This is a genomic window from Flavobacterium sp. CFS9, assembly GCF_041154745.1.
Taxonomy (GTDB): Bacteria; Bacteroidota; Bacteroidia; order Flavobacteriales; family Flavobacteriaceae; genus Flavobacterium.
Genome location: NZ_AP031573.1, coordinates 1,612,805 through 1,670,475, shown reverse-complemented (window position 1 = coordinate 1,670,475; position 57,671 = coordinate 1,612,805). Strand labels below are relative to the sequence as shown.

Genomic DNA, 57,671 nt, shown 5'->3' with positions numbered 1-57,671 from the left:
TTTAGCACTGCAACGATTAGCGGTAAATATAATCAAACAACAAAAGTCTGATGCAATAGGTCATAGTGCATTAACTAAAGTAAGCGAAATATATGGTTTAAAATCATTAGTTTCAGTAGGACCTGATGTTACCGGAAAAGGGATTTTTAATCCCCCCTGCTGGCGCGAGCGTCCCGCTCATGAATGCATATAAAGTTAGTTCCTGCGATGGGAAAAATAAAGATGTATAAAGGTGAGGAGTTGATGGTTAGTAAAGAGAACGGATTGATTTTCATTATGTCGACGAACGGGACGCTCGCGCCAGTGAGGGGGTATGGAAGCAAAATGTTTAAAGATTGAGACAATGAAAATTTATAAATTTATTTATTATTATTTTTATTTAAAAAGCTCAAAAAAGAATGCTGTACCCGAAATACCAGTATACACAATGTTATCTTTTACACAAACAAGTAATTTGATAACGATTACTAATGTTATAATGATAATTACCCTGCTCCGCAAAGTCTCAAGACTTTGCGGATTTTTAAAAGTTGTTGAAAGCCGTCAAATATGATGAAAGTCTCCTGACTTTTTCCATGAATGTCTTGATAATTGTATTTGTTTCAAGGGTTATCGGTGACTATGCAACTGCCAAAAAACGTTGTAACGGCGTATAGGAACGGGGACGAAGTCGGGAGACTTCGCACAGCGGGTTGCAGGTGGAGCAATTGTAGGAGGAACTAATGCTTGGCTATCTGGTGGAGATCCTGTAAAGGGCATTGTTACAGGGGCAGTTACAGGTTTGGTTGGAGGACAACTAGGGCAATGGGCAAGCGGAGCGCTTGGAGGAGTTGTTGTAAATGGAATTAAAGTAACCAGTCCTCTTTTACAAGGTACAATTATTGGTTCTCTCAGTAGTGGAGCTACGGGTGGGGTTATGAGTTTTGGCATGGCATTGATTAGTGGTGCCAATTTCAATAGTGCGCTTAATGCAGCAGGTCAAGGGCTTACTACGGGACTTGTAACAGGAGCAATAAGTGGGGCGGGAGGTGCCTATGCTAATTCTGTTAAAAATAAGGTCAATCCTTTTAATGGGAATGATTTAAGAACAATTGATTCTGAAATGGTAAAAGTCAGACACCATACTAGTGTAGAAAACATGAATAAGATCAGAAGTTCGAATCAAATGACTCCTTCTAGATATTCAGGTTTTAGCGATTATGGTGTAGATTTTGAAAATACTATTAATTTTAATGGGAATCAAAGAATTTTTGACGCTAAGAGTACGGGAGCTTTCATAGAATTAATTGTTCCTAAAAGTATTTTAACGCCAAGTCCTAACCCCCAGTCTCCGAATCATGTTAGAATTATGACTGGAAACAAGAATTTACAAATCACACCAGAGTTTAGACCAAAATATTATATCAACATTTATTTCGGTAATAAGTAATTAAAGAGATGTTAGAAGTAAATTCACCATTATTCAAGCTGATAACGATTCTATTTCGACAAATGAATCTTTCGATAGGTAGATACTCATCGGAAGAGGATTTTTATATATTTTTTATGGATAAGCACATTTACTATAAATATGCAATAATAGAGTTAGAAAAAGTGCTGTATGAATCACCGGCATATTCATCTTTTAGCGAAATGATAGAAAAGATCTTTTTTAGGAGGCACTTAGGGAATTTATATATTTTGTTAGTCTATAAAATTTTAAAAGAATTTGATGAAATGTTAGACTCTAAAAATTTTAATGATATGCTAATGAAAAAGAGGACGAATATTTCTTCTGGGGAAATTTATTGGGGACTTTTGAGAAAGAAATTTTCTAGAAAAGAAAGGAAAATTATAGATGAAACAGAGCATTTTGGGCAAAATGACATGTTTAATCATTATAAAAGTATTGAGGAAAACTTATCTAGATTAAATGTAAAAATAGATGTAGATAGTTAGTTTAAAAAGTTTGATTTTGCGTGTATTTTTGCGAAGTTATAATTGTATTGCATTAATAAAACTGCCCCTACTGGCGCAAGCGTCCCGCTCGTAAATACATATAAAGTTAGTTCCTGAGATTGAAAAAATAAATATGTATAAAGGTGAGGAGTTGATGATTCTAAAAGAGAATGGATTGATTTTGATGTTTTGTCCGCGAATGGGACACTCGCGCCAGTGAAGGAGTAGTGATCTTGTGGTGGCTAATTTAATAGTGGGTTTAACTCAGGATAATACCACGGTGTCCTATGCGAGTAATGGTTATGGACCTATGGTTAAGTCTGAACCTACCGGTTTTACAGCTGCGATTATTGGAGGTGCCATGATTATCGCTTCCATTCCTATTAAAATTGGATATCTCAAAAAAATTAAATCTGCCATTGCGAAATACAATGACGGTTTGGTAGAAAATTATAAACCAGGGACTAAAACCACTTTAGTAGCAAGTACTAACCAAATTGGGTTAAAGATTGAGTTTTAAACTAATTGATTCTAAAAGAATGAGTAACTAGTTTCTTGTTTAGTTTTCATTAGTAAAATGGTTTAACTATATAAAATGTTAAAAGCGAGATTTTATGTCTCGCTTTTTTTGAAACATTTTTTATCGCAAATTTTACAAATTAAGAATGTAATTATAAGTTTGCGCGAAATATTTTAATCATTTTTGAAGAGTATAATTGTTGTTGTTTTGCCTTTAATTTTTATGCTTTTCGATGTTTTTTAGGAAGAGAATTTTAGTGTCATAAAGAGAATTAATTAAAATAAAAAGAATTTGTATGAATAATTTATTTAAGATTGTTTGCATTTGTTTATTTGTCAGTACGAGGATAAATGCACAGGGGTCTATAAGTATCAATAGCGGTTTGTATAATGTTTTACCGAGACCTGTAATTTCGGCAGGAACTATGGAATATGGGGAAATTAGAGGTTATAGTTTACACGGTAATCTTATGGATGACGGTTTTCTAAGACTGTCTGCAGGTGCCGGAACGACTCAATGGACTAAATCATATATTGATATGTCAGGATATTCTACTGTTCCTGATATGGATCGTAATATTGTTTTTGGGACTTCTGGTACAGAACGTATGCGGATTAATCAGTATGGAAATGTGGGTATTGGAACTTTAACGCCTGGAACTAAGCTAAGTGTATTAGGGGTAATATCTAAATTGACAGAAACGGGAATTGACGGTACTTTTGATAACCTGATAAAGTATGGGCATAAATCAGATTTAGAAAGTGGTACGAGTTATGCAAATCGTTGGCATGGTATTGATGCTACAATTACTGCGGGAGCAGCAGCGCAAAATAAATTAAAGTTTAAATTGTATAAAGGAGGATTTGACAATGTAGCGCCAATTGATGTAATGACTTTGGTTGGTAATGGCAGAGTAGGTATTGGAACGACAAGCCCAGATTCAGAATTAACCGTAGCCGGAAAAGTTCATGCACAGGAAGTAAAAGTGACGGTTAATGCAGGTACAGTTCCGGATTATGTTTTTGCGAATGATTACAAATTAAAATCATTAGAAGAAGTAGAGAGGTATATCAAACAAAATAGCCATTTACCGGAAATACCATCAGCTAAGGAAATAGAGAAGAATGGTTTGATGCTGGCAGAAATGAATTTGAGTTTGTTAAAGAAGATGGAAGAAATGACGCTATACATGATAGAACAGAATAAGAAAATAGAGAAACAAAATGAAAAAATCAGGATGCTTGAGGAAAAAGTATTTGCCAAATAAGAGAGTGATATAATTGAGATTTATTAGAATTACGGTTATATTTTATCCTTTATTGATACTGATGTAGAAGAGAATGATTTAAGATTGTAAAAAAATAAAAGAATATGAGTTTGTTAAGTTTAAAAAAGATTGCGGTTTTGCTGGTATTATTACAAGTTTCGTCTTTGTATAGTCAGGGTTTGCCTATAGTGGGGTTTGGAGATCCTGCTAATTATACTATTAATACCTTTAGTGTTCCGGGATCATCTGGTTTGGATTTGCATTGGCATGGAGGAATTCGTTTTGGAGATAAAACCGGTAGTGATGTTATGAGAATTGAAAATGGAAATGTAGGTGTCGGAGTTTTAAATCCCACATCTAAATTTCAAGTTTCAAATTCTTTTAATACAAATACAAATGAGGTTATTGCATCATTTGGAAGGTTAGCTAATGCTTCAGGTGGAAGTAGTATAGTGCGTTTTGGTTATCATAACACTTGTGATTTTGAAGTTAATTCAGGTTATAGTAGTACGGGGCATCGTTTAGGGGGTTATTTTGATCTTAATATAACGAATAATCATCCGGGAGGAGATCATGGGGGGATAAATTTCGCTACAAATTCAAGTGTTAAAATGGCAATAAATGTAAATGGCGATGTTGGAATTGGTACTACGAAGCCTTCTAATGAACAAGGTTGGGGCAGAGTATTGGATGTTGCAGGAGCTCAACATTCTAAAATTCTGGCAACTTCGAGTAATGGATTGTATAAGGTGGGTGTTTTTTCTCATAATGAAAATTGGTATGGTGGTGGTGGATTTGTTGGTACAGAAAGTAATCACCCTTTACATTTAATAACAAACTACAATGTAAAAATGTCAATTCTTGCGAATGGTAATGTGGGAGTTGGAACATTAGTGCCAGATTCAAAATTAACCATTGCCGGAAATATTCATGCACAAGAAATAAAAGTAACGGTTAATGCAGGTGTAGTTCCGGATTATGTTTTTGCGAATGATTACAAATTAAAATCATTAGAAGAAGTGGAGAGGTATATCAAACAAAATAGCCATTTACCTGAGATACCATCAGCGAAAGAAATAGAGAAGAACGGTTTAATGTTGGCAGAAATGAACATGAATCTGTTGAAGAAGATGGAAGAAATGACCCTCTATATGATTGAGCAAAATAAGAGAATTAAGGATTTAGAAAATCAAATGGAAGAAATAAAAATAAAGGAGTAATAATTACAAGATTACATTACTGTTAAAAAGCGAGATTTTAAATTTCGCTTTTTTTTGGTTTATTTTTTTAACACAAAATTTGTAAGTTTAAACTGTATTTATATATTTGTAGAAAAATTTACTTTTTTTGAATTCAAATACTTTCTGTTTAGGTATTCCAAATAAGTGCACTTGTTTGGTTTGTCGAAATTTTTTGTATTTGAGAAAGAGGTCTGTTAATTAATTATTGTATTGCGGATTTTCTTTTAATTGCCATATTTTTTTTATCACCTATGTATTTTTATGATATCCTCATTTTTTTGCTTTAAAATAATATGTATGCATAGTATTTTGAGTTTTAAAAGTTTGATATTTGAGTTTAATTTAATAAAATCAATTGGCAAAAGTTAAAATTAAGGTGAATTTTATGTGAAATATTTATTTTTTTTAACAAATTTTTATACATATTGAAATTATTTGTATTTTGGTAGTATAAACGAAACAAAAACTAATCAAAAACTAACCAAATGAGAATCTATTTATTAATTATGTTGTTTTTCAGCGGAATATCTTTTGCGCAGAATTCAATTACCGGTTCTGTTACAGACGGTGCTAAACAACCTATTCCTGGAGCCAATATTGTCGTAGTAGGAAGTTCAAACGGTACTTCTACGGATTTTGATGGTACATTTAAATTAAGCACTTCGGCTAAGCTGCCTTATTCAATTAAGGTTTCAGCTGTAGGTTTCGAGTCTAAGACGATTAATGTTACCAGTGCAAGTCAAAAGATAAACGTAATTTTAAAAGATGAGGAAACCAAATTGAATGAAATTGTGGTTTCCGCTTCCAGAACACCTGAGAGAGTTCTCGAATCTCCGGTAACTATTGAAAGAATGGGAATCGTTGATATCAAGAGAACTGCTTCTCCTTCTTTTTACGATGGTCTGGAAAATTTAAAAGAGGTACAGATGAATACCAGTAGTATGTCTTTTAAATCGATCAATACAAGAGGTTTTGCAACGGTAGCCAATACTCGTTTTATGCAGTTAGTTGACGGTATGGACAACTCTTCTCCACTTTTGAACTTTGTATTGGGGAATATGATTGGTATTTCGGAAATAGATGTTCAGAGTGTAGAGCTTTTGCCGGGTGCATCTTCTGCTTTGTACGGAGCAAATGCTTTTAACGGAATTATGTTCATGAACAGTAAAAGCCCGTTTACCTATCAGGGGGCATCGGCTTACTTTAAATACGGAGTAACTTCACAAAAGGCTGCCGGTACTAATAATTACTACGATTTTGGAATGCGATTCGCGCATGCGTTTAATAAATATTTCGCAGCCAAAGCAAACTTTACTTATATGGAGGCTACCGATTGGTACGCTACAAATTATAACGACAAAACTATTCCGGGAATTGACAGAAGTAATATCAATTATGATGGAATTAACGTTTATGGTGATGAAGTTTCGACTAACTTAAAAGGTGTTGGACAGTCACTGGCTGCTTTAGGAATTATTCCTGCTTCGGCAGTAAATTTATTACCTAGTAAAAATGTCAGCAGAACAGGGTATAACGAAGTAGATCTTACTAATAATAAAGCCGGAAATACTAAAATTGACTTCTCTTTTCATGGAAGACCATTTGGTGATGAGCGTTTGGAAATTATCTGGCAAAGTAAATTTGGTTTCGGAAATGCCGTTTATCAGGGTGCAAACAGATATTATCTGAACAACTTTTTTATGCAGCAGCACAAAATTGAATTTAAAGGAAAGAATTTCTTTGCGAGAGGATATATGACAACAGAAGATGGAGGAGATTCTTATGATATGGGCTTTACCGGGATTAATATCAACAGAAAATGGAAAGATGATAAAACCTGGTTTGGTCAGTATGCCGGGGCTTATGTTCAGGCTACTTTAGGAGGGGCAACTCCTGAGCAAGCGCATGCAGCGGGACGAGCTACAGCAGATACAGGTCGTTTCTTACCAGGTACTGCAGCGTTTAAGAACGCATTCAATCAGGTAATTGCTGACGAAAGCGTACTTACAGGTTCAAAACTGGTAGACAATTCAAAGATTTACCATTCAGATGCCAACTACAACTTTAAAGATTTGATAAAATTTGCCGAAATTCAGGTGGGTGGATCGTTCCGATTGTACGAGTTGAATTCTCATGGAAGAATCTATACCGATGGAAATAGCGGTATCAATTATACAGAATATGGTGCTTATACACAATTGGTAAAGAAATTTATGGAAGACAGATTGAAATTTACAGGATCTATTCGTTATGATAAATCAAAAAATTTCGATGGTAATTTTTCACCAAGAGTATCTTTTGTGTATTCAGGAGGAGAGAAAAAGAATCATAATTTCAGAGCTTCGTTTCAAACCGGTTTCAGAAACCCGTCTACACAGGATCAATATATTGGTTTTAATATCGGGAATGCGGTACTAATCGGTTCTGCTCCGGATAACTTGTTGCGTTTTACCGAGACATTGCCGGTTTCGACAACGAAGGGTCAAGGTTTTGCAAAAGGGTCAACTGTCGTAATGACCGGTCTGAATGCGTATGGTAATTCGTATACAGCAAGCTCAGCCAGTGCTTTTGCTGCTTTGGCAGGAACTGATCCTGTAGCTGCGGCGAAACTTTTAAGAAAAACAAATGTAAACTATGTAAAGCCGGAAGAAGTTAAAGCATTTGAGTTGGGGTATCGTTCTTTTATTAATGATGTTTCAATCGATCTTAATGCTTATTATAATATTTACAATCATTTTATTGGAAATCTAAATGTTATAGCGCCTTTTTATGGTACGGCACAGGATTCTCCTGATGTTACCAAGGGAGATACAGATCCGGGTTATCAATCAGTTCATGCTCTTCAGAATGGGAATACTAGAGCGTATCAGTTGTATACCAATACAGATGTTGAAATCAAATCGTTCGGATTTGGAGTTGGTCTTTCTAAAAAAGTGATTGCTAATTTTGAATTAGGAGTAAATTATAATTATGCTCAGTTTGATTTTGATCAGGCAAAAGATCCAAGTTTTGAAGCCGGGTTCAACACACCAAAACACAGAGTTAAAGTGTCTCTTGGAAATGACAAGTTATTCGAGAACTTCGGATTCAGTGTAAGCGGAAGATGGAATAGTGAGTATAAATGGGAGTCAACTTTTGCAGATGGTATCATTAAAGAGGCTACTGTAATTGATGCGCAGATTAATTACGGACTTCCAAAATTAAAATCACTTTTCAAATTAGGAGCCTCGAATATTGGAGGAAAAGAATATGCTCAGGTACTTGGAGCAGGATATATCGGTCAGCAATATTTTGTTTCCTGGACGATCAATCCGTAATTTAGGATAATAGACGAAACAAACCTTTTATTCGCTTTTCCGGATACAGCATTTGGAAAAGGATAATCAAAAAATATAGTAGATCATGGTAAAAAATTTAAAATGGCTGTTTTTGGTTTCAGTGACCTTTATGGCTTGTAATAGTGATGATGCGGTAACGGTGTCAGATTCATCTGACGGACAGCCGTTGACTTCGGGACAGGCGAATTTTTCAAAATATGTTGCGTTGGGTGATTCGTTCGCGGCAGGTTTTTCAGACAATGCTTTGTTTAAGGCCGGTCAGACAAATGCCTACCCTAACATTTTGGCACAACAGTTTGCATTGATAGGCGGCGGTACTTTTACGACTCCTTTCATGACTGATAATATTGGAGGGTTTTCCTCCGGTGGTGTTCAGATACCTAGTTTAGGAGTTAGATTGTATTTAGATGTGGCAACAAGTACTCCTGTTCCTGTTAGTGGAGTTTCGGGCACCGATATTAGTGCGCGTTTAACAGGAGCTTTCAATAATATGGGGATTCCCGGTGCAAAAGCAACACATTTGGCATTGTCAGGATATGCCAGTGGTAATCCTTACTTTGGCAGGATTGCTTCTTCGGCTTCAGCAACAGTTTTGGGTGATGCTTTGGCGCAGAATCCTACTTTTTTCTCTTTATGGATTGGGGGTAACGATGTTTTAGGTTACGCTACATCCGGAGGAGATGGATCAAACCCAATTACAGATCCGGCTACTTTTGATGCTGCTTATAAAAACCTGACAGCAGAATTGTCTAAGAATGGAAGAAAAGGTGTTGTGGCCAATTTGCCGGACATTAGTACCTTGCCGCACTTTACAACAGTTCCTTATAATCCATTAACCGTTTCTCTTTTGGGTGCTGGGAATACAGCTGTTGGGACAGCAACGATTAATGCACTTAATACGCAATTATACGGTCCGTTGAAAGGGGCCTTAAATTATCTTGGAGTTACAGACAGAATTGATTTGCTGTCTTTAACTGCAGCAAATCCTTTGTTGATAAAAGATGAATCGCTTACTAATTTATCAGCGCAGCTTACAGCAGTGCTTACACCTTCAGTAGGGGCGCAGACAGCAGCGTTTTATGGTACTGTTTTTGGTCAGGCGCGTCAGGCTAAAGCTACTGATTTGGTACTTTTGAGTACAAGAGCAGCAATTGGTACAGCACCTACAGCAGCAAATTCAGGAATTGGAATGGCACCTCCTGCTCCATTGGATAAGTTTGGGATTACGTATCCGTTACAAGATAAGTATGTTTTAATTCCAACAGAGATAACGGAGATCAAAAATGCTACTGTGGCCTATAATGTAACCATTAAAGCGGCTCAGGAAGCAAATGGACTGGCATTAGTAGATGCTGACGGATTGATGAAACAGTTGTCTACTGCAAATGGTATTTCTGTCAATGGCTATACTTTGACAAGCGCATTTGTTTTCGGAGGAGTGTTTTCTCTGGACGGTGTTCATCCTTCAGCCAGAGGTTATGCATTTATTGCCAATAAATTTATTGAGTCTATTAATGCGAAATACGGTTCCAACCTAAAAGGAGTAGATGTGGGGAATTACCCGATCCTTTATCCTAAAGTTATAAATTAAGATTTATTTTTTTTCATAAAAACAGCCACTTGTTTTCAGAACACAGTGGCTTTTTTTTTGTACTTTAAAAATGCTATTTTCGGTATTTGAGGGCTGACTTTTAAGAATCAAACAAAATCGTAGTATTTTTTATAAAAAAAATATTGATTTTATATTTTAAAAATTTATCTTTGCGCTCTGAAAAAAGAGGTATTTTCGATAAACCTAAATAGCTATTTAATAAATACATAAGTAATGTCAAAAGTAATAGGAAAAGTTGCTCAAATCATTGGACCAGTAGTTGACGTAGTTTTCAACGGTAAGGATGTTGAACTTCCAAAAATTTATGATTCACTAGAAGTCACAAAAAAAGACGGAACATTATTGGTTCTGGAAGTACAATCTCACATTGGTGAAAATACGGTTCGTACCATTTCTATGGACTCTACAGACGGTTTGAGTAGAGGATATGAAGTAGTTGGAACTGGAAATCCAATCCAAATGCCAATCGGTCCGGATGTATACGGAAGATTATTTAATGTTGTTGGAGATGCGATTGATGGTTTAGGTGAATTGCCTAAAACAGGTGAAAATGGTTTGCCAATTCACAGACAAGCACCAAAATTTGAAGATTTGTCAACTTCATCAGAAGTTTTATTCACAGGTATCAAAGTAATCGATTTGATTGAGCCTTACGCAAAAGGAGGTAAAATTGGATTGTTCGGTGGAGCAGGTGTTGGTAAAACAGTATTGATCCAGGAGTTGATTAACAATATCGCAAAAGGTCACGGTGGACTTTCAGTATTCGCAGGAGTAGGAGAAAGAACACGTGAAGGAAATGACTTACTTCGTGAGATGTTAGAGTCAGGAATTATTAAATACGGTGATGATTTCATGCACTCTATGGAAAATGGAGGATGGGATTTATCTAAAGTAGATATGCCAGGAATGAGAGAGTCTAAAGCTACTTTCGTTTTCGGACAAATGAATGAGCCACCTGGAGCTCGTGCACGTGTAGCACTTTCAGGATTATCTATCGCTGAGTATTTCCGTGATGGAGCAGGATCTGATCAAGGTAAAGACGTATTGTTCTTCGTTGATAACATCTTCCGTTTTACACAAGCAGGTTCTGAGGTTTCAGCACTTTTAGGACGTATGCCTTCTGCAGTAGGATACCAGCCAACTTTGGCAACAGAGATGGGGGCTATGCAAGAGCGTATTACTTCTACAAACAAAGGATCTATTACATCTGTACAGGCGGTTTACGTTCCTGCGGATGACTTAACTGACCCGGCACCGGCAACAACGTTTGCTCACTTAGATGCTACAACAGTATTGTCTCGTAAAATTGCTGAGTTAGGTATTTATCCTGCGGTTGATCCGTTAGATTCTACTTCAAGAATTTTAACTCCACATATTTTAGGTGATGAGCACTATAACTGTGCACAAAGAGTAAAAGAGATTCTTCAAAAATACAAACAATTGCAAGATATTATCGCGATCTTAGGTATGGAAGAGTTATCTGAAGAAGATAAATTATCAGTATCCAGAGCACGTCGTGTTCAGCGTTTCTTATCTCAGCCATTCCACGTAGCGGAGCAATTTACAGGTATTCCTGGAGTATTGGTTGATATTAAAGATACTATCAAAGGATTCAACATGATTATCGACGGTGAGTTAGATCATCTTCCGGAAGCAGCTTTCAACTTGAAAGGTTCTATTCAGGATGCTATCGAAGCTGGAGAAAAAATGTTAGCTGAAGCATAATCTAGTTTTCAGTATTCTGTCACAGTATTCAGTACTGAGATTGTAAACTGAGACTGTAAACTAAAAAAAAATGATTTTAGATATAGTATCACCAGAAGCAAAATTATTTTCAGGAGAAGTAACATCAGTTACATTGCCTGGGGTTGACGGAAGCTTCCAAATATTGAATAATCACGCTCCTATCGTCTCTATTTTAGAAAAGGGAACAGTTAAAATTGCTTCTGCAAAGTTTAATTTTTCTAAAGATGTAGCGAGTAAATTCACGAAAGTAAACGAGCAAACTTATACATTAGAGATTGCATCAGGTACTGTTGAAATGAAAGACAATAAAGTAATTGTTTTAGTGGACTAAGACAGTTTCAGAATAAATTTAAAAAGACTTCAAGTAATTGGAGTCTTTTTTTTGTGCTTTAGTTTTTGTTTTTGGGCTGCTTAAAGGTATCGTTTTGCAGAAGTATAATTTGAATGATTAATCTCGATTGGTGTATGAAATAAATGGGATAGTTTATTTTAGAATCAATTTTATAACTTTGCTTTCATGAAATTACCGGAGAACCTGAATCAGAAATTAGAGATAAGAAAGCAAAATAATTCGCTTAGAAAATTACCGGTTTTTAGCAACCGAATAGATTTTTCGTCTAACGATTATATAGGTTTTTCAAAATCAGAATCTATTTTTAAGCTTACTCATGCTTATTTGCTGGAAAATGAAATTTTTCAAAACGGCGCAACCGGATCACGATTGATCTCAGGAAATCATTCTTTATATCAAATTACAGAAACCTTTATTGCAGAATTTCATGAGGCAGAGTCGGCATTAATTTTTAATTCGGGTTACGATGCCAATGTTGGTTTTTTTAGCGCTGTACCGCAACGAAATGATGTCATATTGTATGATGAATTGAGTCATGCTTCTATTCGTGACGGAATCACAATGTCTAATGCAAAATCATATAAATTCAATCACAATGATTTTGAAGATCTGGAGCGTCTCATTCAGAAATTCCCGGATACCACGGTTTATATTGTGACCGAAACGGTTTTTTCTATGGATGGGGATAGTCCAAATTTAGAAGAATTAGTAGTCTTGTCCGAGAAGTACAATTGTTATCTGGTGGTTGACGAAGCGCATACTTTAGGAGTGTTTGGTGAGAAAGGAGAAGGTTTGATGCAATACCTGAATTTGCACTATAGAATTTTTGCCCGAATCATGACTTTTGGAAAAGGTTTGGGATGTCATGGTGCTGTAGTTTTGGGAAGTACAGATCTTAAAGAATATCTGGTAAACTTTGCCAGAAGCTTCATTTATACTACAGGTTTGTCACCTCATTCTGTTGCAACAATTTTTATAGCGTACAAACAATTGGAAGCAGAGAAAACAACCATCGAAAAGTTACGCACGAATATTGTGTTTTTCAATCAACAAAAAAACGTATTAGGGCTCAAGCCAATGTTTGTGTGGAGCAAATCGGCCATACAATCGGCGATTGTTCCGGGTAACGAAAATGTAAAACGCCTCGCAGAACAGCTTCAGGGTAAAGGATTCGATGTAAAACCGATACTTTCTCCAACTGTTCCGGAAGGTCAGGAACGCTTGCGTTTTTGTATTCATAGCTATAATTCAGAAAAAGAGATTAACGAAGTTTTAGAATTACTGGGAAACTTCGTGTTTTAGCGTAATATGTTTCACAGAGATTCACCAATTTATCACAGAGCTTCACAAATTTATTTTGTGAAGCTTTTTTTTCTTGGTGAATCTCTGCGTGAAAAAAAAACTTCCGTCAGCCCTTTGTCTATGGGCTTCTGTAAAAAAGTTTAAAAAATCTTGTAACGTTTTGAATGTTTGATTACTTACGAGTCGTAATCAAATAAACCAAAACAATTATGAAAACAAATTCAACTTCAATTTCAGCAAAAAAAGGAATCTGTAATCTGGTGATCTTTTTGACTGCTGTTCAGATATCTTATTCTTTAGTGAGTCATTTTATTTATGGAAAACCACAATCTGATTCTATGGTGATAGTAATCTGTGTGCTCCTGGCGACTTTTGCGTCTTCAAAAAAAGAAGAGTACAGTAAACAATAATCAGGAGTTTTAAATATCAAATCTAAAAATAACATAAATCAAACTGACAAAACCAAAATAATTATGAAACCAAACTCAACATCAACTGCCGAAAAAGTATTCCATTTCGTATTTGTCTTTGCGGCTTCTGCAGGATTAGGATACGCTTTAGTAAATCAATTTTTTTTAGAAAAACCCAATATGGCATTGCTTTTAGTTATGATTTGTCTCTTTGTAGCTTCAATGGCTTCCTGGCAAAGAAAAAAATATACTAAATCATAGTGCCTGTTCAATCATCAATCAGAAAACAATCAATCAAAATAATCAAATCATCATCAATCATTAAATCAATCAGCAAAATGAAAAATTTATTTACATCAGCAATTGCAGTAATCGCATTAGTTTTTAGCGGAACGACACAGGCACAGAAAAAATTTCCAAAACTTGAAAATTCGCTTTTATGGGAAGTTACTGGAAACGGATTATCGAAACCGTCTTATTTGTACGGTACAATTCATGCGATTTGTTCAGGAGATTATTTTCTTTCTGAAAAGGCAAAAAAAGCATTTGAAGCCTCAAACGAATTAGTGTTGGAAGTTGATTTAGCAGACCCGAAAGAAATGGCGGATATGCAGCAATTGGTATTGGGGAAAGAGCCGTTAAGTAAAACGCTGAGTCCGGAACAATTGTCAAAATTGGATTTGATTCTGCAAAAAGCAACCGGAATGACTGTCAAACAGGTTGATGCTTATAGTCTGACCGCAGTAATGAGCCTGGTTTCGATTAAAAGTTTTGGCTGTAAAGACCTTAAGTTTTATGAAATGGAATTTATTGAGAAAGCAAAGAAAAGAAATATTGAAATTGGTGGTCTGGAAACTGTAAAATCTCAAGGAAAGATGTTGGAAAATGCTTATACCAATGATGAAATGTTAATGATGCTGGAGCAGCTAAATGATTTAGTAATGTCTCAATCAGTATCCTTTTATAAAAATGAAAACATAAATGGATTGTATGATGTAGTGACAGATGAAAAAATGGGGAGTGAAAAGACAAATAAAGTTATCTTAGACCAGCGAAACATGAATTGGGTAAAAACGATGCCGGAATTGATGAAAAAACAAAGTGTGTTTTTTGCTGTAGGATCGGGACATTTAGGTGGAGAGTATGGAGTGATTAGTTTATTAAAGAAAGCAGGGTACAAAGTCAAACCAGTAATGCAATAAAGTATTTTGAAAGAGAAAGAACAGGAATTTTTAAATCGGATCGAAAGTCACAAGGGAATATTGTACAAGGTTTCTAAAATGTACATGGATAACTCTGACGATCAACAGGATTTGTTTCAGGAAATCGTTTGCCAGCTTTGGAAATCATACGGTTCCTTTAGGAATGAGAGTCAGTTTTCGACCTGGATGTATCGTGTGGCCATAAATACAGCTATTGTTTTTCTTAGAAAGGAAAAACGAAAGGTGGATAAATACGAAATTGCTTCGGAGAATATTAAGGACGATGAAGGAGATTCGCGCATCAAAGAAAGTCAGATCGACCATTTTTATAAAGCTGTTCAAAAACTCGAAAAAATAGATAAAGCGATCATTTTTTATCAGCTGGAGGGTTTTTCTCATAAAGAAATTGGGGAGAACTTAGGAATTTCAGAAGGAAATGCCAGGGTGAAATTAAACAGAGCAAAAGAAAAATTGAAAGAAATAATTAAAAATCAAGGATATGGATTTTAACGATATACAAAACGCATGGAACAATGATAAATCGGATCACATTGTTCTTCCGGATAATCTGGAAAAAATACAATCAGCCAATACGCCATTGGACAGAATCAGAAAAAATTTAAAAAGTGAGCTAATTGCACAGATAGTTTCAATACTGTTGATAGGATTTACCCCGTATATTTTTCATTTTGAACAGAAGTACATTGTTCCGTTTTTCTTGCTTTTCAGTATGTTCACCGCGGTTTGTATTTATTATTTGGCAAAATTTTATTTTTTCTATAAACGATTAAATAATACCGCTCTAAAAACAAAGGATAATTTGTATGAAACTTATTTTGATATTCGTCTGAATATGGAGTTGTATAAGACTTTCGGATTTGCTTTGACACCTTTCATGATTGTGTTTTTAATGGTTTTAATCTACGATCAGAATTCTAAAGCCGCCAATTTTGTTCTGTTTGACTTTAACAGTATAGAAATAATCGGCATTTTCTCATCTATTCTTTTTTCAATTCTTTTTATGGGATTGTTTTTGGAATGGTGGGTTCAGTTTTTTTACGGAAAATATGCTAAAGAAATAAAGAAAGTAATAGACGAATTAAAAGAAGAGTAAGTTAAATAGAACCCATCATACGTGATGGGTTTATTTTTATTGGTATTTTTGCATCCAATATTAAGCAGATATTTATCAGGAAAACATTATTCGATATCAGAAAGCATAATTGTTTTTTGTGAATGTTTGCGAAACAAAAGAAGGATGAAAATATTTATAACCGGAATTTCAACAGATGTTGGTAAAACCGTTGCTTCGACAATCGTTGTTGAAGCTTTAGAGGCTGATTACTGGAAGCCAGTTCAGGCCGGAGATCTGAATTTTAGTGATACACACAAAGTACAGTCTCAAATTTCAAATTCGAAATCTCAATTTTTCCCGAATGCATACGAATTAAATACACCGGCAAGCCCTCATCTGGCAGCAGAAATTGATGGGCTTACGATCGATTTAAAAATGATTACGGAACCTCAAACCGATAATCATTTGGTAGTAGAAGGGGCAGGAGGGATTTTTGTTCCGTTGAATGAAACCGATTCTATTATTGATCTAATTCAAGCCGATTATAAAGTAATTGTGGTTTCAAGACATTATTTGGGAAGTATCAATCATACACTGTTAACGATTGAAGCGATTCAAAATCGTGGATTTAAAGTTGCAGGAATCATTTTCAGCGGAAGTGAAAACAAATCGACTGAAAGTTTAATTCTGAATAAAACCGGAATAAAATGTATCGGAAGAATTGATGAAGAACCCTATTTTGATCAGAATGTAATCCGGGAATACGCCGATTTGTTTAGAGAGAATTTATTACAATTGTAAGAGGTGAAATGTGAAATGTAAGATGTGATTTGTGAAAAGTCAAATGCTTTCATCTAACAAAAAACATTTCACATCTCACATTTTACAAAAAACATTTCACAAGATATGACATTAACAGAAAAAGACAGCCAATATCTTTGGCATCCGTATACACAGCATAAAACAGCACAGGCTCCAATTGCAATTTCCAAAGGTGAAGGTGCGCTGCTTTGGGATGAGAACGGCAAGGAATATATTGACGCTATTGCCTCGTGGTGGGTGAATCCATTTGGACATAGTAACCGATTTATAGCCGATGCGATTTACAAACAATTAACTACTTTAGAGCATGTATTGTTTGGGGGGTTTACACACGAACCGGCGGTTAAAGTAGCGGAGAAACTAATTGAGATCCTGCCTAAAAATCAGCAGAAGATCTTCTTTTCTGATAATGGTTCAACAGCAGTTGAAGTAGCTATAAAAGTGGCTTTGCAGTTCTTTTTCAATAAGGGGGAAAAACGTACCACAATCATCGCTTTTGAAAATGCTTTTCACGGAGATACTTTTGCGGCGATGGCAGCGAGTGGTATCTCTTTTTATACACAGGCGTTTCAGGGAATGTTTATTGATGTAGTGAGAATTCCGGTTCCGGTAAAAGGGCAGGAGCAGGAAAGCTTTGATGCTTTGAAAAATGTTATTCAGAATCATAGTTGTGCCGGTTTTATTTTTGAACCTTTGGTACAGGGTGCTGCCGGAATGGTGATGTACGAACCGGAGGCCTTGGTCAAACTGATTCAAATTTGCAAAGAGAATAATGTTCTTACCATTGCCGATGAAGTAATGACGGGTTTTGGTAAGACAGGAAAAACCTTTGCAATGGATTATGTGACCGAACTTCCGGATATGATGTGTTTGTCTAAAGCATTAACGGGAGGCACAATCCCGATGGCAATTACCACTTTTACACAAGAGGTTTTTGATGCTTTTTATGATGACGATATCAATAAGGCTTTGTTTCACGGACATACTTTTACTGCAAATCCTACTGGTTGTGCTGCAGCTTTGGCGAGCATTGATTTGTTGCATACGGACGAAATGCAGGCTAACATTGAAAGAATTCATAAGAGTCATTTGGATTTTCAGAAGAAAATCGAGAAGCATTCAAAAGTAACTACTGCCAGAACATTGGGGGTTATTTTTGCAGTTGAAATCAAATCAGATTCAGAAGAGAGTTATTACGGTTCAATGCGAACTAAGCTTTATAATTTCTTTATTGACAAAGGTGTGGTTTTACGCCCTGTCGGAAATATCGTCTACATTTTACCTCCGTATATCATGAGTGATGAGCAGCTTCAAAAAGTATATAAAACCATAGAAGAAGCCATTGAAATGGTTTAATTTTGCGATTAAATAAAATATTTTGAATACACAAAAAATCTCTATAACAGCTTTTTCGTCTATTTCACCTTTGGGAAATAATGCGAAATCAGTGTGGGAAAAGTACCTTGATCGTCAACATTGTTTTTCGAAGCAGTTTTTAGACCAACAGGAAACTTCTGTCGCTGCTCTGGATGCTGAGTCCAAACAAATTGTTTCGGAAATACGAGAGTCTGATCCTAAGTATAAATTTCTGGACGATTCGGTTTTGTTTGCTTTGGCGGCTTCAAGACAAGCGGTTAAGCAGGCAGGGTGGAGTTCAGATGCTATTTTCGGAATTAATATTGGTTCGTCTCGAGGGGCAACAGATTTATTCGAAAAACATTATAAAGAATACATCGATACAGGAAAAGCTCAAACTTTAGCTTCTCCAACAACAACCTTAGGAAATATATCTTCTTGGATTGCTCACGATCTGCAGAGTGTTGGCCCGGAAATATCACATTCTATAACCTGTTCAACTGCACTTCATGCTTTGCTGAATGGTGTGGCGTGGTTGAAATCAGATATGGCCGATAAATTTTTGGTAGGAGGAAGCGAAGCGCCATTGACTGATTTTACGATTGCTCAGATGAGAGCGCTTAAAATATATTCGAGAATCGATCAGGAAACGGAATTGTGGCCTAATTTGGCTTTCGATTTTGAGAAAACTCAGAATACTATGATTCTGGGGGAAGGTGCAGCAGTTTGCTGTCTGGAAACCGGTGAGAAAGAAAATGCAGTTGCATATATAACAGGAGTTGGTTATGCAACCGAAATTTTAGAACACAATATCTCGATTTCTGCGGAAGCTACCTGTTTTCAGAAATCAATGAAAATGGCTTTAAAAGATGTGGCTCCTGAATCGGTCGATGCAATTGTGATGCATGCTCCCGGAACGATTAAAGGAGACTTAACAGAAGTGAGAGCTATTGAAAAGGTCTTTGGGACTCAGCTGCCTTTGCTAACTACCAATAAATGGAAAATCGGGCATACTTTTGGAGCATCTGGTATATTGAGTTTAGAGTTGGCACTTTTGATGTTTCAGCACGATACTTTTATTGGAGTGCCTTTCGGAGAAGAACAAAAACAAACAAAACCGATTAAAAGAATATTGATTAATGCAGTCGGTTTTGGAGGGAATGCAGTTAGCGTTTTGATCGAAAAACCATAATTAGGCCTTTTGAAACCTCATAATAAAAAAATCCATTCGCCACAGCAAATGGATTTTTTTTATAGAACGAATCAACGATTACTGAAACAGCACTTTTCGTGTAATGGTAAAATCATTGGTCAAAGTGACCTTCACCAATAAAACCTGATTGGCAGCCGGTAAATTTTGAATTTGAAGTTCTGTACTGTTTATTTTGTTTTTACTGTATAACTGTTTGCCTGTAATGTCAAAAATAACCACTTGTTTAATGGTTTCTTTTGATGAAGATATTTGAATGGTTTTATTTCCAGTCGAAATAAGAATACCATTTTCGATGTTTTCAAAATCTCCTGTACCTAAAGTTTTGCCTGATTTGTAACGCAGTGTCAAACGTTCGGTAAAGGTACCGGCTTCGGTTTTAAAAGTATAATTGCTTTGTGTTAAATCATGTACTGTTCCGGTAGCTTTGTCTTCAATGTAAATGGCCTGATTGCTCATGTTTCCGTCTACTTCATCAATTGCAACAGTAAAATCACCTGCAACTGTTGTGCGGTATCCTAGCGAAACAAGGTCTGTATCTGTAAATGGCAGAGCACGTCCCTGAATTACATATTTGTTTTTTTGATCTGTAGTGTAAAAATCCAAATACTGGTTACCGTCAAAAGTTAATCCATCGTAATTGGTTTCAAAGTCATTGGTTGCTCCTTCAATGTAACTTACCAGCAATTGTTTAAAAGCTCCCGTTGCATTAGTCATGTTTAGCCAAACGCGATGTTTTTCTATAGCCGCCTCTTTTGAGGTGTTTCCTGGTCTGAAAAACTGACCGTTATTCGATCCGCCCAATCGCATGGCATTGTTAAACTTGACTTTTCCTGCAGCATTTGTCGTTACAAAAAAGGCTTGCCCGGCTGCTATGTTGCCCGTTGGTTTAGTGCCTTTGTCTTTTGCAGGATCATTATTGTGCTGTTTATCTGATTTTGCCGAAACTCCTCCACTAAGGTTGTATGAAGCATAATCATCAGCACTGTACTGATTACTTGCTACAGGTTTTGCCGGAGTGTTGTGCGTCCAGAAATAAAGCGTTCCGTTTAACATTGGATTCTCTTTTAAAAGTAGATCGGCACTTAAAGCAGACGGATAAGGATTTCCGATCAGGTGAGCTTGCGTAGCAGTTAGCAATTCTCCTTCCAGATCTCCATTGTTTGGAATTCCTTTAAAAGTTGCAGTAAACTCTTGTTTGTTGGTATTGGTGTAATTCGATGGCCCTCTAATAATGTAGCCTTTTCCAACAATCATATTGCTTTCTCTATTGGTTCGTACCCATTGTGTACCATCATTGCCATAGTAAAAATTGGCAGGCGTAGAAGGAGAAACGTCTACTAATTTTTGTGGAGTTACCGGGGTAGACCAATACAAATAATCTTTTTGAAATATAGGCGGACTTGTACGGATGTATGAAATACTTCCTGTATTCTTAGCGCTGCTTTTTTGTATCAAACTGGAATTGTTTTCAAAAACTAAAGATCCGGAGTTAACGTCTATACTATTGGCAATAGTTAAGGTTATTCCTGATTTTATAGTTACCGTTGCTCCATTGTCAATTTTACAGGAACACCCGTTAAGATCTGTTTCTGCCGTATAATTTCCTGTGAACTGAATTGGATCGTTTACGGTTGGTGTTCCATTAGACCATTGATTTCCATTCCAGGTATTTGCTGTCTGAATAACAATATCTGAAGAATATAATTTTCCACAATTGTCATCGATGGCAAATCTATAGGTTCCCGGAGCTAATCCTGTAATTTCGTATGTCGTTCCGGAGGTTGTATAATTGTAGACAGTTCCACGTGACTCCACCAGTTTTCCTGATGAAGGTATATTTTGCAGAACAACACTTCCGCTTGGTATAGTACAGGTAGGCTGCTTAATGGTTCCTACTGTTGGTGCAGGTGTTGTTTTTGTGATGATAGCTTCTGATATAGCACTTGTTGCTGTTCCACAGTTCGATGATACGATAGCATAGTAATACAATGTTCCCACTGTTGTTGTTTGCGGAGTGTAACTATTGGTTCTGGCTCCATTTGAGGTTCCTAATGATGTTCCGTTTGTTGTGTTTGCAGTAGTATTACTAAACCATTGATAGGTTAAGGCCCCGGATGCTGTAGTTGTGACAGTCATAGGTGTAAAGGTATCATTGATGCATTTGGTCTGAGTAGCAGTTGACTGTGAGGTGATTTTTAATGATGGGTTAACCCTTAGTTTAGCAGTATTTGAGTTTGTGTTAGTATTGGCAGGACAAGTGGTTGAGCTTCTTGCGACACAACGTACATAGTAGTCACTATAGGACAAAGGAAGGTTGGCCAAATTTAAGGTTGCCGTATTATGACCTGATACACCCTGAACCCCATTGGTATTAGTCCAGTTCGTTGAGCCATTGGCAGAATATTGCCATTGGTAGGTTGCATTCGAGGCTGATGCGGTTACGCTAAAGGTTCCGGACTGACCTTCACAAGCAATTAAGTCCTGCGGTTGATTGGTGAATGTTAATCCTGCTTGTACATTGACAGCTATACTGTTTGAGGCATTGCTTGGGCATACATAATCATTTTTTTTTGTAATTACCGAGTAGGTTCCAGGTGCTGTAACCGTTATGCTTCTGGTAGTTTCTCCGTTTGACCAAAGGTAATTGTCTTCAATGCTTGAAGTCAATACCACACTGCCTCCCTGGCAAAAAGTCGTTGGTCCGCTTGCAGTAATAGTAGGTTTTGCTGTTTTTCCGTTGGTGATATTAACATATAGGTATTTGGCTTCATTTGTTCTGCAATCATTAGATACTTCGACTTTAAGATTTCCTGCAGTTGAGCTGGTGGTTACTGTAATGGAGTTGGTATTAGCTCCCGCGGTAATAACCCAACCAGATGGTAGTTTCCAGTCGTATTTGGTTGCATTTGCTACAGGAGGTATGGAATAAACTTGTCCTGTGTTTCCAGGGCACTGTGGTGTAAATCCTGTAATTTCTCCAGTAGTTCCTAAAGCTTCATAAACAGTGATTTGCTTTTGGGAAGTTTTAACGGTAGAGCAATTTGGTTGCGTTAAGGTGTAGATTACATTTGCAACTCCAGGTGCTAACGCTTTGATAGTAGCGTTTCCTTTGCTTGAGCTTATAACTTCTAAAACTGAAGGGTTTGATGAAGACCAGGTGCCAGAGTCCCATCCTCCAGCCGACCAGAACCCTTCTGTAACTCCTACACATAATTTGTTGTTATTACTGCTTACTGTGCCTGCTGTTGCACCAGAGTTGCATTGCGCATTCGAATTACTGGCATTGATAAATAGAACAAGAGTAACGAGTAATTTAAAGTGATTTTTTGTGGCTTCGAGGGGGGGGTTTATAGCTGAAAAAAAGTTAATTTTTCTATCGGAACTAAAATTTTTTGACGAAAGATTAAAGGGAAAAGAAGGTGTTTTAAAAAGTAAAGTTTTCTTCATAGTAGGTGTATTCTATACAATTTGTTATGCCGGAACAGGATAATTTTTTTGCCCGGGCAAAGATAGATACACATACGTGATTGGGAATATGAAGGTTTTCGTAACGATCATTTAATCGACAAAATGTCAAAATAGTCGACAAAATGCATGGTGAAAAACGGTAATTAGGGTTATTTCTTATAAAGTATCATCTTGAAATATAAGAAAAGTCGTAAAATAGTAATCAAAACGGCACTGTTTTTAAGGTAATAATTATAGAAAACGTCTTTTGGTTAAAGAATTCACAAGAAAACAAGAAGCTGGTATGGGGTGATTTTTAAAAGAAAAAGGTGAAACAATCAATTTAAGTCGGAGTCTTTTATCGGCTATGATTCTTTTTCGAGTAGAGTGACTTTATCGTAAACGAGAAAACTTTCGTAGCCGCGACGAAGCATATAATCGCAGAATTTTTTTCGCTTTTTTAGGGTGTTTTTTTCATATATGCTGTTCCAGCATCGTTCAGAAAGCTGGTCAAAAGTGGTTTCGTATTCCTCGATCGTAATTTCCTTTAAAGCCAGCGTAATATTGGCTGAGGAAATTTGTTTTGCCTTCAGTTCATTGGTAATTCGAATTCTGCCCCAGTGTTTCATACGATGTTTTCCTCTGGCGAAGCTGCAGGCAAATCGGGTTTCGTTTAAGAAATTGGTTTCAATCAGTTGAACCACAATACTATCGATTTCATCGGCAGTCATTTTTAAGCTGTACAGTTTGGATACCACTTCGGCATGACAACGTTCCTGATAAGCACAGTAGTGTTCTAACTTAAGTAAAGCCTCTTTTGGAGTGCAGATTGAATTCATGGCTTTTTTCTTTCTTTTTAACGATTACGGCTAAAAATAGTCATTTAAATGTTAAAAACACAACTATTTTTTTTGTTTTTCTCAGAAAAGTCTTTTGTTAAAATGTTGTATATGTGGGGAATTATAATATTTTTGTACACAAAATTAACAGTTTATTATAGTTCTGTCAAACAGGATTTTAACTTTAGCTTTTAATTTTATTGCCCAAAACAAATTTAAATAAATACCACATAGCCCCATGAATAGAAAACTACTCTTAAGTTTTGTATTGTTTTTTACGTATCTTATAAATTATGGACAGTGTAACTTTGGAGGGACACAATTCGGAAGTACAACATCTATTTGCTACAACAGGGAAGTTTCCGGAACTAATGTTGGAGGAGTTACATTCTCAAATGTTCCTTTAGCGAGATATGTTGCTGTAAATGTTATCCAAGGGTTGACGTATACAATCTCTGCCACTTCAACTAGCACAGGTTTTAGAAAAAGAATTACACTGTTTAACAGTAGCAGTACGGGGACAGATGTGGGAACAGCGAGAGCATCGGCAGACGATACTGCTGCAACAATAACCAACTGGACTGCAACATTTACCGGAGTATTATATGTTCAATATAACAATAGTGGGAATTGTAATAGTGCTTCTACAGGATCAAATACGCAAGCTAATATTTCTGTGGTTTTCACAGGTGGAAGTAATAGTGTAGATTCTCAAAGCGCAAAAGGGACAAACTCATGGATAGGTCATGTTTATGATTTTTCTGACGGATCTGAGGTGCCTGTGCCTCCTTCTAATGCTGATGCTTTTGCTAATTATTTGGGTTATTTTACTCAGGCAAATACTGTTACAAGTGGTACAACTGCTTTTTCTCAAGGTTTTGGAGGAAATGACACATGCTTTGCTTTTATTGCAGCAGGGACTTCACAGAGTGTAAGAACTGATACATTTGCGGTACGTTACAGAATGCTTTCGACATTAGCTGCAGGTTGTTATTTTGTTAGCATTACCGGTGATGATGGGGTACGACTTTATGTCGATGGGGTGCTGGTTTTAAACGAATGGAATCAACAGAGTTCAGCGGCTTTCCAAAATGTATTGGTGCGTTTGACCGGAAACAGTGATTTAGTATTAGAGTATTATGAAAAAAATGGTGGTAACGTATCTAATTTTACTATTACTCCTGCTGATGGTAGTGCAAATACAATAACTCCTGCCACTTCAGCAGTTTGTGGAGGATCGACTACAACTCTTGATGGTTCGAATTATGCATATAATGGAGGAACAACCAATCCGTCTATTAGATTTCAATGGCAATTTTCATCATCTGCTTCAGGACCATGGACAGATGCAACTACAGGAACTGGTTTTAATGCAGAAGATTATACTCCAGTTGCCTTTACACCTTCCGTAGCAACAACGGTATACTATAGACGTAAAGTATCCGCAGCTTCAAATGCAGCGTGTAGTTACGACAGTGGTCCCGTTTCTATTACGACAAATCCTAGAGCAGCCATTACAAATATGTCAGCTAATGCTTGTTCAGGATCCCCTTTTAGTGTTATTCCGGTTGATGGAACAAACGGGCTTGTACCAGCAGGAACTACATACACGTGGTCAGCCCCAACTGGACCAGCTACTGTAAGTGGTCGTGCAGCCAGTTCAGGTAACCCGACAAGTATAACCGGTACATTGACTACTACAGCAGCAACAACACAAAATGTGATCTACAATATTACGGCAACAACAGGAAGCTGTACAAGCACATTCCAATTAACAGTGGCGGTATATCCTACTATAGGGGGTACAGTTACAGGTGATAATACCGTGTGTGCAGGAACTAACAGTACAATCTTTAACTTAACCGGAAATACTGGAAGCGTTGTAAGATGGGAGTCATCAACGGATAATTTTACTTCTGTTATTACCCCAATAGCAAATACAACAACAAGTTTAACGGCAACAAATGTTAATGTTACAACATCTTATAGAGCTGTATTACAAAATATGAGCTGTCCGGTGGTAGCTTCTTCAGCAGGAACGGTGACAATTAAAAATCCTGTAGCGACCGGAGTTACCATTTGTCAGGGAGGCACTGGCTCTCTAACGTCTTCAGCGACTTGTGCAGCTGTTGCCCAAACACCTATTAGCGCAAGTGGCTCTGGAGGTACATCCAGGACTGTAAATTATGGAGATGCTGGAAATGCTAATATTACTATTAATTTTCCTTCATTACCTGTTGGTGCTGTAGTCACCGGTACTAATGCCATAATAACGTTTAATACTAATGGAAACTCGTACCGAAGTGAATTACGTGTAAGAATTGAACCTCCGACAGCTATGGGGGCAGCAATAAATGATATAAGTCCTTCTTCAGGGAATGGTGGTACCGCTACAAATGTTCCTTTAGCAAGTTGGGGAAGTACAAACCCAACAGGAAACTGGATATTTAGATTTAGAGAAACTTATGCAGATAATGCCAATCCTGATGCAAATATTACAAATATTACTATTACGGTTAATTATACCTTACCGGCAACAATAGATTGGTATACAGTTGCTTCCGGTGGTACAAAAATTGGCTCTGGAGCTTCGTTCAATCCGGTTGGTATCGATTCTCGTCTCATGAACACCAATACAGTAGGTACAACCCCTTATTATGTGGCTTGTTCAGGTGATCCCGCTTGTAGAACGATGGTTAATTTTGTTATAAATGAGATTCCGGCAGCACCGGTAACAGGTACCGTTACACAGCCAACCTGTACTGTTCCTTCTGGTAGTATTGCTTTAAGTGGATTACCTTCAGGTGGAACTTTAACAAGATCACCAGGAGCGGTCGTAGTTCCGTATTCCGGTACTACCGCAACAGATACTAATCTTGCAGGAGGAAATTATACTTATACAGTAGCAAATGCGACCTGTACATCAACGGCAACGACGGGTATTACAATTAATATGCCTCCTGTAGTAGCTACCTACAGCTCAGGAGCTTGGAGCAGCCCGCCGGCCATAGATAAAATACTTGTTTTTGCAAGTGACTATACTTCGGGAGGTGACATAAATGGATGTTCCTGTACAGTAAATTCAGGTGTTAATGTGGTGATATCATCTGGTAATACTTTAAAGGTTACCAATTCTGTAACAACTAATGGTCAGTTGACTTTCAAGAATACAGCGGCTTTAGTACAAACCAATAATGTAACCAATACTGGTGATATCACTTACGAGCGTACCACTCCTCCTATATTGCTAAAAGATTATGTATATTGGTCAACTCCGGTAAGTCCACAAACCTTAATTAATCTTTCGCCTTCAACGCCTAGTACTATGTATTATGGTTTCGATGGTACACAGTGGGTACGAACGAACAGGAATGACAATATGGTGGTAGGTAAAGGGTACATTATTCGTGCCCCGTCAGGTTATTCGAATAGTTCTAAGACAGCCTATCCGGCAAGTTTTAAAGGAGTTCCGAACAATGGAAATATAGAAACAGAAATGCTGGCTTCAGGCAAAAATTATTTGATAGGGAATCCTTACCCGTCGGCTTTAAGCGCAGAGAGGTTTGTTTCAGAGGGCATAGAAGGGTTTATAAAAACAAATGAAAATGTAATAAATGGTACCCTTTATTTCTGGACGCACAACACACCGGCAAAACCTGTTGCAAGTAATCAGTATACTTCGGATGATTATGCTTCATTCAATCTAACTGGAGCGACAGCAGCGGAATCGGGTGGTGATAAGCCAACGGGAGAAATTGCGGCCGGGCAGTCCTTTTTTCTAACGACTAAGGCTGCAGGAAAAATATTGTTTACCAATGCCATGCGATTAGGGGCAACAGATAACGGTCAGTTTTTCAGACCTGGAAATGCTTCAAGAAAGGCTACTATAGAAAAGAATCGTATCTGGTTAAACATGACCAGTACAACCGGGGCATTTAAACAATTATTGTTAGGTTATATAGAAGGCGCAACTAACGACTATGAAACCTTATATGATGGTCTAACTCTTGATGGTAACCAGTATTTGGATTTTTATAGTGTAAGTAATACGAATAAATTTGTAATTCAGGGACGTGCCTTACCATTTACAGATGCTGATATTGTTGCGTTAGGTTACCGTACTGCCGTTGCAGGGGATTTTACAATTGCGATAGACGAGGTTGATGGTAAAATGTCTAATCAGAAGATTTATATTGAAGATAAAACAACCGGTGTTATTCACGATTTAACACAAAGTAATTATACTTTTAAAACCGAGGTGGGGGACTTTACTGAACGTTTGGTATTGCGTTACACCAGTAAAACTTTGGGTGTCGGAGATTTTGAAAACGTTAAAGACGGGATCTTAGTTTCTATAAAAGACAAGGTAATTGCAGTGCAATCTTCAAAAGAAAACATTAAAGAAGTTACCGTGTATGATGTGTCAGGAAAAATGCTTTACAACAAAAAGAAAGTAGGTAACACAGAATTACAAATTCAAAACCTAGCATCTTCAAATCAGGTTTTATTGGTAAAAGTTACTTTGGCAAATGATTTTACAGCGACAAGAAAAGTTATTTTTCAGTAAATCATAAATAAAAATTCATTTCAAAAAATCCATTCCGTTTTTCGGAGTGGATTTTTTTTGCATTTTAAGAAAATAAGGTTGTCAAAAAAATCACCAAAATTGGTGATTGTGGATTCTATACATGGGTTGTAGTTTTGAGCCAAATTATTATCAAAGAAAAACTTAAGCCCCTAGAGTTATGATAAAAAAAATACTTTTTTTTCTTGTTTTGATTGGTTGCTTTACTAGTCCGGTACTTTTAGCTCAACAAGAAACCACAGCACAAAATGGAAACTGTCCTGTTGCAGCCGGTGTTACCATTTGTAAGGGAGGTTCCGGCTCTTTAACCGCGTCCTCTTTCTGTGCTGGGATTGACCAAACCCCTATGACTGCCAGTGGTAATGACGGAGCATCTAATAGTGTATCTTATGGGGGTGGAGGAAATAGGGACATAACTATAACTTTTCCTTCGTTACCGGATGGAGCGGTAGTAACGGCTACAAATGTTACGATAAGTTTTACAGCAATTGCTCCTTCCTTAAAAAGTGAGTTGTTGGTTAGGGTAACTCCCCCTGTAACAGTTGATAGAGTGCAAACTAATTTGAATCCTCTTCCTGCTACTGTTGCTGAAAATAATAACCCTGGTGGTGCAATTAATATCCCTTTAGGAACATGGGGTACCGGAAACCCGTCAGGAGATTGGCGCTTCGAATTTAGAGAATCTCTTAATAATCCTGAAGTTATGCCCGATGCAAATATTACAGATGTCACCATTACAGTAAAATATACTTTACCGGCAACGATAGATTGGTATACTACGGCTTCCGAAGGAGCCAAAATTGGTTCAGGAGCCTCATTTAATCCTGTAGGGGTCAGTGGTTCCGGTCTTATTGATACTAATACTGGGGGCACGACTCCTTATTATGTGGCTTGTTCTGGTGACCCCACCTGTAGAACAAAGGTAGATTTTGTGATTCATGATGATCCTCCAGCTGTAACCGATGTTGTCATTTGTCAGGGAGGTTCCGGCTTTTTAACCGCTTTATCTATCTGTCCTGCGACTGCTCAAACCCCTATGACTGCAAGGGGTAGTAACGGAAGATCAAATAGCATATCTTATGGAGGTGCCGGAAATAGAAACATTACTATAAATTTTCCTTTGTTACCGGCCGGAGCGATAGTAACAGGTACAGATGTTACCATAAGTTTTACGGCAATTGCTCCTTCCTTAAAAAGTGAATTGTTGGTTAAGGTAACTCCCCCTGTAACAGTTGGCGCAGAGCAAATTAATTTGAATCCTCTTCCTGCTGATGTTGTGGAAAATAATAGTGCTGGTGATGCAAGTAATATTTCTTTAGGAACATGGAGCACTGGAAACCCATCAGGAGATTGGCTTTTCGAATTTAAAGAAGCTCTTAATAATCCTGAAGTTATGCCCGATGCAAATATCACAGATATTACCATTACAGTAAATTATACTTTACCAGCAACGATAGACTGGTACACAACGGCTTCCGGAGAAGATAAAATTGGTTCAGGAACATCATTTAATCCTGTAGGAGTCAGTGGTTCCGGTCTTATTGATACTAATACTCCGGGTACTACTTCTTATTATGAGGCTTGTTCCAGTGACCCTGCTTGTAGAAGAAAGGTGAATTTTGTAATAAATAAATCTCCTCTTGTTGTAACCGGTGTTACCATTTGTAAGGGAGGTTCCGGCTTTTTAACCGCTTCATCTGCATGTGCTGCACTTGCCCAAACCGCTACGACTGCCAGTGGTAGCGGCGGAAGATCAAATAGCAGACTTTATGGAGGTGCTGGAAATACAAACATTACTATAACTTTTCCTTCGTTACCGGACGGAGCTGTAGTAACAGCTACAAATGTTAAGATAAGTTTTACGGCAATTGCTCCTTCTCTTAAAAGTGAGTTGATGGTCAGGGTAACTCCGCCTTTAGCAGTTGGTGCAGTGCAAACTGATTTGAATCCTCTTCCTGCTATTGTTGCTGAAAATAATAGTGCCGGCGATGCAAGTAATATTCCTTTTGGAACATGGGGTACCGGAAACCCATCAGGTGATTGGGTCTTCGACTTTAGAGAAGTTTTTAATAATCCAGAAGTTAATCCTGATGCAAATATCACAGATGTTACGATTACAGTAAATTATACTTTACCAGCAACAATAGATTGGTATACGGTAGCCTCAGGAGGAACAAAAATTGGCTCGGGAGCATCATTTAACCCTGTAGGGGTCAGTGGTTCCGGTCTTATTGATACTAATACTGCTGGGACAACTTCTTATTATGCAGGTTGTTCCGGTGATTCCGCTTGCAGGACCTTGGTTAATTTTGTTATAGATCTGGCAACACCTGTATTAGAAACAGTTACCCAACCAACCTGTAGTGTTACTTCCGGTAGTATTGCTTTAAGCGGACTGCCATCTGGTGGAACGTTAACAAGATCACCTGGAGCAGTAGCGGTGTCTTATACAGGAACTAAGGTTACAGACGCTAATCTGGCAGGCGGGACATATTCGTACACAGTTGGAAACGGCAACTGTACATCAGCTGCTACTACGGAAGTTGTTATCAATTCACCACCGGCAATAGCGACCTATGGACTAGGTGGATGGGATGATACTCCAACCATAGATAAGAAACTCATTTTTAGCTCTGATTTTATGTCCACAGGGGATGTAAGCGGATGTTCTTGCGAAGTTAATTCAGGAACAAATGTCGTAATAGGAGACGGACATACCCTAACCATTGCGAATGATGTTAAAGTATTTACAGGAGGTACAATGACCTTTAAAAATACGGCAAGTTTAATACAGACGAATACTATTGCAAATACAGGTGACATTATATACGAACGTATCACGACACCTATTTTGCAGAAAGATTATGTGTATTGGTCAGCTCCGGTAAGTCAACAAAAATTAGTAGATCTTTCTCCCTTAACGCCCAGCACTATGTATTATAGTTTTGATGGTGCGCAATGGGTGAGAAACAATAAGACTGATAATATGATCGTGAGTAAAGGTTATATTATTCGTGGACCTTCAGATTATTCAAAGACAGATAGACAAACATTTACTGCAAGTTTTAAAGGAGTTCCGAATAATGGAAATATAGAAACAGAACTGTTAGCCTCTGGAAAAAGTTATCTGATTGGAAATCCTTATCCGTCTGCTGTAAGTGCGGATGACCTTATAATTAATGCGACAAATAATGTGTTAATAAATGGAACGCTTTATTTCTGGACTCACAGTACGGCTGCAGTGCCAACATTAACAAATCAGTATACTACCGATGATTATGCTTCTTATAATCTTAGTGGTGGCGTATCTGCGAAATCGGATCCTGGTTATAATAGTAATCCGACACTTGATAAAGGTGTGAAACCAACGGGTAAGATTGCGGCGGGACAAGCCTTTTTTGTGGCTATTAAAACTGCAGGAAAAGTTCTTTTTACCAATGCAATGCGATTGGGGGCAGTAGATAACGGTCAGTTTTTTAGATCAGTGAATCCTAAGAAAGGAACCGCGATTGAAAAGAATCGCATTTGGCTAAATATGACCAGTACAACCGGAGCTTTTAAACAATTGTTAGTGGGGTATATTGAAGGAGCGACTAATGATTATGATAGTAATTACGACGGATTAACTTTTGATAGTAATCCGTATTTAGATTTTTACAGTATAAGCAATGAGAATAAATATGTCATTCAGGGACGTGCCTTACCGTTTACAGATTCTGATATTGTTCCGCTAGGTTATCGAACTGCTGTTGCTGGCGATTTTACCATTGCAATAGATGAAGTAGATGGTAAGATGTTGAATCAGAAGATTTATGTGGAAGATAAAGCAATTGGAGTTATTCACGATTTAACACAAAGCAATTATACTTTTAAAACCGAGGTGGGGAATTTTACTGAACGTTTGGTGTTGCGTTATACTAGTAAAACTTTAGGTGTCGGAGATTTTGAAAACCTTAAAGACGGGATTTTAGTTTTTATAAAAGACAAAGTGATTGCGATACAATCTTCGCAAGAAAATATTAAAGAAGTTGCGGTATATGATATGTTAGGAAAAATGCTTTACAATAAAAAGAAAGTAGGTAATACAGAATTACAAATTCAAAACCTACCATCTTCAAATCAGGTTTTATTAGTGAAAGTTACTTTGGCAAATGATTTTGCAACGACAAGAAAAGTTATTTTTCAGTAAATTTTAAATAAGAGTTCATTCAAAAAGAATCCATTCCGTTTTTCGGATTGGATTTTTTTTTAAGAAAATAATGTGTTTGAAAAATCACTAAAAGTAGGTATTGTAGATTTCATAAAGAGTATTTATTTTTGAGTTAATTCTTACAAATAAATAAACACCTGAATTTCTTATTTTGATAAAAAATGTAATTTTTTCCCTGTTTTTGGTGGTCTATCTTTATGGTCCGGCATTTTGCGCTCAACAAGGCAAGGTAGATATTTCTTTTAATACAGATGATAATGGGAAAAAGGGAGATGGTTTTGATAATGTAGTACGAACGGTATCTTTACAGTCCAATCAAAAGCTTTTGGTCGGAGGTGATTATTTAAACCTCAATGGAACTAAGTGCCAATATTTAACCCGCTTAAATCCGGACGGCAGTATCGATGAAACCTGGGACACAGGGACAGGTTTTAATGGAAAAATTTATACGAGCTGTATTCAGCCAGATGGAAAAATAATTGTAGGCGGTAGTTTTACCTCTTTTAATGGAATCAGTTGTGGAAGACTGATCAGATTAAATATGGACGGTTCTTATGACGCAGCATTCGATACTACGATCGCTGTTAATACGGGTATTATTTATAACATTTGTCTGTATCGTGATGGAAGAATAATTATAACCGGAAGTTTTACTAAATATAATAATATTACCGTAAACAGGGTTGCCTGTATTTTGTCCGATGGCAGTTTAGATTCTTCTTTTAATACAGGTTCTGGGTCTTCTGCAAATATTACAAATGCAAATGTTATGTCCGATGGTAGAATTTTACTAACGGGTAATTTTTCAATTTTTAATACAATCGCGGCCAATAGAATTGTTTGTTTATTACCAAATGGTAAAGTTGATACTGGTTTTAATACAGGTTCCGGTTTTAATGAAGATGTGAATGCAGTTGTTGTCCAATCTGATGGGAAAATTATTATAGGAGGGAAATTTACAAGTTATAACGGATCAATCACTAATAGACTAGTAAGACTAAATCAGGATGGTACTATAGATAATGACTTTGTAACCGGGACAGGTTTTACTGGGGATGCAGTCCAGGTTATTAAAAATGATTCATTCGGCAATATTATGGTTGGAGGGTCATTTACTGGCTTTTATAATGGAGTAGCAGTTAATCGAATTTGCTTGTTAAATTCAGATGGAAGTCTTCAAACAAATTTTGATGTTGATTCGGGTCCGGGATCCGGATCAATTTTGACATTAGCGAATGATAGTGAAAACTTTTGGTATGTTGGGGGTTCATTTTCAGTTTTTGATAGTCAGAATCAGGGAAGATTAGTTAAAATTAGCAAAGACGGAGAACGTGAAGAAGCCTATTTATCAACCGGAGTTGGATTTGATAATTCAGTTTTAAAAGTATTACCCTTGTTAGATAAAAGTACGGTCGTACTGGGAAATTTTCAAAATTTTAATGGAAACTTTAGTTCAAGAATAGCTCGAGTCTTAGCGGATGGATCCTATGATGCAACTTTTAATTCCGGACAATTAGGGGCTAATAATATGATAAAATCCGGTGCCTTACAATTGGACGGAAGGATTATTTTCGGTGGAAATTTTACAAAGTATAATGGAGCTGCTTTCAATAGAATTATTCGGGTTTTGCCGGATGGAGCAATAGATAATACATTTAATGTAGGCTCAGGATTTAACGGTCAGATTTACAGTATTGCAATTCAACCCGATGAAAAAATAATTGTAGCAGGAAATTTCACAAGTTATAATGGGACACCAGTTGGAAGAATAATTAGGTTATTACAAAGTGGTTTACGAGATCTTAGTTTTGATATTGGCGTTGGTGCTGATGGAATTATTGAAGCAATATTAATTCAACCTGATGGAAAAATCCTGGTAGGAGGGCGATTTGACAGCTTTAATGGAAATTCATCTCATAGATTGATTCGTCTTAATTCTATAGGAAGTATCGATTCTGATTTTAGTGTAGGGGCAGGTTTTGATAAAAATGTTTATGCAATTGGACTTCAGTCCGATCAGAAGATAATAGTGGGAGGGTCATTTTTAAGTTACAGTGGAATTCCGCAAAAAAGAATTGCTCGTTTGAACGCAGATGGGAGTCTGGATTCTTTTTTTGATAATGGAGTAGGTTTTAATAAAGGTGATGTTCGTGTTATTTTAATTCAGCCGGATGATCGTATTTTGGTGGGAGGAACTTTTTCCGGGACTTATAAATCCAATACTGCTTTGCGGTTAATACGTTTGCAAAAATCGGGGGACTATGATATTTCATTTAAAAGTGAGCTTAACAACAGTCTCTTTACAATGGGATTTACTACAGATCATAAGTTGATTATTGGAGGGAGTTTTAATTCCATATCAGGGGTTTCAAAACACAGAATTGCCAGAGTCAAACTTTGTTTAGACGGGACAGTTTGGGATGGTAACAGTTGGTCAAATGGGTTTCCATCATTAGCAAAAGCAACAGAGTTTAGAGGAAATTATGAAAGTCTAACTTCTGTAAACATATGTAGCTGTTTTATTGATGAAGGAAAACAAGTCACGCTTTTGAATGGAAACACTTTGGGAGTAGAACTTTCCTATACAGGTAAAGGGATATTAGTACTGGAAGATTCAGCTAGTTTCTATCAGTCTGATGATGATGTAGTGAATACGGGTATCGTTTATGTAAAAAGAAACTCAACGCCTATACGAAAATCCGATTATACGTATTGGTCTTCGCCGGTAGACCTACAAAAACTAATAGATGTATCTCCTAAATCACATTTGGAAAAATTCTATTCATACAACTATGATGATAAAAATTGGAAGAAAGAAAACCCTTTAAATTATATGTCTGTCGGAAAAGGATATATTTTCCAGGGACCGCAAGATTATTCTGAAACTGTGCCTTTAAAATTTGAAGCAACTTTTAAAGGAATTCCTAATAATGGTAAAATTGAGATTAAATCAGGTGTAGCTGATACTTTTAATTTAATTGGCAATCCATATCCTTCGGCTCTTGATGGAGATATTTTTTTATTGGCTAACAAATCAAAAATTAAAGGCACGCTTTACTTTTGGACACATAATACACCAATTACCAGGTATAAATATACTTCGGATGATTATGCGGTTTATAATTTACTTGGCGGTGTAGGAACAAGAAAATCCGAAACATCCGTAATTAATGAAACAGTTCCTGATGGGACGATCGCCACGGGACAGGCATTTTTTACAAATAGTAAAGGTTCAGAGACAGTAGAGTTTACAAATAGTATGCGGCTTATAGGTAGAAATTCAACATTCTTCAAACAGCCAGATAGAAATTCAATGTCGGTATTTAAGAACAGAATAGAAAGACATCGTATTTGGCTAAATTTTCATAATAATGAAGGAAGTTTTAAACAAATCCTGATTGGTTATATTGATGGAGCTACAAATCAATACGATACCGATTATGATGCAGAATCACTAAATGGTAACCAGTTCGTTAATTTTTATAGCAGGATTGAAAATAAAAAATTAGTAATTCAGGGCAGAGCATTGCCTTTTGTTGAAAACGATTCAATAATACTTGGTTATGAAACTGCATTTGCGGGAGAATTTAATCTTAGTATAGATCGTGAGGATGAATATTTTAAAAAAGGGAATGTTTTTTTGGTAGATAAAAAAATAAAAAAAAGACACAATTTGAGACAGGGTGCTTATTCGTTCTCGAGTGATGCAGGAACTTTTAATGAGCGGTTTGTACTGCATTTTATAGATGAAACTTTAACGATCAAAGATTTTTCAGAGAAGAATCCAGACGTATTTATTTCTGTAGAGGATAGAATTATTAAAGTAATCTCAACTCAGGATATAATTAGTCAAATAACCGTTTTTGATATTTTGGGTAAACAATTGTATCGAAAAGAAAATGTTGAAAGTTTAGAATTCCAACTTCCAAAATTCAATTCAAACCATCAGATTGTAATTGTAAAAGTTATCCTTGGAAGTAGAAAAATAGTGACAAGGAAGATTTTACTTTAAATGTTTGTCCTAAAAAAGTATTCTTTTTTGATCATTTTAATACAATATTTGGAACCTGAACTGCGATATTTACTGATAAAATGCTGTTTATGAATTTCTTAAAAGGTTATAAGTGTTAAAGTCTCACAAATAAATCAAAAATATCTAGTTTGAATGTAAATAAAATCGTACCTTGTTACTGCTTTACGATTGAAATACTTAAAAGCCTGTTAAGTTAATTTTTATCATTTTCTATTGAAGCTTATAAATAGAGTATCTATACTCTTTACTTGCCTAAAATACTGATTGCGAATTTAAATGCCCCGATTAAATGAAACAAAAAGTACTTTTCACTTCAACATCATACTTGTACTGCCAGGATTAGTCTATCCTGTTTCGGCGTTTTATTTTTTGAGGTATTTAGAAATTACTTCAATCAGATTCTTGTCTGATTGAGAAGTTCTGTTTTTAAATATTAAAAAATACCACGATGAGAAAACATTTACTTACACTTCAGTTATTTGTATTGCCTTTATTTTTTTATGCACAGACTAAAACAGTCTCTTTTTCAAGTGTTGGAACAAGCAGTTTTTATGTTCCTGCAGGTGTATCATCAGTAACAATGAGTGCCTGGGGAGGAGGTGGAGCCGGTGGAGGTTCAACCGTTCCGGGCCTGAGTTTACAAAGAGCCGCCGGAGGAGGTGGAGGTGGTGCTTTTGCAGGTGGTACCTATTCTATGAACATATCCATTCAAACTACCTTGTCGATTACGGTTGGTCAAGGAGGTGCGGGAGTTTTGTCGGGTAATGGAAATGCTGGTCAGAATTCATCGATTACAGGTTATTTAATTGCGTTGGCAGGAAATGGTGGAATAGTCAATAATGGTACAGCTTCCAATCCGGCAGGAGGTGCCGGAGGATTAGCTTCAGGGTCTACCGGAACTACTAAAGTCGACGGAGTAAGCGGTGGAGCTGGTGAGACACTTTTACCCGCTGTAACCGGAGCCGGAGGAGCCGGAGGTACCAGCGGAACAGATGTTGGAGGCGCAGGAGGTGCAAGTATTACAGGCTTGCTGGCCAATAGCAATGGTAATCCGGGAACTCAGCCCGGAGGCGGTGGGAGCGGTGGAAAATCGGCACTTTTAGGTTCGGCTTCAACTGGAGGAGCTGGAGGAGCAGGAAAAGTTGTGATTGTTTATACCTGTCCAACTTATAGCCTGACAAGTATATCTGCTTCAACGGTAAATATTTGTACCGGAACATCTTCAACAGTAACACTAAATGGTAGTTTGCCAGTGGGAGCATATAGCGTTGCTTATCAGGTAGACGGAGTAACTCAGACACCGGCAAGTATGACAGTAACTACAAGTGGAACCGGTACTTTTACAGCTCCCGGATTTTCAGCTTTAGGGAATAAAAATTTAATAGTAACCTCTTTAACTTCCGGAACAAGTGGTAATTCTGCCGATAATTGCGCATCGACGATCAGTGCCAATAATAGCACTACAGTAAGTGTAACTTCATCTGGGACCGCTCCTGTTGCCTTGGCAGGAACTGGAGCAACCTGTACCCAAATTACAGCAAATTGGCAAGCCGTTTCAGGATCAACTTATTACACATTGGATCTTTCGACAGATATTAATTTCGGAAGTTTTGTTGGAACCTATAATGGTTTAAATGTGGGAAATGTTTTAACAGTAAATATTACAGGTTTAAGTAATGCCACTACTTATTATTACAGAGTTAGAGCGTTTAGCGGTACCTGTTTGAGTGCTTATTCGAATACCATAACTTACAAACCTGCGGTCTCTCCTGGTAATGTCGCATTGCAGGCAGCTACTAATACTTTGTGTACTGCATTTACAGCAAATTGGAGTGCAGAGGCTAATGCAGTAAGTTATTTACTAGATGTCTCTCTTGTCAATACATTTGCCAGTTTTGTCTCAGGTTATAATGCCCTTGATATAGGGAATGTGACAACTTATACAGTAACCGGATTAACTGCAGGTACCACTTATTATTACAGACTAAGATCGAAAAATGGCTGTGGAACCAGTGCCACAGGTACCGCAACAGTACAAAATATAACGACTTCTACTTTGCCAGCTACACCACTTAATGATCCGGTGGTTCAGCCTACCTGTGATCTTCTAACCGGAACGGTAGTTTTGAAGAATTTGCCCAACAGAAATGATTATACCATTACGCAAACTGGTACGTTCTCTAATACTTATTCAGGAGGAACAGGTGCCGATTGGACTAAATATACCATTACAGGACTGGCTCCCGGTACTTATAATTTTACGGTGCAATACCCGGGTAGCTGTGCTTCTGCGTCATTGTCGGGTATTGTTGTAAATGCTTTGGCAACGAATACCTATACGATTGCAGGAGGATGGTCACTTGGAACGCCAACTATAAGCCAGAATATTGTTTTTGCAGATGATTTTTCTTCATCCGGAGATGTGAATAGCTGTGGCTGTACGATAAATGCCGGAAAAAAGGTAACCATAAATAGTTCAAACACTTTAACGGTTAAGAATGCGTTAATTGTAGATTCGTCAGCAGGGACAAGTTTAACTTTCAAAACCAGTTCAAGTCTGGTTCAGGTAAATACTGTTGTTAATTCCGGAAATATTTCATATGAACGAACAAGTCCGGGAATTCTGAAAAAGGATTATTTGTATTGGTCCACTCCGGTAAGTCCTCAAAAATTAATCGATCTTTCGTCCGGAACATCGCCAACAAAATATTTTGGTTATGATGGTACACAATGGGTAGTTACCGACCGAACAACTAATATGACAGTCGGTAAAGGATATATTATTCGCGGTCCGGAAACCTATTCAAATAGTGCCAAAGCAACTTTTACGGGGATTTTTTCAGGGGTGCCAAATAATGGGAATCTGGAAGGTGAATCTTTGGCTTCTGGAAAAAGTTATTTGGTAGGGAATCCGTATCCATCTGCTTTAAGTGCTGATGCGCTTATAAGTACAAATAGCATACTAGGGGGGACAATATATTTCTGGACACACAATACACCGGTACAATTGACCTATACAAATCAGTATACGAGTGATGATTATGCATCGTACAACCTGAGTGGTGGAGTTTCGGCAATATCAGATCCACTGCATAGTGATATTCCGGCAAATGATAATGGAATTAAGCCAACGGGTAAAATAGCTGCAGGACAATCCTTTTTTGTAACTACAGTAGGGGCAGGAAAAGTACAATTTAATAATTCAATGCGATTAGGAGGAGCAAATAACAATCAGTTTTTTAAATCTGAAAGCGCCTCAAAGGAAACTACTTTGGTTAAAAAACGTATCTGGCTAAACATGACCAATACGTCAGGAGCGTTTAAACAATTGCTGGTAGGATATATAGAAGGGGCGACTAATGAGTATGATAGTAATTATGACGGCATTAGTTTTAACGCGAATCCTTATCTTGATTTTTACAGCATAGCCAATGGAAACAATTATGTCATTCAGGGTAGAGCTTTACCTTTTCTGGATACTGATCTTGTTCCTTTAGGATACCGCACGACAATTGCGGGTGATTTTACTATTTCAATTGATGAGGTAGATGATAATTTAAGTGAACAGGCTATTTATATTGAAGATAAAACAACCGGAGAAATTCATAATTTAAAACAGAGCAATTATACTTTTACAACCGCAGTTGGAACCTTCTCAGACCGATTAGTGTTGCGTTTTACCGGAAAAGCATTAGGTGTTGAAGATTTTGAAAACACAAAAAATGCTATAGTTGTTTCTGTTAAAAATAGAATAATAAATGTGTCTTCAAAAGAACAGCTTAAAGACGTTTTTGTTTATGATGTATCGGGGAAACTGCTTTACAGCAAAAGTAAGATTGGAAATAAAGAGCTTCAAATACAAAATTTAGCATCAGGTAATCAGATGGTACTGGTAAAAGTGATATTGGAAAATGATGCTACAGGAACACGAAAAATAGTCTTTTAGGAATAAGAAGAATGTTCTTAAGAGGTTTTTTGCAGATTTTTATTGGTATTCCGGACTGCTTTTTCATTTTTATAGTCAATCCATCTCTGGCCTTTGAATTTACGCATCATGATATCAAAATAGCGCATGATAAAAACATTGTAAAAGGCTTTTGACAGATTGGTAATGTTTTTAGGAAAAGCTCTTAGGCTCATCGAAAATCCGGGGGTTAAGTACTTCATGTAATGCCAGTATCCTTCAGGCATGTACAGCATTTCGCCATGTTTTAAATTGGTGATAAATCCCTGTGCATTTTTTAGAGCAGGAAACTTTTCATAGTCAGGGTTGTCAAAATCAATGTCTTCTCTTGAAATTAAAGCATGTGGTACCTTGTACATGTATTTGGATTGATCGGGAGCAAAAAGCATACATTGTTTTTCTCCGTGAAAATGAAAATGTAAAATATTGGAGTAGTCAATATCGTAATGCATGAACACCCGTGCATTTTCTCCGCCAAAAAATAGCATTGGCATTTGTTTCACCAAGTTTAAGCCAATATCCGGCCATAAAAAGTCCTCTTTTAATAATGGAACTTCTTTCATCAGATTATAAAGAAAAATGCGGTAGTTAGTTGGTTTTGATTCCAGCAGATGAATATAATCACTCATTTTCATGGTTGTATGAGCTTCATTAAAACCTTCTTCATGATTTACAGGTCTGTCATCGTATAGAGGAACGATAATGTTTCCGGCAATTTCGTTGATATAAGATAATTTCCATTTGTGATAAGCTGGCCAGTCTTCGGTCAATTCTTCAACAACAACAGGAATTTGATTTTTTACATACTGGGAAATAAAATCAGCCTTTGAGATTTTTTTTACCCTTTCGATTTGTTTTAACTTCATCTCTATTAAATAAAAAAATTGCTTATAACACATGTTATAAGCAATTTAGAAATATTTATCGAGATTTATGAACTCTTTTTCTTAAATTTTTGATTTGGCTGTAGCTTCAAGATTTCTTTCAATAGTGTGCCCCGGTCTTGTCCATTTTGGTTTTTCTCCTAAAGAGGCAAACTGTGAATCAGCAGCTTCTACTGTTTTAGGCTGTGAAACTTTTGTAAATGGCTTTTGCGGATTCAAGCCTAACATTTCAAACATTTTCATGTCTTCGTGAACATCAGGGTTTGGTGTCGTAAGCAATTTATCGCCTGCAAAAATAGAATTGGCACCTGCAAAAAAGCACATAGCCTGACCTTCACGGCTCATGTTAGTTCTTCCTGCTGATAAACGAACTTGCGTATCAGGCATTACAATTCTCGTTGTAGCTACCATACGGATCATTTCCCAGATTTCAACCGGCTTTTCTTCTTCCATTGGAGTTCCTTCAACTGCTACCAGCGCATTAATTGGCACAGATTCAGGTTGAGGGTTTAAAGTAGAAAGCGCTACAAGCATTCCGGCTCTGTCTTCGATACTTTCTCCCATTCCAATGATTCCTCCGCTGCAAACCGTAACATTCGTTTTACGAACATTTTCGATAGTCTGTAAACGGTCTTCAAAACCACGAGTTGAAATAACATCTTTATAGTATTCTTCAGAAGTGTCTAAATTGTGGTTGTAAGCATATAAACCAGCTTCGGCCAAACGCTGCGCCTGATTTTCGGTAATCATACCTAAAGTACAGCAAACTTCCATGTCAAGTTTGTTAATGGTACGAACCATTTCTAAAACCTGATCAAACTCTTCACCATCTTTTACGTTTCTCCATGCAGCTCCCATACATACACGAGAGGATCCACTGGATTTGGCACGTAAAGCCTGTGCTTTAACCTGACTCACGCTCATTAAGTCGTTTCCTTCAACTCCTGTGTTATAACGAGCCGCTTGTGGGCAATACCCGCAGTCTTCCGGACAGCCTCCGGTTTTAATAGAAAGTAAAGTAGATACCTGAACTACGTTAGGATCATGCTTTTGCCTGTGAATTGTTGCTGCTTCATACAGCAGGTCCATCATAGGTTTATTATATATGGCAATTATTTCGTCTTTTGTCCAATTGTGTTTTGTAATGCTCATTGATGCAGTTTTTTGATGCTCCAAAAGTAGTTAAATAGTTCCAATCAACCAATGCCCAATCCTGTAAATGAATATTTGACAGCTATTTTCAAAAAAGAAACACTCTAAAATCATATAATTTTAATTTTTTATGATTTTAGAGTGCTATTTAGTTTGATTTATTTTGAAAAATTAATCGGCTGCATATTTGTTATTCCAGTACAGCATCATCATCAATGTGACAATTACTGAAGAGGCGATTCCTTCAAAAAGCAAGCAGATGCAATAAGTTGGTACCGAAGGATTTCCGCCAAACATGAAAGTTTCCGAAAGTGTTTTTACATAAGCATCTCCACCTCGGGCATAACTGTAAACTAACAGCCCAAAAACACTCAACGCCACACCCACTACAGAGGTGGCCATTGCTGATACCGCATTGGATACAAAATTAGTTTCCCCTTCATGAAGGTTCATTCGCATAGTTTTATTTACGCCATAAAATATAAAAAAGACATTTAGGGTTCGCAGATAGAATAAATGAGCCAAACCTAATACGTTCATCAATAAAAAGTAAATTCCAATTCCAAGAAAAATCAGAAAACCGTTGGTAATTTCTTTAGGTAATTTCATAATGGTTATTTTTAAAGAAGTTAATAGCAAATATTTGATAAACAGAGTTCTATATCAAATTTACTAAAAAAATAACTACGATGATTTAAAAAGGGTAAAAAGTATATCTGACCAAACCATCGTAAAAAGGAACGATGAATTTTTAGAATAATACGTAGAGAAACAGGTATTAATGCTCAGAAATGGAAGGACAAGAAGAAAAGATTTGCATTAGCATATTTTACTATGCGTCTTTGACAACTACTGAAACGTCTTTTATAGTTTACAAAAGACTATGTTTCTATGTGTTAAAATTATTTCAACTCACAGGTTGAAATAAAGCTATTCTAGATTTTGTCTAAAAAGGCCAGCGCATTTTTTCTGTCCTGATGCAATTGTTCTTTTAACAAATCGACAGAGCCGAATTTTTGCTCTTCTCTTAGGTATTGTAATAATAAAACCTCAATTGTTTTACCGTAAATATCTGCATCAAAATCAAAAAGATTCACCTCGATCGTTTGTTTTTGTCCGTCAACAGTTGGATTAAAACCAATGTTCATCATTCCGGAAACTTCCTTTTGGTCGATCAAAGCTTTTACAACATATACGCCGGCTTTTGGAATCAATTTATATTCGTCATTAATTTCGATGTTAGCTGTTGGAAAGCCAATTGTTCTTCCTAGCTGTTTTCCCTTAACAACTTCACCCGATAAAAAGTAGTGATAACCCAGATAATCATTTGCCAGAGACATATTTCCTTCGTTGAGTGCTTTTCTGATTTTGGTTGAACTTACAGAAACGTCCTGGATTTCCTGAGCGGAGATTTGCTCAACTTCAAAACCGTATTCATGACCGAAAGCGATTAAATCATCAATATTAGCCGTTCTGTTTCTGCCAAAGCGATGGTCATGACCAATAATTATTTTCTGAATATGAAACTGATCTACCAGAATGGAATGTACAAATTCTTCTGCGGTTAGTCTGGAAAAACTTTCGTTAAAAGGATGAATAACCAGATTTTCAATTCCGGTTGCTTCCAGAAGCTTTGATTTTTCAGTAATGGTATTTAAAAGTTTTATTTCTGATTTTTCCTGTAGTACCATTCTTGGATGAGGAAAAAAGGTAAGCACTAAACTTTCATATTTTCCGTTTTCAGTGTTTTGCGTAATGCGTTCCAGAATTTTTTTATGGCCAATATGTACACCGTCAAAAGTCCCAAGAGTTAAAATTGTTTTCTTGGTTGACTGAAAATCGTTTATAGAATGAAAGAGCTTCAAAACAAATAATTTAAGATGGTGCAAATTTATACTATTCTATTTTAAATTTAATGCTAAGGGGAATTGATTTTTTACTCTCAAACTGTTAGTTTTTGTGAAAAAGGAATCGCCAGTGACTTAAAACTGTATAATTGTTTCTGATAAGTGTAAGATTTTGATTTAATTCGCGTAATTTTGATATACTTTTATATTTGAAATATGAAAAAAAACCTACTTTTTTTATTTTTTACTTTTTGCTGTGCTGGTGTATACGCCCAAAATGATGGTTTGTGGCAAAAAGTCGATGCTGTTTCGTTAAGCAAAAGAGGAGTTACGTCTCAACCCGGACGATTGTATTATAAGCTGAATTCAGATTTTCTGAAGACTAAACTTAGTGTCACTACTGCTAAAACAGCAAAAAATACCTCGACAGAAATTACTTTTCCAAATGCCGGAGGTACACTGGAACGTTTTACCGTTTGGGAATCTTCTAATTTTGAGCCCGAATTACAGGCAAAATATCCTGAAATCAGAGCTTATGAAGGCCGCGGTTTAGACGATAAGACGGCGAAGATTTATTTTAGTGTGGCACCAATTGGAGTGCAGACTATGGTACTTCGTACGGATAAACCATCAGAATATATCGAACAGAATCAGGAAGACAAATCGTCCTATGTTTTGTTTACTAAAAATGATGAAGCTTCAAAATCTCGTTTAACTTGTAAAACAACAGATGTACAGGCAAATACAAGTACATCACCCAATACTGCAAAATCGGCGGCAAACAATAAATCTTTCAAAACTTTTCGACTGGCACTGTCCTGTACAGGAGAATACACGGCTTATTTTGGAGGCACAAAAGCAGGCGCATTGGCAGGGATGAATGCAACTTTAGCAAGAGTAAATGGTGTTTTTAATAAAGACCTTGCCGTAAGGGTGGTTTTAATTGCTAATAATGATGCTGTGATTTATACGAATGGACTAACAGATCCTTATTCTGACCCAGATAGAGGAACCTCCAGAGATCCTTCAGACGGGAATGATTATTGGAGCAAAGAAGTTCAAAGTAATTTAACGAGCGTGATAGGTGAGGCTAATTATGATATCGGGCATCTGTTTGGAGCGTCCGGAGGAGGAGGAAATGCAGGCTGTATAGGTTGTGTTTGCGATAGTCCGACACCGTCGGATGCAATGGGGAAAGGAAGTGCTTATACCTCACCGTCTGATCAGAAACCGGAAGGAGACAACTTTGATATTGATTTTGTTGCTCATGAAATGGGACATCAGTTTGGAGGATATCATACTTTTTCTTACGATGCATCGGAAAGGACAGGTTTAAACGTTGAGCCGGGAAGCGGATCAACTATAATGGGTTATGCAGGAGTGTCTAAGGGTTATGATGTTCAAAATCATTCAGACGATTATTTTGCTTACGCCAGTATTCTGCAAATCCAGAATACGTTGTCCGGAAAGAATTGTCCCGTTAGTACAGCCATAGCAAATAATCCTCCGGTAGTTGATGCCGGTGCAGATTATACAATTCCTATTAGTACACCGTTTGTTTTAACAGGTATCGGTTCGGCTGTTGCTGGTGTTACCTATACCTGGGAGCAATTTGATAGCGCGTCAGGATCATCAACCGCAAACAGTAATAGTACAGCCTATCCTGATAAACCCAATGGGCCCATGTTTAGGTCTGTACGTCCGGGAAGTTCACTTGTTCGTTATATGCCCGACTTGAACAACGTACTTTTGAACAAGTTGACCACAACCTGGGAGTCCGTTTCTTCTGTTGCGAGAACATTACATTTTACCCTGACTGCAAGAGACAATGGTGCATCTGGAGCCGCACAGACAAATACTGATACAATGATTGCAACGGTGGTAACTAATGCAGGGCCATTTACCGTTACTTCGCAAAACACGGATGACGTTAGCTGGCCAATTGGCTCGAACCAGACGGTAACATGGGCAGTGAATAATACCAATACATTGCAGGGATCCTCATCAGTAAATATTAAATTATCGACAGATGGAGGTTTGACATTTCCAATAATTTTAGCAGCAAACACACCGAATGATGGTTCGCAAACTGTTCAGATTCCGACCAGTGTAACGGCTTCAACAAATTGCAGACTTAAGATTGAACCAACAGCAAATATTTATTATGCTTTAAATAGTAAGTCGTTTGCGGTGGGGTATACTTCAACGACAACTTGTGATTCTTATAGTTTCGGGAATGCTTTTACTATTCCTCAGGTAAATTCTTTTACTTCTAAAACGGTAAATGTTCCGGCATCAACCGGGACGATTTCTGATGTAAATGTTTTGGTTAATGTTACACACGATAAGCTTTCCGATTTCGAATTGCAAATCGTAAATCCGCAAGGCACAGTAGTTAATTTATATGATCGTAACAGCTGTGGCGGAATAAATTCTACTTTGGCTCTTCAGTTTGACGATGCCGGAGTTGCTTTAGATTGTTCCAAAACTACAAGTCAGATTGTTGTTCCGATCGATTTATTGAGTGTGTTTAACGGACAGGACCCGAAAGGAACCTGGAGTTTTAGAGTTCGTGATGCTGTTTCGGGTAATTTTGGAACAATAAATTCAGCTTCATTAAATATTTGCAATAAGACTTTTACTTTAGGGGAAGTTGATATTGAAAATGTAGCGTTTACTTTATATCCGAATCCGAACAGAGGGAATTTTACGATTCAGTTTACAAGCGATTCCATCAATAAAGTACAGGTTTATGTACATGATATTCTTGGCAAGCAAGTATATTTTAACTCTTTTGATAAAACGCCTTATTTTAATCAAAATATTCAATTAGCGGGAGCTACGGCAGGGATGTATCTGGTGACTGTAATAGAAGGAGAGCGCAGAACGGTTAAGAAAATAATTCTATACTAAGGAAAAGATAAAATTTGAAAAAAAATCCAAATTTTGATAACTGTTGTTGTTGGAATTTGGATTTTTTTTTGATTGGAATTTTATCTTATGAATTTGCCATCGCCATACAGGCAATGCTGATTCTGGCTCCGGGAATTTTTTGCAAAGCTCTGGAACAAGCCTCAAGTGTAGCACCCGTGGTCAATACATCGTCCACAATTAAAAAATGTTTGTTGTGATCTTTTTCAGAAAATTTGACGTCAAAGATGTTTTCGATACTTTCGGATCTTCCTAAAAGATTTTTTTTAGATTGGGTTTTTGAATATTTTTTTCGGTACAATAAGCTTGGATCAAAAGGAATTGCAAAGTTTTCAGATAAAGTGGTGCCAAAAGTAGTAACCTGATTGTAACCTCGTTTTTTTAGTTTTTTGGGATGAAGGGGTACCGGAATGATCGCATCAAAAGGGATTTTCAAATTCAATTCTTTTAAATCTTCGGCATACCAATTTCCCAGAAATGTTCCAATTTCTTCATGGCCTTTGTATTTAAGATTATGGATCAGTTCCTGAACAATTCCTTTTTTGTTGAAATACAAAAATGCCGATGCATGCTGGATGTCGATTCTTCCATAAAATTTCTTCACAGCCTCGTTTTTTGGATTCAAATGGTATTGAGTAAGAGGTAATTCATGGCGGCAACGAGTGCACAAAATAGTTTCACCACTAAGTAAAAGGTTGTGACATCCGACACAAACTTTAGGGAAAAAGAGGTTGATGAGATAATTAAACACAAATAGAAAGAATTTAGTTACAAAAATAACCAAATCATTGCTTTTAACTTTATTATTTTTCTTTTTTTTAAAAGTACTTTTTATATTTTTGCATCACTATGGCAAAACAAGAAGATTTATTTAAGAATGTGGTTTCGCACGCAAAAGAGTACGGATTTATTTTTCCGTCAAGCGAAGTATACGATGGATTAAGTGCAGTCTATGATTATGCACAAAATGGCGTCGAGTTAAAAAAGAATATTCGTGAATATTGGTGGAAATCAATGGTTCAGATGAATGAGAATATTGTCGGCTTAGATGCTGCAATATTAATGCACCCAACAACCTGGAAAGCTTCAGGTCACGTTGATGCATTTAATGACCCATTAATTGATAATAAAGATTCAAAGAAAAGATACAGAGCTGATACTTTAGTAGAAGATTACGCTGAAAAGATTAATCAAAAGGCTCAAAAAGAAATCGAAAAAGCAAGAGCCCGTTTTGGTGATGCTTTTAATGAAGAAGAGTTTGTTGCGACAAATGCACGTGTTGTAGAATATCTTTCGAAAAAGAAAGAAATTTTAGAGAGACTGGCTAAAGGTATGAGTGAAGATCTTCAGGATGTGAAAGCATTAATAGAAGAACTTGAAATTGCTGATCCTGAAACGGGTTCTAAAAACTGGACAGATGTAAAGCAGTTTAACTTAATGTTTGGGACTAAACTTGGAGCTTCTGCAGATTCTGCAATGGATCTGTATTTGCGTCCTGAAACGGCTCAGGGTATTTTTGTTAACTTTTTAAATGTTCAGAAATCAGGTCGTATGAAAGTTCCTTTTGGAATTGCTCAAACGGGTAAAGCTTTCAGAAATGAGATTGTTGCAAGACAGTTTATTTTCCGTATGCGTGAATTTGAACAGATGGAAATGCAGTTTTTTGTACGTCCGGGTGAAGAAATGAAATGGTACGAGCATTGGAAACAAACACGTTTAAACTGGCACTTATCTTTAGGATTAGGAAAAGATAAATACCGTTTTCACGATCACGAAAAACTGGCGCATTACGCGAATGCAGCGGCAGATATTGAGTTTAATTTCCCATTCGGATTTAAAGAATTGGAAGGGATTCACTCTCGTACAGATTTCGATTTAAAAGCGCATGAGGAATATTCAGGTAGAAAGCTGCAGTATTTTGATCCTGAGTTAAATGAAAACTATGTGCCATATGTAGTGGAGACTTCTGTAGGTTTAGATCGTATGTTCCTGGCTGTTTTTGCAACTTCATTACAGGAAGAAGTTCTGGAAGACGGATCAACAAGAACCGTATTGAAATTGCCGGCTGTTCTGGCACCAACGAAAGCAGCAGTATTGCCTTTAGTTAAAAAAGACGGACTACCTGAAATCTCGAAAAAAATCATCGAAGATTTAAAATGGGATTTCAATGTCGCTTATGATGAAAAAGATGCAGTAGGTCGTCGATACAGAAGACAGGATGCTCTTGGAACACCATTTTGTATTACCGTAGATCATCAAACGATCGAAGATGAAACAGTAACTATTCGTCACAGAGATACCATGAAACAAGATCGCGTTAAGATATCTGAATTAAGAGACATCATCGAGAATGAGGTTTCAATGAAAAACTGGTTGATGAAAATGTAATATTTTATTAGATTCATATATAAAAGCCCAAATTCCTTTAAGGAGTTTGGGTTTTTTTTAATGATAAATAGTGTATTTTGGCGATTATTTTTGCATTTCATCCTTTTGTGTTAACATTTGTTTGTAACATATTAACAATGAAATAGCAGAATAATTGAAATTTGTATTTTTAATTGCGAATAAATGAAGAAACAGGAGGCCTTTCAAAAATATCGATGAATTTGAAGTGATAGTTGTAAGGGGGTCATGAAAAATCAACAACAGTAAGATTGAAAAAGTATTCGTATATTATTATTGACGATGATGTGGAAAGTATTTTGAAAACCAGAACAATTGCAGAAGGTTTTTCAGAACTTACTTTTGCGGGATCGGCTGCGAATTATCAATTAGGACTGAATTTGGTTTTAGAACAGCGGCCACACCTCATTTTGTTAGAAATAGATCCGAAAGATAAATCCAGTAATTTGTCGCTTGCTTTTATAAATGAACTTCATCGGTTTTTGTCACTTATTCCTAAGATCATAATCACAACAACAAAAAAAGAGCTTGCTTTTGATGCTATTCAGCATGGTGTTTTTGATTATATTTTAAAACCTGCTCTACGGATCGATTTGATGAAGACTATTCTGAAACTCGAAAAAGCATTTCCTACAGCTGATATTGATACCGTTGAGGAAGATAGTACACCATTGAGTGAATTGTTTGCTGAGCCGGCAAAAAGTGCTGAGCAGCCCCTTGTATTATGTGTGAAATCTTATGGAGATTATCGCTACATCAATTCCAATGATATTAGTTACTTCCAGGCAGATAATAATTCGACCGATATTTATTTGAATTCAGGCGAAATGATAACTGCTTTTAAAACCTTGAAGCATTTTGAAGGCGTATTGTCACATCCTTTCATTAGGATTCATAACAGTTATATCATCAATCAAAATTATATTGCAAGGATTCATAACGGGAACTCGACTTGTTATATCAGGAATTCCTCTAAAAAGATTCCCTTTTCAAAAACATATAAATCAAATATCGACTTAATTATTGCTGATTTTGCTATAGGGAATTATTTAGAAGTGTAAAAATTATACGACTACATTGATTTGCCCATCATTGACTATCAATTGGGTACGATCTACCATAAACCTTTTTTTTTCATATTATTCTTTTTAAAGTGTTCTTAGTTTTACACCATGATTCGCGCATAGCGATGATTTTTAAAACTAAAAAAACAAACATTTAATATCCTCAGATCATGAAAAAGACAGCTTTAAAAATCGTATTATTTTCTACAGTAATGATAGCAACTTCGTTTGCAACTCCACAAAGAATTTCTCCATCAGATTCAATCGCTAAATTCTCTACGAATACTATTGATGACCAGTTTACAGGTCGTGGAAAAAGAAAACAGGATAATATAAATACACTACATAACTTAAACCAATCTGAAGGATTTCGTCAGGACAGACAATCTGTGAGTATTGTTAAGAAAATGGATTAAGTTAGTGCTTAATAAAATTGAAAGGCTGTCAAATTCTGACAGCCTTTTTTTTATGTCTTTAGTTTTAGTATTTTTGGTAAAATTCAAAAAAAGACATTGAAAAAAACTTTATCTATATTACTTTTTTTATCTCTTATTTTATTGGGATGCACCGGCAAAACTCATTTAGATGAAGAAGAATCTTTCCGAGTTGATAGTCTCCCTACGTTTTTATCTCTGGCGAATGATGTTGACTTAACTTATGAACTGAAACAGAAGTATACTAAGAAAGCATTTGCAATAATTATAAAGCAAAAAGACGATTCTCTCAATAAAGTCAATTTGTTTAAAATAGCCAATCGTTATTATAATATGGGTGATTGGAAATCCTATCTTCAAACCACCGAACTGATTCTGAAGAGATCAAAAGATACTAAGGATTCTGCTAATATTGCCAAGGCTTATACTTACTTAGGCGACTATTACGTGTCAAAATCGGTTTCTGACAGCGCCTATATGAATTTTTATCATGCCGAAAAATTGTACTTAGCGATTAATGATCATTTTAGCCTGGCTAAAACTTATTTAAGTAAAGCTAGTCTCCAATATAACGAGGGAGATTTTTTTGAAAGCGAAATAGCTGTTTTTAAGGCATTACGCAGTTTAAAAGGCCAGAAGCATGCTAACGATCAATTTTATGAATGTTATAACTTATTAGGAATTTTATACAATGATAAAGAAGAATACGGTAAGGCACTAAGTTTTCATAATAAGGCATTGCTAAATCTTAATGACAAATCTATTCCTCTCGAACTTCAGTTAAAAGCAGCGTCATTGAATAATATTGGTTTTGTTTATATCAATATGCGTAATTACCGGGAAGCCAAAAAATTTTTTGAAAAAGGTTTGAAAGAGGAAAATTTATTTAAAGAAAATACCATTTTATACGCAATGCTGCTGGACAATTTGGCCTACTCTAAATTTAAATTAGAGGAGTTAGATGGTCTTCCGGAAGATTTTTTCAGATCACTGAGAATTAGAGATAGTCTTGGATTGAAATCGGCAATTGTGTCCAGTAAGCTTCATTTGTCGGAGTATTATGCTTTTAGAAAAGATACGTTTAAAGCAATTCAATTCTCTAAGCAGGCTTTGCTTTTATCCCGATCTACTAATAAAATCAACAATACTCTCCAAGTATTAAAGCAAATTGCAATTGTTGATCCGGAAAATACCTCGGCTTACTCTAAGGAATATATTAAATTGAATGATAAAATGTTGAGAGCTGAACGCAATATGGGGGAAAAATTCTCCAGAATTGAATATGAAACCAATGAAATAAAAGATCAGAACTCAAGTCTGCAGGAGAAAAACAAAACCTTAATATATATTTTTAGTATTTGTACTCTGATAGGTTTGTTTTTCTATGTGTATAAAACACAACAAGCGAAAAACAGAGAGCTGCTTTTTAAACAGCAACAACAGGTTGCTAATGAAGATATTTATAATTTAATGATCTCACAGCAAAATGATATTGAGCAGACTCGTATTAAAGAAAAGAAAAAAGTAGCTCAGGATTTACATGACGGGGTACTGGGCAGAATGTTTGGTGTGAGGATCAGTTTGGATAGTTTAGATAAAGTAGATGAGGCTGAAGCAGCTCCCAAAAGAAAAAAATACCTGACAGAACTTAAGCATATCGAAGAAGATATTCGTGAGATTTCCCATGATTTAAACCGCGAGAAATCAGAATTAATTAATAATTTTATTGCGATTTTAAACAAATTGTTTGAGGATCAGAGAAACACCTATGATTCCGCATTAATCACCTCTTTTGATTCTAATATTAAATGGGAACTGGTCTCGAATGCGGTAAAAATTAATTTATACAGAATTATTCAGGAAGCGCTTCAGAATTGTAATAAGTACGGAAAAGCCAATACAATAACGGTAGATTTTAAAAGTGAAATAGACCATTTGGTTTTGTCAATTTCTGATGATGGAATCGGGTTTAATACCAAAACAACAAGAAAAGGCATAGGTTTGCATAATATTCAATACAGAGCGACAGAATGTAAAGGCTTTGTTTTCTTAAAATCGGCCAAAGGAGAAGGAACTCTTTTGATAGTAAAAATTCCAATAGATCAAAAAATAAACCTACAGCATACATGACAATTGATCCCAATCCCCAGGCTCCTCAATTAATTAGAAAAAACATTTTAATTGTTGACGACCACCCCTTTATTATTGAAGGATATAAGAATGCGATAACGCGTTATAATCCTAATAAGTATGAGTTCTTTATTTTGCAAGCCCACGATTGTAAATCAGGGTACGATTTAATCGAAGATGCTCAGACTCCTGAATTTGACGTTGCTTTTTTAGATATCAGCATGCCTCCATACGAAGAAAAGAATATTTATTCGGGTGAAGATCTGGCGAAATTACTTCTGAAGAAAATGCCAAAATGCAAAATAATTCTGTTAACCATGTATACTGAATTATTGAAAATTAAAACAATCATCAGAACCATTAGCCCTAATGGTTTAATCATCAAAAATGATCTCACTTTTGATGAATTGCTTTTTGCATTTGATAAAGTAATGAAAAGTGACAAATACTATAGTCAATCCGTTCAAAAGATACTCAATCAATCTGCTCATAACTCTATTGAAATTGATGAATTTGACAAGCAGATTCTATTTCATTTGTCAAAAGGGACTTCTTTAGCAGACATGCCACAATATATTCCGATTTCTGTTAATGAAATTGAAAAGCGTAAAAATGGTCTGAAAGAGCTGCTTAAAGTGAGAAGTGGTTTTGATGAGGACCTGGTCAAAGAGGCAAAATGTAAAGGGCTTTTTTGAGTTTTTAGTTTCCAGTTCTTAGTATTCAGTCGCAGTTTCCAGTCAGTATTTCACTGAGCACTGCGACTGAATACTGAAAACTGCGACTAAAAAAATCTACTCCGTTAGAGCATCCCAGCCACGGGCTTTAAGTGCAATTTTTGTATTGGCACGTGTTACCAGATGAACTCCTTCACTTTCATCAGTCATGTGGCCGATAATAGAGAAGTTTGGGTTGCCTTTTATTTTATCAAAATCATTAATGTCGATGGTAAAGAGTAATTCGTAATCTTCACCGCCATTTATAGCAACTGTTGTACTATCGATATTGAATTCTTCACAAGTCGAAATGAACTGAGGATCCAGAGGAAGCTTATCTTCATATAAATTACAGCCCACTTTTGATTGTTTGCAGATATGCATAATTTCAGAAGACAATCCGTCCGAAATATCAATCATTGCCGTAGGTTTAATCTCGAGTGCATGTAATAAAGTGCGAACATCTTTTCGGGCTTCGGGTTTTAACTGACGCTCGATTAAATAGCTGTACATATCCAGATCCGGCTGGCTGTTAGGATTCACCTGAAATACCTGTTTTTCACGCTCCAGAACCTGTAATCCCATATAAGCAGCTCCTATATCTCCGGTAACTACAAGTAAATCGGTTTTTTGAGCACCATTTCGGTAAACAATTTCTTCTTCGTTAGCTTCACCAATTGCGGTGATGCTAATAATTAGTCCTTTTTGAGATGAGGTAGTATCACCGCCAATAACATCAATCTTGTACTCTTTTGCAGCATGTGTAATGCCTTCAAATAACTCTTCTAAGGCTTCTAGTGGGAAACGGTTAGAAACGGCTACAGAAACCGTTATTTGCGTCGGTTTTGCATTCATGGCACAAATGTCGGAGAGATTAACCACAACCGATTTGTAACCTAAATGCTTCAAAGGCATATAAGCCAAATCAAAATGTACTCCTTCAATTAATAAATCGGTCGAGACTACCACTTTTTTGTCCTTAAAATCAAGAACAGCGGCATCATCACCTATACTTTTCAAAGTAGATTCCTGAGTAACATCAAAATTTTTGGTTAAATGGTCAATTAAGCCAAACTCGCCTAATTGTGCTATACTGGTACGTTGAGGATTTTTATCTTCGATCATTTTCTTTTAAGTTCCAAAGTTTGTAAGAGGCAAAGGTACAAAGGTTTTTTATAAAGGAGCTAAGGTTTTTTTATAAGTGAATTTCTGCTTCGAGAGGCAACAGACGGTCCTTTTTTTGGTGATGATTAAAATAATTGATAATTTTATTTTACTACTGACAAACTGTTGTCACCGGGCCTAAATACTTTTGAAGTATCAAATAATTAAAACTTTAAAATTATGAAAACATTAGCAGCTCAAGTAATTACTCCAGAAGATTTATTGATACACTGGCAAGGACACCGTAAGCTTACACGTAATCTTATTGAAAAATTTCCTGAGAAAGATTTTTTCGAATTTTCAATCGGAGGAATGCGAACTTTCGCTAAGTTGACCGATGAGCTTTTGGCTATCGCAGTTCCGGGTATTAAAGGAATTGTAAACAGAGAAGTGAAGCCATTTTCAGAAGAAGCAACAGAGAAACTGATTTTCAAAGCGCAATATCTTGAAAAATGGGATGAAGCAACAGCTGAAATCAATGAGCTCTGGCAAAAATTATCGATCGAAGACTTTAGTGAAAATTTTAACCTTTTTGGTCAGTATGAATTTCCGATATATCAGAACATACTGTATTTTATTGACAATGAAGTACACCACCGCGGACAAGGATATGTGTATTTAAGAGCTTTAAATATCGAACCTCCGTTTTTCTGGGAAAGATAATCGTAACCGGAAGTATTTAATAAATTTTATTCTAATATAAATCGAACAGTATGAGTTTTAAAAAAATTATGACCAATTATGCCGCTTATAATTTATGGGTGAATCAACAATTTGTGAATTGGCTTTCAGCAAAAAGCGATGAATTGCTGCATAAAGAAATTCTTTCAAGCTATCCAAGCATTATTAAAACGCTAAATCATATTTGGGAAACCGAAGAATATTGGTTTTCAATAATAGCTGAAATTCCACAGCCGGAAAGAAGGGAAGCTGTTGATTTAAACAAAGATGAAATATTTGAAGGTTTATTGAATACTTCCGCAAAATTAGCTGCATTTATCACATCATTATCAGACGAACAGTTATTGAAAACAATCAAAATTGAAAATCCATGGTTTCAGTGTGAACAGCCTGTAAGCGATTATTTGCTGCAGGTGGTGAATCACGGAACGTATCACAGAGGACAGATTGTAACCATTGGAAGAAATGTTGGTATTACCGATGCTTCTAATACCGATTATAATTTTTACAATGTGGTAAAAGAGAAACACTAGATTTGAAAAACTCCTAAAGATGAACTTCACCTTTAGGAGTTTTTTTTTATAACAGTCTTTTACGGTTGATTTCCAGTAATTCCAGTGTTTTGGTCTTGAGTATTTCAGGTTCCAGAATCGTAGCGTAATCTCCATACATTAGAAACCATCGCGGAAATGAGTTCTCGATATCTCGTGACATAAAAGTCATTTCTATTTTTCCATCTATTTCTTTTTCTGAAATGAATCCGTGATACTTTTTTTCGGTACCCAGATAGCGTGCAATTTTTTTATCAACTAAAATTCGGACTTTTGTTGTTGGACAAGTTTCTGTTTTATTGATATAAGTTTCTAAAGCATCATGTTCGATCGTAAAATCAGAATCTGTTTTTCGAATACCTTGAATTCTGTCCGCTCTAAACTGACGATAATCCTGTCTTAAATGGCAGTATCCTAAAAAATACCAATTGTTATTATCATGAAAAACGCCCACAGGTTCTATGTTTCTTTGTGTAGCTGTATCTGTTTCATATGTTTTGTACGAAAGTAAAAGCTGCTTTTTTTCAGCAATACCTTCAAAAAGAAGCGCTAAAGTATTTGGAGAATTATCATTAAACATAGGTTCAGCAGTTTGCATGACTACCCGTGATTCAATATTGGAGAGCCAGTCTTTATCGGTACTTTTTAAAACCGATTTCAGTTTATACATGGCAGAAGCATAGTGCGCTCCAAGTGAAGGATCGGTAAATTTTTGCATGAGTTTTTCGGCAGCAATAAAACTGCTTACTTCTTCGCGTGTGAACATTACGGGAGGTAATCGATAGCCGTCCATTAAAGCATAACCGACCCCGGCTTCACTGTAAATTGGTACCCCTGAAGCTTCCAAAGTACGAATGTCGCGATAAATAGTTCGTAAACTACAGTCAAAACGGTCGGCCAATTCCTGTGCTTTTACAATTTTTTTAGATTGTAATTGGATGAGGATGGCGACAATACGGTCAAATCGTTTTGGGGTTTCGTCGAGCATTTTTTCTTGGTACAAAGATTGAGAGGTTCAAAGTTACAAAGGTTTGAGGTTTAAAGAAATAAAAAGCTGTTCCAAATTGGGACAGATTGCTTTTGTTTTGTATTAATATTTCGCTCCGCTGGAGCTTTTTGATGCTGGGAAACTACATTTTCTATAGATATTTTGCTCCTCTGGAGCAGTTTGAGAAAGAAAAAGTAAAAGAAATATTTTAATTGATAATGAACAAAGAAGGCTGATTCATTTTAAGCCAGACC

The 57,671-nt window shown here is 36.5% G+C and carries 39 protein-coding genes; 30 read left to right on the top strand and 9 right to left on the bottom strand.

Features of this window, described 5'->3' with window-relative positions; all coding sequences use genetic code 11:
- Window positions 1–781 precede the first annotated feature (781 nt).
- The 18 genes from ACAM30_RS07395 (at window position 782) to ACAM30_RS07310 (ending at window position 19,373) form a co-directional block, all read left to right on the top strand.
- Window positions 782–1,429 (top strand): hypothetical protein, encoded by a 648-nt coding sequence (locus ACAM30_RS07395; protein ID WP_369617906.1) that lies wholly within the window; start codon window positions 782–784, stop codon window positions 1,427–1,429.
- Window positions 1,430–1,545: 116 nt separating this feature from the next.
- Window positions 1,546–1,938: a hypothetical protein gene (locus ACAM30_RS07390; protein ID WP_369617905.1), complete on the top strand. Its 393-nt coding sequence runs from the start codon at window positions 1,546–1,548 to the stop codon at window positions 1,936–1,938.
- A gap of 238 nt (window positions 1,939–2,176) precedes the next feature.
- Window positions 2,177–2,458, top strand: a complete 282-nt coding sequence (locus ACAM30_RS07385) for a hypothetical protein (RefSeq protein ID WP_369617904.1) — start codon at window positions 2,177–2,179, stop codon at window positions 2,456–2,458.
- Window positions 2,459–2,753: 295 nt separating this feature from the next.
- The gene (locus ACAM30_RS07380) at window positions 2,754–3,725 is read left to right on the top strand and encodes a hypothetical protein (protein WP_369617903.1); all 972 of its coding nucleotides are present in this window, start codon (window positions 2,754–2,756) and stop codon (window positions 3,723–3,725) included.
- A 104-nt stretch (window positions 3,726–3,829) separates the two neighbouring features.
- A complete protein-coding gene (locus ACAM30_RS07375) occupies window positions 3,830–4,945 on the top strand; it encodes a hypothetical protein (protein ID WP_369617902.1) in 1,116 nt (371 codons plus the stop codon).
- A 506-nt stretch (window positions 4,946–5,451) separates the two neighbouring features.
- On the top strand, window positions 5,452–8,283 hold the full coding sequence (locus ACAM30_RS07370; RefSeq protein WP_369617901.1) for a TonB-dependent receptor: 2,832 nt from the start codon (window positions 5,452–5,454) through the stop codon (window positions 8,281–8,283).
- Between the two features lie 85 nt (window positions 8,284–8,368).
- Window positions 8,369–9,895 carry an SGNH/GDSL hydrolase family protein gene (locus ACAM30_RS07365; protein ID WP_369617900.1) on the top strand — a complete coding sequence of 509 codons (1,527 nt, stop codon included), beginning with the start codon at window positions 8,369–8,371 and terminating at the stop codon, window positions 9,893–9,895.
- 234 nt (window positions 9,896–10,129) lie between these two features.
- Window positions 10,130–11,641, top strand: a complete 1,512-nt coding sequence (gene atpD / locus ACAM30_RS07360) for a F0F1 ATP synthase subunit beta (protein ID WP_163396342.1) — start codon at window positions 10,130–10,132, stop codon at window positions 11,639–11,641.
- Window positions 11,642–11,711: 70 nt separating this feature from the next.
- Window positions 11,712–11,993, top strand: a complete 282-nt coding sequence (locus tag ACAM30_RS07355; protein ID WP_017495936.1) for a F0F1 ATP synthase subunit epsilon — start codon at window positions 11,712–11,714, stop codon at window positions 11,991–11,993.
- Between the two features lie 186 nt (window positions 11,994–12,179).
- Window positions 12,180–13,316, top strand: a complete 1,137-nt coding sequence (locus tag ACAM30_RS07350) for an aminotransferase class I/II-fold pyridoxal phosphate-dependent enzyme (RefSeq protein WP_369617899.1) — start codon at window positions 12,180–12,182, stop codon at window positions 13,314–13,316.
- Between the two features lie 209 nt (window positions 13,317–13,525).
- A complete protein-coding gene (locus tag ACAM30_RS07345) occupies window positions 13,526–13,726 on the top strand; it encodes a hypothetical protein (RefSeq protein WP_369617898.1) in 201 nt (66 codons plus the stop codon).
- Between the two features lie 63 nt (window positions 13,727–13,789).
- On the top strand, window positions 13,790–13,987 hold the full coding sequence (locus ACAM30_RS07340; RefSeq protein ID WP_369617897.1) for a hypothetical protein: 198 nt from the start codon (window positions 13,790–13,792) through the stop codon (window positions 13,985–13,987).
- 77 nt (window positions 13,988–14,064) lie between these two features.
- Complete coding sequence (locus ACAM30_RS07335; protein ID WP_369617896.1) at window positions 14,065–14,928, top strand: TraB/GumN family protein; 864 nt, start codon at window positions 14,065–14,067, stop codon at window positions 14,926–14,928.
- A gap of 6 nt (window positions 14,929–14,934) precedes the next feature.
- Window positions 14,935–15,438, top strand: a complete 504-nt coding sequence (locus ACAM30_RS07330) for an RNA polymerase sigma factor (RefSeq protein WP_369617895.1) — start codon at window positions 14,935–14,937, stop codon at window positions 15,436–15,438.
- Entirely contained in the window at window positions 15,428–16,042 is a 615-nt protein-coding gene (locus ACAM30_RS07325; RefSeq protein ID WP_369617894.1) for a hypothetical protein, read from the top strand. Before ACAM30_RS07330 ends, ACAM30_RS07325 begins: the two co-directional genes overlap by 11 nt.
- 144 nt (window positions 16,043–16,186) lie before the next feature.
- Window positions 16,187–16,804 carry a dethiobiotin synthase gene (gene bioD, locus ACAM30_RS07320; protein WP_369617893.1) on the top strand — a complete coding sequence of 206 codons (618 nt, stop codon included), beginning with the start codon at window positions 16,187–16,189 and terminating at the stop codon, window positions 16,802–16,804.
- Window positions 16,805–16,909: 105 nt separating this feature from the next.
- Window positions 16,910–18,181 carry an adenosylmethionine--8-amino-7-oxononanoate transaminase gene (bioA, locus tag ACAM30_RS07315; RefSeq protein ID WP_369617892.1) on the top strand — a complete coding sequence of 424 codons (1,272 nt, stop codon included), beginning with the start codon at window positions 16,910–16,912 and terminating at the stop codon, window positions 18,179–18,181.
- A gap of 22 nt (window positions 18,182–18,203) precedes the next feature.
- Window positions 18,204–19,373 carry a beta-ketoacyl synthase N-terminal-like domain-containing protein gene (locus tag ACAM30_RS07310; RefSeq protein ID WP_369617891.1) on the top strand — a complete coding sequence of 390 codons (1,170 nt, stop codon included), beginning with the start codon at window positions 18,204–18,206 and terminating at the stop codon, window positions 19,371–19,373.
- A 78-nt stretch (window positions 19,374–19,451) separates the two neighbouring features.
- Here the strand turns inward: ACAM30_RS07310 and ACAM30_RS07305 are convergent, their stop codons facing one another.
- Both ACAM30_RS07305 and ACAM30_RS07300 read right to left on the bottom strand, forming a co-directional pair.
- A complete protein-coding gene (locus tag ACAM30_RS07305; protein ID WP_369617890.1) occupies window positions 19,452–22,841 on the bottom strand; it encodes a T9SS sorting signal type C domain-containing protein in 3,390 nt (1,129 codons plus the stop codon).
- A gap of 365 nt (window positions 22,842–23,206) precedes the next feature.
- Entirely contained in the window at window positions 23,207–23,680 is a 474-nt protein-coding gene (locus tag ACAM30_RS07300; RefSeq protein WP_369617889.1) for a regulatory protein RecX, read from the bottom strand.
- Window positions 23,681–23,918: 238 nt separating this feature from the next.
- On the opposite strand from ACAM30_RS07300, the gene ACAM30_RS07295 reads away from it, so the two are divergent.
- The 4 genes from ACAM30_RS07295 (at window position 23,919) to ACAM30_RS07280 (ending at window position 40,454) form a co-directional block, all read left to right on the top strand.
- Window positions 23,919–28,247, top strand: coding sequence for a T9SS sorting signal type C domain-containing protein (locus ACAM30_RS07295; protein WP_369617888.1), 4,329 nt, complete (start codon window positions 23,919–23,921; stop codon window positions 28,245–28,247).
- 178 nt (window positions 28,248–28,425) lie between these two features.
- Entirely contained in the window at window positions 28,426–32,454 is a 4,029-nt protein-coding gene (locus ACAM30_RS07290; protein WP_369617887.1) for a T9SS sorting signal type C domain-containing protein, read from the top strand.
- A 172-nt stretch (window positions 32,455–32,626) separates the two neighbouring features.
- Complete coding sequence (locus ACAM30_RS07285; protein ID WP_369617886.1) at window positions 32,627–36,487, top strand: T9SS sorting signal type C domain-containing protein; 3,861 nt, start codon at window positions 32,627–32,629, stop codon at window positions 36,485–36,487.
- A 469-nt stretch (window positions 36,488–36,956) separates the two neighbouring features.
- Window positions 36,957–40,454 (top strand): T9SS sorting signal type C domain-containing protein, encoded by a 3,498-nt coding sequence (locus ACAM30_RS07280; protein WP_369617885.1) that lies wholly within the window; start codon window positions 36,957–36,959, stop codon window positions 40,452–40,454.
- 17 nt (window positions 40,455–40,471) lie between these two features.
- On the opposite strand, the gene ACAM30_RS07275 is transcribed toward ACAM30_RS07280, so the two are convergent.
- The 4 genes from ACAM30_RS07275 to ACAM30_RS07260 all read right to left on the bottom strand — a co-directional run bounded on the left by ACAM30_RS07275 (window position 40,472) and on the right by ACAM30_RS07260 (window position 44,373).
- Entirely contained in the window at window positions 40,472–41,338 is an 867-nt protein-coding gene (locus tag ACAM30_RS07275) for a cupin-like domain-containing protein (RefSeq protein ID WP_369617884.1), read from the bottom strand.
- A gap of 81 nt (window positions 41,339–41,419) precedes the next feature.
- On the bottom strand, window positions 41,420–42,508 hold the full coding sequence (gene bioB, locus ACAM30_RS07270) for a biotin synthase BioB (RefSeq protein WP_369617883.1): 1,089 nt from the start codon (window positions 42,506–42,508) through the stop codon (window positions 41,420–41,422).
- Window positions 42,509–42,679: 171 nt separating this feature from the next.
- The gene (locus tag ACAM30_RS07265; RefSeq protein ID WP_017497388.1) at window positions 42,680–43,117 is read right to left on the bottom strand and encodes a hypothetical protein; all 438 of its coding nucleotides are present in this window, start codon (window positions 43,115–43,117) and stop codon (window positions 42,680–42,682) included.
- A gap of 326 nt (window positions 43,118–43,443) precedes the next feature.
- Complete coding sequence (locus tag ACAM30_RS07260; RefSeq protein ID WP_369617882.1) at window positions 43,444–44,373, bottom strand: bifunctional riboflavin kinase/FAD synthetase; 930 nt, start codon at window positions 44,371–44,373, stop codon at window positions 43,444–43,446.
- A gap of 198 nt (window positions 44,374–44,571) precedes the next feature.
- Here ACAM30_RS07260 and ACAM30_RS07255 point away from each other — a divergent pair, with 198 nt between their 5' ends.
- The gene (locus ACAM30_RS07255) at window positions 44,572–47,268 is read left to right on the top strand and encodes a reprolysin-like metallopeptidase (RefSeq protein WP_369617881.1); all 2,697 of its coding nucleotides are present in this window, start codon (window positions 44,572–44,574) and stop codon (window positions 47,266–47,268) included.
- A gap of 85 nt (window positions 47,269–47,353) precedes the next feature.
- Here the strand turns inward: ACAM30_RS07255 and ACAM30_RS07250 are convergent, their stop codons facing one another.
- Window positions 47,354–48,037 (bottom strand): ComF family protein, encoded by a 684-nt coding sequence (locus ACAM30_RS07250; protein WP_369617880.1) that lies wholly within the window; start codon window positions 48,035–48,037, stop codon window positions 47,354–47,356.
- A 98-nt stretch (window positions 48,038–48,135) separates the two neighbouring features.
- Between ACAM30_RS07250 and ACAM30_RS07245 the strand changes: the two genes are divergently transcribed.
- From ACAM30_RS07245 to ACAM30_RS07225, 5 genes are all read left to right on the top strand, one after another.
- Window positions 48,136–49,674 carry a glycine--tRNA ligase gene (locus ACAM30_RS07245; protein WP_369617879.1) on the top strand — a complete coding sequence of 513 codons (1,539 nt, stop codon included), beginning with the start codon at window positions 48,136–48,138 and terminating at the stop codon, window positions 49,672–49,674.
- 269 nt (window positions 49,675–49,943) lie between these two features.
- A complete protein-coding gene (locus tag ACAM30_RS07240) occupies window positions 49,944–50,753 on the top strand; it encodes a LytR/AlgR family response regulator transcription factor (RefSeq protein WP_369617878.1) in 810 nt (269 codons plus the stop codon).
- A gap of 173 nt (window positions 50,754–50,926) precedes the next feature.
- Window positions 50,927–51,172, top strand: a complete 246-nt coding sequence (locus tag ACAM30_RS07235; protein ID WP_369617877.1) for a hypothetical protein — start codon at window positions 50,927–50,929, stop codon at window positions 51,170–51,172.
- A 96-nt stretch (window positions 51,173–51,268) separates the two neighbouring features.
- Window positions 51,269–53,320, top strand: coding sequence for an ATP-binding protein (locus ACAM30_RS07230; protein WP_369617876.1), 2,052 nt, complete (start codon window positions 51,269–51,271; stop codon window positions 53,318–53,320).
- The gene (locus tag ACAM30_RS07225) at window positions 53,317–54,015 is read left to right on the top strand and encodes a response regulator transcription factor (protein ID WP_369617875.1); all 699 of its coding nucleotides are present in this window, start codon (window positions 53,317–53,319) and stop codon (window positions 54,013–54,015) included. The genes ACAM30_RS07230 and ACAM30_RS07225 overlap by 4 nt, the downstream gene beginning before the upstream one ends.
- Before the next feature lie 96 nt (window positions 54,016–54,111).
- Here the strand turns inward: ACAM30_RS07225 and thiL are convergent, their stop codons facing one another.
- The gene (gene thiL, locus ACAM30_RS07220) at window positions 54,112–55,158 is read right to left on the bottom strand and encodes a thiamine-phosphate kinase (RefSeq protein ID WP_369617874.1); all 1,047 of its coding nucleotides are present in this window, start codon (window positions 55,156–55,158) and stop codon (window positions 54,112–54,114) included.
- A 219-nt stretch (window positions 55,159–55,377) separates the two neighbouring features.
- Here thiL and ACAM30_RS07215 point away from each other — a divergent pair, with 219 nt between their 5' ends.
- Window positions 55,378–55,860, top strand: coding sequence for a DinB family protein (locus ACAM30_RS07215; RefSeq protein WP_202700490.1), 483 nt, complete (start codon window positions 55,378–55,380; stop codon window positions 55,858–55,860).
- 50 nt (window positions 55,861–55,910) lie between these two features.
- Complete coding sequence (locus ACAM30_RS07210; protein ID WP_369617873.1) at window positions 55,911–56,411, top strand: DinB family protein; 501 nt, start codon at window positions 55,911–55,913, stop codon at window positions 56,409–56,411.
- A gap of 46 nt (window positions 56,412–56,457) precedes the next feature.
- On the opposite strand, the gene ACAM30_RS07205 is transcribed toward ACAM30_RS07210, so the two are convergent.
- Complete coding sequence (locus ACAM30_RS07205; RefSeq protein ID WP_369617872.1) at window positions 56,458–57,417, bottom strand: helix-turn-helix transcriptional regulator; 960 nt, start codon at window positions 57,415–57,417, stop codon at window positions 56,458–56,460.
- Window positions 57,418–57,671: the final 254 nt, after the last annotated feature.

Excerpts from the sequence above, each read along its gene's own strand:
- ACAM30_RS07390 (WP_369617905.1), top strand. The coding sequence starts at position 1,546 with ATGGATAAGCACATTTACTATAAATATGCAATAATAGAGTTAGAAAAA.
- ACAM30_RS07380 (WP_369617903.1), top strand. The coding sequence starts at position 2,754 with ATGAATAATTTATTTAAGATTGTTTGCATTTGTTTATTTGTCAGTACG.
- ACAM30_RS07375 (WP_369617902.1), top strand. The coding sequence starts at position 3,830 with ATGAGTTTGTTAAGTTTAAAAAAGATTGCGGTTTTGCTGGTATTATTA.
- ACAM30_RS07370 (WP_369617901.1), top strand. The coding sequence starts at position 5,452 with ATGAGAATCTATTTATTAATTATGTTGTTTTTCAGCGGAATATCTTTT.
- ACAM30_RS07365 (WP_369617900.1), top strand. The coding sequence starts at position 8,369 with ATGGTAAAAAATTTAAAATGGCTGTTTTTGGTTTCAGTGACCTTTATG.
- atpD (WP_163396342.1), top strand. The coding sequence starts at position 10,130 with ATGTCAAAAGTAATAGGAAAAGTTGCTCAAATCATTGGACCAGTAGTT.
- ACAM30_RS07355 (WP_017495936.1), top strand. The coding sequence starts at position 11,712 with ATGATTTTAGATATAGTATCACCAGAAGCAAAATTATTTTCAGGAGAA.
- ACAM30_RS07350 (WP_369617899.1), top strand. The coding sequence starts at position 12,180 with ATGAAATTACCGGAGAACCTGAATCAGAAATTAGAGATAAGAAAGCAA.
- ACAM30_RS07345 (WP_369617898.1), top strand. The coding sequence starts at position 13,526 with ATGAAAACAAATTCAACTTCAATTTCAGCAAAAAAAGGAATCTGTAAT.
- ACAM30_RS07340 (WP_369617897.1), top strand. The coding sequence starts at position 13,790 with ATGAAACCAAACTCAACATCAACTGCCGAAAAAGTATTCCATTTCGTA.
- ACAM30_RS07335 (WP_369617896.1), top strand. The coding sequence starts at position 14,065 with ATGAAAAATTTATTTACATCAGCAATTGCAGTAATCGCATTAGTTTTT.
- ACAM30_RS07325 (WP_369617894.1), top strand. The coding sequence starts at position 15,428 with ATGGATTTTAACGATATACAAAACGCATGGAACAATGATAAATCGGAT.
- bioD (WP_369617893.1), top strand. The coding sequence starts at position 16,187 with ATGAAAATATTTATAACCGGAATTTCAACAGATGTTGGTAAAACCGTT.
- bioA (WP_369617892.1), top strand. The coding sequence starts at position 16,910 with ATGACATTAACAGAAAAAGACAGCCAATATCTTTGGCATCCGTATACA.
- ACAM30_RS07305 (WP_369617890.1), bottom strand. The coding sequence starts at position 22,841 with ATGAAGAAAACTTTACTTTTTAAAACACCTTCTTTTCCCTTTAATCTT.
- ACAM30_RS07300 (WP_369617889.1), bottom strand. The coding sequence starts at position 23,680 with ATGAATTCAATCTGCACTCCAAAAGAGGCTTTACTTAAGTTAGAACAC.
- ACAM30_RS07295 (WP_369617888.1), top strand. The coding sequence starts at position 23,919 with ATGAATAGAAAACTACTCTTAAGTTTTGTATTGTTTTTTACGTATCTT.
- ACAM30_RS07290 (WP_369617887.1), top strand. The coding sequence starts at position 28,426 with ATGATAAAAAAAATACTTTTTTTTCTTGTTTTGATTGGTTGCTTTACT.
- ACAM30_RS07280 (WP_369617885.1), top strand. The coding sequence starts at position 36,957 with ATGAGAAAACATTTACTTACACTTCAGTTATTTGTATTGCCTTTATTT.
- ACAM30_RS07275 (WP_369617884.1), bottom strand. The coding sequence starts at position 41,338 with ATGAAGTTAAAACAAATCGAAAGGGTAAAAAAAATCTCAAAGGCTGAT.
- bioB (WP_369617883.1), bottom strand. The coding sequence starts at position 42,508 with ATGAGCATTACAAAACACAATTGGACAAAAGACGAAATAATTGCCATA.
- ACAM30_RS07265 (WP_017497388.1), bottom strand. The coding sequence starts at position 43,117 with ATGAAATTACCTAAAGAAATTACCAACGGTTTTCTGATTTTTCTTGGA.
- ACAM30_RS07255 (WP_369617881.1), top strand. The coding sequence starts at position 44,572 with ATGAAAAAAAACCTACTTTTTTTATTTTTTACTTTTTGCTGTGCTGGT.
- ACAM30_RS07245 (WP_369617879.1), top strand. The coding sequence starts at position 48,136 with ATGGCAAAACAAGAAGATTTATTTAAGAATGTGGTTTCGCACGCAAAA.
- ACAM30_RS07235 (WP_369617877.1), top strand. The coding sequence starts at position 50,927 with ATGAAAAAGACAGCTTTAAAAATCGTATTATTTTCTACAGTAATGATA.
- ACAM30_RS07225 (WP_369617875.1), top strand. The coding sequence starts at position 53,317 with ATGACAATTGATCCCAATCCCCAGGCTCCTCAATTAATTAGAAAAAAC.
- thiL (WP_369617874.1), bottom strand. The coding sequence starts at position 55,158 with ATGATCGAAGATAAAAATCCTCAACGTACCAGTATAGCACAATTAGGC.
- ACAM30_RS07215 (WP_202700490.1), top strand. The coding sequence starts at position 55,378 with ATGAAAACATTAGCAGCTCAAGTAATTACTCCAGAAGATTTATTGATA.
- ACAM30_RS07210 (WP_369617873.1), top strand. The coding sequence starts at position 55,911 with ATGAGTTTTAAAAAAATTATGACCAATTATGCCGCTTATAATTTATGG.
- ACAM30_RS07205 (WP_369617872.1), bottom strand. The coding sequence starts at position 57,417 with ATGCTCGACGAAACCCCAAAACGATTTGACCGTATTGTCGCCATCCTC.